43 protein-coding genes, 1 tRNA gene and 3 pseudogenes are annotated in these 44011 nt (G+C 39.9%); 9 read left to right on the top strand and 38 right to left on the bottom strand.

Translation table 11 applies throughout. The annotated features are described in order from the left end of the window. Positions 1 to 233: 233 nt before the first annotated feature. A complete protein-coding gene (locus ETB99_RS12785; RefSeq protein WP_375153720.1) occupies positions 234 to 440 on the top strand; it encodes an alanine:cation symporter family protein in 207 nt (68 codons plus the stop codon). 166 nt (positions 441 to 606) lie between these two features. Continuing rightward, on the top strand, positions 607 to 801 hold the full coding sequence (locus tag ETB99_RS12780; RefSeq protein ID WP_171700758.1) for a hypothetical protein: 195 nt from the start codon (positions 607 to 609) through the stop codon (positions 799 to 801). 231 nt (positions 802 to 1032) lie between these two features. Here ETB99_RS12780 and ETB99_RS12775 read toward each other — a convergent pair whose 3' ends face one another. From ETB99_RS12775 to csaA, 4 genes are all read right to left on the bottom strand, one after another. Then, a complete protein-coding gene (locus ETB99_RS12775; protein ID WP_171700757.1) occupies positions 1033 to 1515 on the bottom strand; it encodes a hypothetical protein in 483 nt (160 codons plus the stop codon). A gap of 55 nt (positions 1516 to 1570) precedes the next feature. Next, positions 1571 to 2773 carry a DNA polymerase IV gene (locus tag ETB99_RS12770; protein ID WP_171700756.1) on the bottom strand — a complete coding sequence of 401 codons (1203 nt, stop codon included), beginning with the start codon at positions 2771 to 2773 and terminating at the stop codon, positions 1571 to 1573. Positions 2774 to 2786: 13 nt separating this feature from the next. After that, positions 2787 to 3956, bottom strand: a complete 1170-nt coding sequence (chrA, locus tag ETB99_RS12765; RefSeq protein ID WP_077428383.1) for a chromate efflux transporter — start codon at positions 3954 to 3956, stop codon at positions 2787 to 2789. Positions 3957 to 4102: 146 nt separating this feature from the next. Beyond that, positions 4103 to 4432 (bottom strand): chaperone CsaA, encoded by a 330-nt coding sequence (gene csaA / locus ETB99_RS12760; RefSeq protein ID WP_077428384.1) that lies wholly within the window; start codon positions 4430 to 4432, stop codon positions 4103 to 4105. Positions 4433 to 4552: 120 nt separating this feature from the next. Between csaA and ETB99_RS12755 the strand changes: the two genes are divergently transcribed. Then, positions 4553 to 6637, top strand: coding sequence for a DNA topoisomerase III (locus ETB99_RS12755; protein WP_171700755.1), 2085 nt, complete (start codon positions 4553 to 4555; stop codon positions 6635 to 6637). Positions 6638 to 6660: 23 nt separating this feature from the next. On the opposite strand, the gene merA is transcribed toward ETB99_RS12755, so the two are convergent. Both merA and merR read right to left on the bottom strand, forming a co-directional pair. Then, positions 6661 to 8274, bottom strand: coding sequence for a mercury(II) reductase (gene merA, locus ETB99_RS12750; protein WP_171700754.1), 1614 nt, complete (start codon positions 8272 to 8274; stop codon positions 6661 to 6663). Next, a complete protein-coding gene (gene merR, locus ETB99_RS12745) occupies positions 8271 to 8678 on the bottom strand; it encodes a mercury resistance transcriptional regulator MerR (protein WP_004890413.1) in 408 nt (135 codons plus the stop codon). Before merR ends, merA begins: the two co-directional genes overlap by 4 nt. 163 nt (positions 8679 to 8841) lie before the next feature. Here merR and ETB99_RS12740 point away from each other — a divergent pair. Then, positions 8842 to 9219: pseudogene (locus ETB99_RS12740) on the top strand (VOC family protein). Between the two features lie 131 nt (positions 9220 to 9350). On the opposite strand, the gene ETB99_RS12735 reads toward ETB99_RS12740, so the two are convergent. From ETB99_RS12735 to ETB99_RS12715, 5 genes and pseudogenes are all read right to left on the bottom strand, one after another. Further along, the gene (locus ETB99_RS12735; RefSeq protein WP_171700753.1) at positions 9351 to 12032 is read right to left on the bottom strand and encodes a helicase-related protein; all 2682 of its coding nucleotides are present in this window, start codon (positions 12030 to 12032) and stop codon (positions 9351 to 9353) included. Positions 12033 to 12085: 53 nt separating this feature from the next. Then, a pseudogene (locus ETB99_RS12730) lies at positions 12086 to 12893 on the bottom strand (ABC transporter ATP-binding protein). Between the two features lie 97 nt (positions 12894 to 12990). After that, positions 12991 to 13848 (bottom strand): oxidoreductase, encoded by an 858-nt coding sequence (locus tag ETB99_RS12725; protein WP_171700752.1) that lies wholly within the window; start codon positions 13846 to 13848, stop codon positions 12991 to 12993. Between the two features lie 89 nt (positions 13849 to 13937). Continuing rightward, positions 13938 to 14831, bottom strand: a complete 894-nt coding sequence (locus ETB99_RS12720) for a DMT family transporter (RefSeq protein ID WP_171700751.1) — start codon at positions 14829 to 14831, stop codon at positions 13938 to 13940. Between the two features lie 38 nt (positions 14832 to 14869). Then, on the bottom strand, positions 14870 to 15802 hold the full coding sequence (locus tag ETB99_RS12715; RefSeq protein WP_171700750.1) for a DMT family transporter: 933 nt from the start codon (positions 15800 to 15802) through the stop codon (positions 14870 to 14872). Between the two features lie 123 nt (positions 15803 to 15925). Between ETB99_RS12715 and ETB99_RS12710 the strand changes: the two genes are divergently transcribed. Beyond that, complete coding sequence (locus ETB99_RS12710) at positions 15926 to 16807, top strand: LysR family transcriptional regulator (RefSeq protein WP_077428391.1); 882 nt, start codon at positions 15926 to 15928, stop codon at positions 16805 to 16807. Positions 16808 to 16909: 102 nt separating this feature from the next. Here the strand turns inward: ETB99_RS12710 and arsC are convergent, their stop codons facing one another. The 4 genes from arsC to ETB99_RS12690 all read right to left on the bottom strand — a co-directional run bounded on the left by arsC (position 16910) and on the right by ETB99_RS12690 (position 19336). Next, positions 16910 to 17326: an arsenate reductase (thioredoxin) gene (gene arsC, locus ETB99_RS12705; protein WP_077428392.1), complete on the bottom strand. Its 417-nt coding sequence runs from the start codon at positions 17324 to 17326 to the stop codon at positions 16910 to 16912. Between the two features lie 15 nt (positions 17327 to 17341). Then, positions 17342 to 18640 carry an arsenic transporter gene (locus ETB99_RS12700; RefSeq protein ID WP_077428393.1) on the bottom strand — a complete coding sequence of 433 codons (1299 nt, stop codon included), beginning with the start codon at positions 18638 to 18640 and terminating at the stop codon, positions 17342 to 17344. Between the two features lie 18 nt (positions 18641 to 18658). Next, entirely contained in the window at positions 18659 to 18991 is a 333-nt protein-coding gene (locus ETB99_RS12695; protein WP_077428394.1) for an ArsR/SmtB family transcription factor, read from the bottom strand. Between the two features lie 204 nt (positions 18992 to 19195). Beyond that, entirely contained in the window at positions 19196 to 19336 is a 141-nt protein-coding gene (locus tag ETB99_RS12690) for a YrzI family small protein (RefSeq protein WP_006318510.1), read from the bottom strand. A 450-nt stretch (positions 19337 to 19786) separates the two neighbouring features. Between ETB99_RS12690 and ETB99_RS12685 the strand changes: the two genes are divergently transcribed. Continuing rightward, on the top strand, positions 19787 to 20707 hold the full coding sequence (locus ETB99_RS12685; protein WP_171700749.1) for a CobW family GTP-binding protein: 921 nt from the start codon (positions 19787 to 19789) through the stop codon (positions 20705 to 20707). Between the two features lie 13 nt (positions 20708 to 20720). Here ETB99_RS12685 and ETB99_RS12680 read toward each other — a convergent pair whose 3' ends face one another. The 18 genes from ETB99_RS12680 to ETB99_RS12595 form a co-directional block, all read right to left on the bottom strand. Next, positions 20721 to 21317 carry a ribonuclease H1 domain-containing protein gene (locus ETB99_RS12680; protein WP_129000279.1) on the bottom strand — a complete coding sequence of 199 codons (597 nt, stop codon included), beginning with the start codon at positions 21315 to 21317 and terminating at the stop codon, positions 20721 to 20723. Positions 21318 to 21391: 74 nt separating this feature from the next. Then, positions 21392 to 21484, bottom strand: a tRNA-Ser gene (locus ETB99_RS12675). A gap of 46 nt (positions 21485 to 21530) precedes the next feature. Continuing rightward, positions 21531 to 22493, bottom strand: coding sequence for an MBL fold metallo-hydrolase (locus tag ETB99_RS12670; protein WP_077428397.1), 963 nt, complete (start codon positions 22491 to 22493; stop codon positions 21531 to 21533). Continuing rightward, positions 22472 to 23128, bottom strand: coding sequence for an NUDIX hydrolase (locus ETB99_RS12665; RefSeq protein WP_171700748.1), 657 nt, complete (start codon positions 23126 to 23128; stop codon positions 22472 to 22474). Before ETB99_RS12665 ends, ETB99_RS12670 begins: the two co-directional genes overlap by 22 nt. Continuing rightward, on the bottom strand, positions 23128 to 24108 hold the full coding sequence (locus ETB99_RS12660) for an ABC transporter permease (RefSeq protein WP_171700747.1): 981 nt from the start codon (positions 24106 to 24108) through the stop codon (positions 23128 to 23130). Before ETB99_RS12660 ends, ETB99_RS12665 begins: the two co-directional genes overlap by 1 nt. After that, complete coding sequence (locus ETB99_RS12655) at positions 24101 to 25012, bottom strand: ABC transporter ATP-binding protein (protein ID WP_077428400.1); 912 nt, start codon at positions 25010 to 25012, stop codon at positions 24101 to 24103. Before ETB99_RS12655 ends, ETB99_RS12660 begins: the two co-directional genes overlap by 8 nt. Then, positions 25012 to 25803 (bottom strand): SGNH/GDSL hydrolase family protein, encoded by a 792-nt coding sequence (locus ETB99_RS12650; protein WP_077428925.1) that lies wholly within the window; start codon positions 25801 to 25803, stop codon positions 25012 to 25014. Before ETB99_RS12650 ends, ETB99_RS12655 begins: the two co-directional genes overlap by 1 nt. A gap of 97 nt (positions 25804 to 25900) precedes the next feature. Continuing rightward, a complete protein-coding gene (glnA, locus tag ETB99_RS12645) occupies positions 25901 to 27262 on the bottom strand; it encodes a type I glutamate--ammonia ligase (RefSeq protein WP_171700746.1) in 1362 nt (453 codons plus the stop codon). Between the two features lie 279 nt (positions 27263 to 27541). Further along, positions 27542 to 27742 carry a cold-shock protein gene (locus ETB99_RS12640; RefSeq protein WP_003398700.1) on the bottom strand — a complete coding sequence of 67 codons (201 nt, stop codon included), beginning with the start codon at positions 27740 to 27742 and terminating at the stop codon, positions 27542 to 27544. A gap of 189 nt (positions 27743 to 27931) precedes the next feature. After that, positions 27932 to 28492 carry a thioredoxin family protein gene (locus ETB99_RS12635; RefSeq protein WP_171700745.1) on the bottom strand — a complete coding sequence of 187 codons (561 nt, stop codon included), beginning with the start codon at positions 28490 to 28492 and terminating at the stop codon, positions 27932 to 27934. Between the two features lie 83 nt (positions 28493 to 28575). Next, positions 28576 to 31041, bottom strand: a complete 2466-nt coding sequence (locus ETB99_RS12630; protein WP_171700744.1) for a U32 family peptidase — start codon at positions 31039 to 31041, stop codon at positions 28576 to 28578. Between the two features lie 211 nt (positions 31042 to 31252). After that, complete coding sequence (locus ETB99_RS12625; RefSeq protein ID WP_171700743.1) at positions 31253 to 31870, bottom strand: hypothetical protein; 618 nt, start codon at positions 31868 to 31870, stop codon at positions 31253 to 31255. Positions 31871 to 32382: 512 nt separating this feature from the next. Beyond that, a complete protein-coding gene (locus tag ETB99_RS12620) occupies positions 32383 to 32601 on the bottom strand; it encodes a hypothetical protein (protein ID WP_171700738.1) in 219 nt (72 codons plus the stop codon). 100 nt (positions 32602 to 32701) lie between these two features. Next, positions 32702 to 32911: a DUF6501 family protein gene (locus ETB99_RS12615; protein WP_006318546.1), complete on the bottom strand. Its 210-nt coding sequence runs from the start codon at positions 32909 to 32911 to the stop codon at positions 32702 to 32704. Between the two features lie 14 nt (positions 32912 to 32925). After that, the gene (locus tag ETB99_RS12610; protein WP_035019624.1) at positions 32926 to 33129 is read right to left on the bottom strand and encodes a hypothetical protein; all 204 of its coding nucleotides are present in this window, start codon (positions 33127 to 33129) and stop codon (positions 32926 to 32928) included. 111 nt (positions 33130 to 33240) lie between these two features. After that, positions 33241 to 34449 carry a threonine ammonia-lyase gene (gene ilvA, locus ETB99_RS12605; RefSeq protein ID WP_171700742.1) on the bottom strand — a complete coding sequence of 403 codons (1209 nt, stop codon included), beginning with the start codon at positions 34447 to 34449 and terminating at the stop codon, positions 33241 to 33243. A gap of 156 nt (positions 34450 to 34605) precedes the next feature. Further along, positions 34606 to 35502 carry a manganese catalase family protein gene (locus tag ETB99_RS12600; protein ID WP_077428407.1) on the bottom strand — a complete coding sequence of 299 codons (897 nt, stop codon included), beginning with the start codon at positions 35500 to 35502 and terminating at the stop codon, positions 34606 to 34608. A gap of 13 nt (positions 35503 to 35515) precedes the next feature. After that, positions 35516 to 35722 carry a YuzF family protein gene (locus ETB99_RS12595; protein ID WP_003398689.1) on the bottom strand — a complete coding sequence of 69 codons (207 nt, stop codon included), beginning with the start codon at positions 35720 to 35722 and terminating at the stop codon, positions 35516 to 35518. A 170-nt stretch (positions 35723 to 35892) separates the two neighbouring features. Between ETB99_RS12595 and ETB99_RS12590 the strand changes: the two genes are divergently transcribed. Then, a complete protein-coding gene (locus ETB99_RS12590) occupies positions 35893 to 37146 on the top strand; it encodes a two-component system sensor histidine kinase NtrB (protein ID WP_171700741.1) in 1254 nt (417 codons plus the stop codon). A gap of 24 nt (positions 37147 to 37170) precedes the next feature. Here the strand turns inward: ETB99_RS12590 and ETB99_RS12585 are convergent, their stop codons facing one another. Beyond that, complete coding sequence (locus tag ETB99_RS12585) at positions 37171 to 38586, bottom strand: alanine/glycine:cation symporter family protein (protein WP_129000288.1); 1416 nt, start codon at positions 38584 to 38586, stop codon at positions 37171 to 37173. Positions 38587 to 38741: 155 nt separating this feature from the next. On the opposite strand from ETB99_RS12585, the gene ETB99_RS12580 reads away from it, so the two are divergent. Beyond that, entirely contained in the window at positions 38742 to 40082 is a 1341-nt protein-coding gene (locus ETB99_RS12580) for an MATE family efflux transporter (protein WP_171700740.1), read from the top strand. 27 nt (positions 40083 to 40109) lie between these two features. On the opposite strand, the gene ETB99_RS12575 is transcribed toward ETB99_RS12580, so the two are convergent. The 4 genes and pseudogenes from ETB99_RS12575 to ETB99_RS12560 form a co-directional block, all read right to left on the bottom strand. Continuing rightward, complete coding sequence (locus ETB99_RS12575; protein WP_006318569.1) at positions 40110 to 40223, bottom strand: YjcZ family sporulation protein; 114 nt, start codon at positions 40221 to 40223, stop codon at positions 40110 to 40112. 26 nt (positions 40224 to 40249) lie between these two features. Beyond that, positions 40250 to 40354, bottom strand: a complete 105-nt coding sequence (locus ETB99_RS12570) for a YjcZ family sporulation protein (protein ID WP_021094060.1) — start codon at positions 40352 to 40354, stop codon at positions 40250 to 40252. A gap of 106 nt (positions 40355 to 40460) precedes the next feature. Next, positions 40461 to 41361, bottom strand: a pseudogene (gene rarD / locus ETB99_RS12565) (EamA family transporter RarD). Between the two features lie 21 nt (positions 41362 to 41382). Next, entirely contained in the window at positions 41383 to 42246 is an 864-nt protein-coding gene (locus ETB99_RS12560; RefSeq protein WP_077428412.1) for a cation diffusion facilitator family transporter, read from the bottom strand. Between the two features lie 229 nt (positions 42247 to 42475). Between ETB99_RS12560 and ETB99_RS12555 the strand changes: the two genes are divergently transcribed. Then, a complete protein-coding gene (locus ETB99_RS12555) occupies positions 42476 to 43786 on the top strand; it encodes a Na+/H+ antiporter family protein (protein WP_171700739.1) in 1311 nt (436 codons plus the stop codon). Positions 43787 to 44011 lie beyond the last annotated feature (225 nt).

The raw sequence follows: 44011 nt of genomic DNA, 5'->3' as shown, positions 1-44011 counted from the left end.
AACCTAAAGGGGGAAAGCTATCGATTGCGGGAAAAAAGGCTCCAACAAGAAAAACAGAAGGATCAATGAGGTCCTTCTGGGGAATTTTAAACCGGCGATTTTGGGGAAAAAATAATCGGCCTTGACACTTTCTCCAAGTCAGAATTGAAAAAGAACAGAAAAGCGTATGAAAAAATGTACGACAAACGTCATTTACTTGTTTACAAATCGTTTGGGATTTAGCAGACTTAGCGATGGCGCTTATGGCATTAACAAACTTAGTAGCAATCGGTTTACTTGGTCGTATTGCATTTAAAGCGCTTGATGATTATATGGCAAAACGGAAACGCGGAGAAAATCCAGTATTCTATGCTGATGATATCGAAGGGTTAAAAGGTGTTGAATGCTGGCCAACTCGTAAAGAAGAACAAATGAAAAAAGCTGCTGGAAAATGGGTGTAACGAAACAGACCTGAGGTAATCCTTAGGTCTGTTTTTTACACAATGTATTGTAAAAGTTTACAATGTTGTAACAGTTTCAATCTTTTTTGTAATACAGGTTTGCATTATAATAATAAACGAAATGATTATAATGAATATATAAATAAATTGAGAGAGGAGGATGTGTATGAAACAGTACATCTTCACTTTTAGTACACACCATCAACAACCAGTTGTATGGGAAGAAGCCATTATTGCAGATGGCATGATGGATGCGTGTGTAAAAACGAAAAAATTGTGTCGCCAGTATGAACAAGAAAAACAAATTCCGATCCGTATTCAATATAAAGGTGTTCGCTATTGTAGTGAAGATATCGCATAAGTGACATAAGAAAGGACGGATTATATAGTGTTTGTTTCATCATAAGCCCGCAGCTGCTCATAAATACGTTAGACTGCGGGCTCATAATTTTTCTTCTGTCTCAAAAACAAAAGTTTACTTATGATATGAGATACAATCTGTTCAACTTCCTATAATTTATGTTATGTAAACTAATAATAAAAACAAAAACAAGGCAGTTGCTATTTATTACTGCCCTCTTAGGTTTTTTAGTTACACAATCTCGCTTATAACACATCCGGCAAGCTTATTCGCTATTTTACTGTTGCGAAATAACCAGTTTATTAAATGAGGCTCAGTGTTAAAAATTTCAACACTTACCTTCCCCTCAACAAATAGTAGAGCAAAGCGGACGCCAATTTTAATTAAAGAACCGTCAGAACCTTCAACGAAAAGAACGGTTTCGGAATAATGATAATCATCTAGATTACTTCCGAATTTCTTTTCATAATAATCAATGTTTTCACTTCGGTTCGGTCCAGCAATTTCCTTTAGAATTTGGTAGAAATCTTTAATGTTTTCCTTGAAAATTTCTGGATAAAGCGATCCATAAATTTTATTTCCATGGATAGTTAGTCGGAACAAACTTAAATCTAATCGTTTTGTTAAAAGCTGTTCCCATTCAGCTTGAGTTAAAGTCTTTTCTGATTCAGCCACAAATTCACTAATAATCCCTAAGCTATAATATGTACCCATAAATGCCTCCCATTTTTATTATTTTGCAATCGATTGTTTGAAAGTTAGTTTATTACTATAGATGTCTTAATTTTGTTGCTCCCCCTTTTTTTTCTACCAAGGCGGCACCTTTTTGAATTGCTGTGCCACCGAATTTTTTTCGGAGTTTCTCTACCGTTTTCCATAACGCTTCGGTTTTTGCTTCTTCTTCATAATGGAACAAATCAAGCTGTTTGACCGCTTCTTTGCGATCAAACACGTCTAATGCGGTAATGCCAAGCAAGCGGATAGGCTCGCCGTTCCAATGTTTTTTCAATAAATACGCCGCATAGCGAAAAATCTCTTCCGCTTCTTGAAATGGGTTGTCCCACGTTTTGCTGCGGGTGATCGTTTGGAAGTCGTGGTAGCGAATCGTCAACTGAACGGTTGCCGACACCACCCGCTTTTGTTTCATTCGTCGGCCGACAGACTCGGCTAATTGACGAAGGATATCCAAAAGAACCCGCTGCTCTGTGACATCGTACGGAAGAGTGATCGAATTGCCAATCGATTTCCGCTTTTCCCCTTCTTCTGGGTTGACAGGGCGATGATCGATCCCGTTTGCCCATTCTTTTAAACGAGAGCCATAAATTCCGAGAGTTTGTTGCAGAGCTATTTCGTTCGCTTTTGCTAAATCGCCAATCGTGGCAATCCCCATTGCATTCAGCTTTTTGGCGGTTTTCTCTCCTACTCCGTGCATCGTTTCTACCGTCAACGGCCATAGTACGTTCGGAACATCCCGTTTGCGTAAAACCGTGATGCCGAGCGGCTTTTTCATTTCACTTGCCATTTTCGCTAAAAATTTGTTCGGTGCAATACCGATACTGATAGGAATTTGAACCGTTTCAAGTAAATCTCGTTGGATATGTTCAGCCAATATAAGTGGATGTACCGATGCCATTTCTGTAACATCTAAATAGCCTTCATCGATAGAGGCCCGCTCAAGTAGCGGAGAAACGCGCTGTAAACGTTCAAACACTTGTTGACTGATTGCGCGGCAAAGCGAAAAGTTCGGTTTTCGCACAATAAGAGACGGGCACTTTTTCTTCGCTTCCCATAGCGGCATTGTCGTATAAATGCCAAGCTGCCTTGCGAGATAATTTGCTGCTAGCACAATCCCCCTTCGTTCTTTCGGATCGCCTGCAACAACAACAGGCTTCCCTTTTAACGACGGGTCATACGCCTCTTCGCAACTAGCAAAAAACGAATTACAGTCGATATGAAAAATAATGCGTCCCATTTCGATTCCCCTTCTAGATAAACGCGCCAATGATAGCGGAGACGATAACAACAAGCAAAGGCGGACATTTCCAAATCGCTAGTAAACAAAACGCCGCTAATGCAAGGCAAAAATCCGCTGGGGTTTGAATGGCTTTTGTCCATACTGGATGATACAGCGCCGCAAGCAAAATGCCTACCACCGCCGCGTGAATGCCATGGAATGCCGCTTGAAACCGTGCATGCTGACGAATCCATTCCCAAAACGGAAGCGTCCCGATGACTAATAGAAAAGACGGGAGAAAAATCGCAATCGTTGCGACAATTGCCCCTTTCCATCCGAAGCTTACCATCCCTAAATATGTAGCAAACGTAAACAACGGTCCCGGTACTGCCTGCGCCATTCCGTATCCCGTTAAAAATTGTTCGTTTGTTACCCATCCTTTCGTCACTACTTGCGCTTGTAATAAAGGAAGTACTACATGTCCTCCACCAAAAACAAGCGCCCCTGCGCGATAAAAGCTGTCAAAAAGCGCGACAAGCGGAGAACTCGTCAATTGTGCGACAAGCGGAAGCAGCCCAAGCAGTATAAAAAATATAAGTAAAAAGCTCACTTTTTTTCCTGAAGAAATAGAAATCGACGAAACCGCTGTGGGCGAATGGCTCCGATACAAAAGGCTTCCTAACATCCCAGCAACAATAATGATAACAACTTGTCCTCCAGCGTTTGGAAACAAAAAAGACAAAATAGCCGCCGCAACGGCAATCGTCGCACGCGAACGATCGAAAGCAAACGCCCTTGCCATTCCCCATACGGCATGAGCAACCACCGCTACCGCTACGACGAGCAATCCATGCAGCCAATCGATAGCAATCCCTTTGGAAAAATAGGCAAACAATAAAAGAATCAATGCCGACGGAAGCGTAAATCCTATCCATGCCGCAATCGCCCCGAGCATCCCTGCTTGCAAAAATCCAATGCCAATCCCGACTTGACTGCTCGCCGGTCCAGGAAGTAGCTGACATAACGCAACTAAATCAGCATATGTTTTCTCATCCATCCATTGTTTCCTTTTCACATACTCTTCACGAAAATACCCTAAGTGAGCGACAGGCCCACCGAAAGAAACCAATCCTAACCGCGCCGCTGTTTTCCATACTTCCCAAATCGGGTGTTTCTGGACGATGTATTTTTCAGGATTCAAACTAGCCCCCCCTTCTTAATAAACCTCAACAACTTTTAATAAATCGTTCCGACCACATTCCCTAACTATACAGCCCCCGTTTTTTGTACATAAAGATAATTACGAAGGTTGTCTCCTTCTTCTCGATGTTCTTGCTGGTGTAATAATTACCCCACCACCGTTCCGTTTTTCACAGGTGCGTCCGGTTGTAAAAGCACGACATCGTCTTCTTCCGGAATGCCGCCGAGGACCAATACTTCGGAGGAAAAGCCGGCGATGCGCCGCGGCGGAAAATTGACGACGGCGACGACTTGCCGCCCGATTAACTGTTCCGGTTCGTAGCGCCGCGTAATTTGTGCGGAGGAGCGTTTCACGCCAAGTTCGCCAAAATCAATTTCTAATTTGATTGCCGGTTTGCGCGCTTCCGGAAACGGTTCTGCTTTTACAACTGTACCGATGCGAATCTCTAGTTTTAAAAAATCTTCAATCGTTGCCATATACATCCCCACTTCATCCTATTTTATCACACTTCTTAACTCGTTTGAAATATGAAAGGTGCAAAACTCCCCCCTTTCCGCTATACTGAACAAGTAGTCTTGTGGCTAGGAGGAAAACGAATGAAATCACTAGTTCTTGCCGAAAAGCCGAGTGTGGCACGAGAAATTGCCCGCGTACTTGGCTGTCGGGAACAACATAAACATTACTTGGAAGGACCGAACTATATTGTCACATGGGCGCTTGGGCATTTAATTGAATTGAAGATGCCAGAGCATTATAACCCAGCATATAAAACGTGGCGGCTAGAAGATTTGCCGATTATTCCGGAAAAAACGGGACTGAACGTCATTCGACAAACGAGCCATCAGTTTCGCGCTATCGAAACACTAGCAAAACGCCCAGACATTAAAAACTGCATCATCGCCACCGACGCCGGACGGGAAGGCGAACTCGTTGCACGGTGGATTTTGCAAAAGATTCGTTGGAAAAAACCGTTCCTTCGCCTTTGGATTTCGTCCCAAACCGACCAAGCGATTCGCGATGGGTTTCAACATTTAAAACCGGGGAAACAGTTTGATCGGTTATATGAATCGGCAGTGTGCCGGGCAGAAGCGGATTGGTTGATTGGATTAAATGTGACGAGAGCGTTAACGACCAAATACAATGAACCGCTTTCCGCAGGCCGCGTCCAAACACCGACGCTTGCGATGATCATCGAGCGGGAAAAAGAAATTCAGTCGTTTCAACCGGTGCCATATTGGACGATTCATGCCAACGTCGGGTCTGTTCCTGCTGTTTGGGAGCGTAACGGGGAAAAACGAATTTTTTCGAAAGAACTAGCGGAACAGCTATATGAAACACTAAAAAACAAGCAAGCAACGGTTATTTCTGTTGAACGAAAAACAAAAAAAGAGCCGCAGCCGCTCCCTTACGACTTAACGGAACTGCAGCGGGACGCAAACAAACGATTTGGCTTTTCTGCGAAAAAAACGTTAAGCGTGCTACAACGGCTCTATGAACAGCATAAACTCGTCACGTATCCGCGCACCGACTCGCGCTACTTAACGACCGATATGGAAAACACGATGCTTGAGCGGCTAGAGGCGATGAAATCTGGATACGGAGACGAAATGGCTTCGCTTTTAAAACATAAAGGGAAAGTGATGGCTCAGCGGGTATTTGATAATAAAAAAGTAACCGATCATCACGCGATTATCCCGACGGAAGAGCGGCTGGATGTCGGCAAGCTTTCTGCCGATGAACGAAAACTATATGATTTAATCGCTCGTCGCTTTTTAGCACTTTTCTATCCAGCGTGCGAATATGAAACCGTTCAAGCTGTTTTTGAAATCGACGGCGAAACGTTTATCGCACGCGAAACGCGAGTAGTGAACGCCGGGTTTCGATGCATTCTAGAAAAGCAAGAAGAGAAAATGACTTTCCCTATTTTTAAGAAAGGCCAAACGGTTTCTGTTAGGCTAGAGAAAAAAGAAACGCTAACAGAACCGCCTCTTCGCTGTTCCGAAGCCGACTTGTTGTCACAAATGGAAAAATACGGACTCGGTACGCCAGCGACGCGGGCTGACATTATTGAACGCCTTATCGAAACGGAAACGGTCGAGCGAAAAAACGGGCGGTTTTATCCGACACCGAAAGGAAAACAATTAATTGAACTCGTGAACGAGGAATTAAAATCGCCACAGTTGACCGCAAAGTGGGAAAAAGAATTAGAAGCAATTGCCCGCGGGAATGGTGATCCGAAAACGTTCCTCCAAAACATCCGCAAGCAAACGGAGCGGTTAGTGGCGGAAATCAAACAAAGCGATCGAACGTATCGCGCCCATAATTTAACTGGCTCGATGTGCCCAGAATGCGGGTCGTTTTTAAAAGAACGGGCAACAAAAGAAGGACGTCTGCTTGTATGCGCGAATATGGCCTGCCGATTCCGAAAACGAAAAGATCCAAAACTTTCGCATCGTCGCTGCCCACAATGCAAAAAACGGATGGAAATTCATGAAGGAAAAGCAGGTATCTACTTTCAATGCCGCCCTTGCAATGTTATTGAAAAAGCAGAAGAACAGAAAAAAACAAAACTTGGCCAAAAAGAACGGGCGTTATTGAAAAAATATAGTGCCGAGAATGATTCGTTTGGCACAAGTTTAGGAGATTTGTTAAAACAAGCGTTAGATAAGAAAAAAAACTAGAGCCGCTTCTGCATGGAAGTGGCTCATCCTGCGCAACAAGATAATTTTTCGACATCTTGGTCGAACGTTAACGCCGCTAGTTTTAATCCTTCTGCCATCGTTAAGTACGGCGCGAGCGTTTCGCGAAGGTCGTCTATCGTTAAGCCGAGTTTGACCGCGAGTGTCGCTGCATAAATGACTTCTCCCGCATGTTCTGCTACAATGTGGACTCCTAGCAATTTCCCTGTTTTTGCATCTGTCACTAGTTTAAAGACACCGATCGTTTCGTGATTGACAATTGCTTTCGGGACAGCTTCTAACGGCAAAACAGATGTTTTTACTTCGTATCCTTTTTCTTTTGCTTGCTGTTCCGTTAGTCCAACCGTTGCGACCGCCGGAGAACTAAATGTAACCGCTGGGATGGTGTCAAGCTGAGCTTTTTTATTTTGGGCACCAACGGCGTTTGCTGCGGCAATCGTTCCTTCGTATGCGGCGACATAAACAAATTGTGGGCCGAGTGTGACATCTCCCGCTGCGTAAATGCGCGGATTTGTCGTTTGTAAATAGTCATTAACAATAATTTCGCCACGCGAACCCGTTTTCACCCCAGCCGCTTCTAAACGTAACGCTGCAGTATTCGGTGTTCTCCCAGTGGCAATCAGCAATTCGTCCGCTTCGATCACCTGTTTTTTTCCATCGACTTCTATATATATTTTTTTGACGTTTCCGTCTTGTTCGACGCGTTCAAAGGACGCTCCTGTGAGGAGGTGGATGCCTTGAGTCGTGAGCGCTTTTGTCATCGCCTCTGAAACTTCTGGCTCATATGTTTTTAATAGTCGTTGGCTCCGTTGCATCAATGTGACTTCAGAACCAAGATGATGAAACAGTTGGCCGAGTTCGATACCAATATAACCAGAACCGATGACCGCTAATCGTTTCGGTACTTCTTTTCGTTCAAGTAGCGTCGTGCTTGTGACGTAATCCACACCCGCAAGCCCAGGAATATTAGGAACTGCCGGAGAAGCACCTGTGGCAATCAGGAAGCGGTTCGCTGATAATTTTTTCCCATTGACTTCTACTGTCGTTTCGTCTAAGAATACCGCTTCTCCTTGTATGAGCGTAAATCCATATTCGTTGATGAGATTTACATATTTCGTTTGGCGTAGATCGCGCACTAATTCATTTTTTTGCTCGATTAGTGCAGATAAATCGACCGTTCCTGCAGACGTATGCAGCCCAAGAAACGGATGATTTTTTGCTAAGTAGTTTATTTCTCCTGCCCGGAGCAACGTTTTTGAAGGGACACAGCCGATATTAACGCATGTTCCTCCTATCGTTCCTCTTTCAATCATGACAACTTTCGCCCCGTACTTGCTTGCCTCGATTGCCGACGCAAAAGCGGCAGCACCAGAGCCAATGATGATGTAGTCATATTCTCTTGTTGCATCAACTTCCCCTGCTTCTATCGGCTCATAACCAGCCATAGTTATGGCTTGTTTTGCCGTTTCCACGTTGGCATGAGGAAGTTCAAACACCGCTTCTCTACGACGAAAACTAACATCAATGGATTTTGCGCCGATTTGTTTAAGAATCGAAGCAATATGTTTTTCACAGCTTGGACACGTCATTCCTTCAATGCGCATCATATATCTTTTCATGTTGAAAATTCCTCCTCAATTAGCATTTCAATCATCGGGCACTCGTATAACGCTTTTTCGTCCGGGCACCGCTTCTGCAAGTCTTGTAGCACATGTACTACTCGCTGCAAGTCTTTGATTTGCTTTTGCACTTCTTCCACTTTTTTCGATACAAACACATACATATTCGCGCATCTTTCCTTATCTTGATCGACAATGCCAAGTAGCTGATGAATTTCCGTTAAAGAAAATCCGAGTTGTTGCAGACGTTTAATGAATTGGACGCGCTTTGCATCTGCATCTGAATATAAACGATACCCCGCTTCTGTTCGCATAGGGAGTGGAAGTAGCTGTCGCTTTTCATAATAGCGGATCGTTTCTTTATTCACGCCACACCGTTTGGCTAGTTCGCTAATCCGATACATTGAATGACCTCACTTCCAATTTAAGTATAAACTTTGTACTAAGGTACATAGTCAAGTTAGTAAAAAATTCTACTATTGACAATGAATTGTGAATTGGCGATAATTAAATACAAGAACATATATTCGTTTTTGGTGTTCTACAGTTATAAGGGAGCGTGTATTTATGGAACAAAAAATTATGACGTGCCTCATGTTTTCTGGGCAAGCAGAAGAAGCGATTCGTTTGTATATGTCCGTTTTTTCTCCGGCAGAAATCGAACAAATTGTGCATCAAGAAAACGGAATGGTGCTTCATGCCACGTTTCTATTGAAAGGGCAACGGTTGATGGCGATTGATAATCACGTCGAACATCACGAGTTTACGCCTGCGATGTCTCTATGTGTCACGTGTGATACAGAAGAAGAAATTGACTGTGCTTTTGAACAACTATCCTAATCAGGAAAAGTGCTCATGCCGCTAGGTGCCTATCCATTTTGCAAAAAGTTTGCATGGGTAGAAGACCGATACGGTGTATCATGGCAACTGTCTCTCGGAAATTAGTAGCTAGAAGAAAATAAGCTGTTGACACAAGCTCAACAGCTTATTTTTATCTCATCCGCTTTTATATAGAAGGAAATAAGTTTTTATATTGTTCATTTATGAAAAATTCTCCTAGAAAGATAAGCAGCAAATTAAAAAGACATCTCCACATACATATATTCATGACAATGATGGCAATGTGGATATGGAAAATCCCAAGGCAATTCCTGATTGCAAATTTTACATTTTTTCATATAGCGTATCAAATGTTTAGATAGTACTTCAAATATTTTTTCAGAAATTTTTTCTTTTAGTTCAAAAACCTCTTCTTCGTTAAAAGACAACGATTGAGAATAAGCAAATGACGTAAATAACATAAGCTGTTTATAGCCGTTCTCCAATTCATCAATTGCATCGACCGACGTAAGGATAGGCGGCAGAGCTACCTTCCCTTCCGTTAAATATTCTCTAATCATCGTTAGCCAACAATCTGTTATCTTCGTTTCTTCGATTGAAAACGGAACGAAACAGAAAGATAATTTCTTCCAAAGAGGAAGTTCGAGCTTCATCTTTTTCAATGCTTTCTCTAAAACGAACATTTTTCTTTCCCATTCGCTTATTTCACGAACACGATAAGGCGTTTCTTTTAATTCGTTTTGATAAAAGCTCCATGCCCGTTTGAATAAATCGAATGATTCGTAAGGAAATTTTTTTAGTGATTCGATTGATATAGGGAGAAAACTATATTCAATAGGAGCTACCGGCGCCTCTAACAACTTTTTTATTTTTTTGCGATTTACCATAGCGCAGACGAACCCTTCTTCATATATTCCTTTTCTTCCTGCTCGTCCTGCGATTTGCTGTACTTCTTCTGCTTTTAACGTTCGAACGGCTTTCCCATCAAACTTTTCACTTTCCATAAAGATGACTCTTCGAATAGGAAGATTCATTCCCATGCCGATAGCATCGGTTGCTATTAATATATCGGTTAACCCTTTCCGAAATTGCCTGACTTGTTTTCTTCTTGTTTCAGGAGGCATGCTTCCGTACAAAACCGAGACGTTATATCCTCGTTTTACGAGTGAAGCGGCAACATGGAGAACGTTCTTTTTTGAAAAAACAATAAGTGCATCTCCTTTTTGCAAGTCATTTGGAAAAGAAAAATCCTTTTCTTCCCAAATGAGTGGAGTGGTACGTTTGTGTTCGATTACTTCAAAATCAAACTGATGGTAAGTTAGCAGTGTTTGAAGCAAGCCAACAGCATGCGGTGCAACAACCAAATGAATTTCTTTCGCTTTCGCCCCGATAATCGCTTTGACCCAAGCAGCCCCCCTCGTTTCATCCGCTAATAATTGACATTCATCAATAACGACAACTTCAAATTCCTCGTTGACATTCACCGACTCGACCGTTGCGCTTATATGTGTACTGCCATGTACATTTTTTCTTTCTTCCCCTGTTATTAAGGCACATGCAATACCGTGGGAACACATCTCTTCAAACTTTTCTAACGCAAGCAATCTCAATGGGGCTAAATACATCCCTGTTTTCGCTTGAAGCAACCGTTGCATCGAGTCATATGTCTTTCCAGAATTAGTCGGACCGACATGAACGACATATTTTTTGTGAACCGATGAAGCGGAAAGTGATAAAGGGTGGTCAAAAATTTGCTTGCTTATCGCCTTTAAGTGGCGGTTAAACTCTTTAGAATGAAGAAACGAGCGTTCAAATTCCTCCATTGATGTAAACCACGTACTCAACCAGCGGTTCATTTTCTGTGGATTCCATTCTATTGAACATTGATATTTTTCGTTTAGCAACTGTACATACGTATACGCAATTTTAGATAAAATCGCTTCGTATTCCTCTTTCGTTCTTCGTTTTTTATCCACTTCTTTTATAAAAGTCGGATAGTGCCGCATTTTATCAAGAATTATTATCATCTCTTTAGAACAACTATTCTCGAGCAAGCGACAGAGCTCCTCCCATTCATCGTACAGGGCTTTTGCTTCTTTTTTTACTTCATGGAGCCATATGCCTACGTGTTGATCAATAATGGATTCACAAACTTTCCATATAGATGTTTGACGAATGGCAAGAAAGGCTTGGGAGCGAGTTTTTATTTCGTTCGTCAATTCTGTTTCTACGTATTTAACTATTTGTGCTAGGTGTTCTTCATCCACCACATCAAAAAAGGCTTGTACTAGTTTCTCGCTCGAAAAAGCTGTTATCTTTAATGAATCATCTAACAGCATTTCCCCGTACTCCTCTTGAATTTGTTTTTTTATCTGTTCCTTTCTTGCAAATAACCAAGAAGATAGAGCATTGTTCAAAAAATGCAAATCCACTGGTTTTTCTATTTGTTTACATAACTGTTGAAACGGATATTCTTTGCGATAGAGAAATGACAATTCATACTGGCCAAAATGCTCAAGCAAATCCAATGTGATTTCTTCAATTTCCCAGTCTAATAGCTCATTTACCCCATAAATAAGGTCTTCCATGTCCATTTCTTCTACCTCATTTGACCACCCTTGGGTGATGAGATACGTACGTACTTCGTCCACTCCTAATTCCCTCACACAATCAGCAAGTAGGTCATAAAGAAACGTTTGTATTTTCTCTTCGCATCGATTGAATAAATTTTCATCGAAACAATACAGATCTATATCGTCCCAAACGTCCTTTACTGTACGAAAAGGTTCGGGCGTAATTTCTAACGACACCAATTCTTCTTTTATAAGATGAAAGATGTCTTCTTCCAAAATCGCAAACCGATGACTTAATCGCGCTTGTAATTTCTCTAGTATATTTGTTGGCTTCTTTACAGACATTGAAATGAAATTTTCCTCCCTTTTCTCATTCATTTTATGCCTTTCGTCATCCTTTATTTTCCTATCTGCTGAAGTGTAGGGCTGTTTTTAATTGATACCCACGGGCGATTATGTTCCCAACGGACGTGCACATCTATTTGAAACGTTTCTGACAAATAATTGTCGGTGAGTATTTTTTCTTTTTTGTCCGGCTGCTATAATTTTTCCATCTCTTAATAATAAAACATGGGTCATTTCTTCGATAATTTCTTCAATATGATGTGTGACATATAACACGTGGCATACTTTTTTTATGATAACGTCCCTAATGAGTGCCAAAAGTTCTTCTCGTGTCAACATATCTAGTCCTACGGTTGGTTCATCCAATATGAGCAGCTTTGGCTTTGCCATTAGTGCTCGAGCAATCAGTACTTTTCTTTTTTCTCCTTGCGATAAGGTGCGATACGTTTTTCCTTTTAAGTAACCGATTCGAAAGACATTCATCCATTGTTCGGCTTGGTGGAAATCTTTGTCTGTGACAGGCTCATACAGCCCAATCGAAGCAAATTTTCCGCTAACAATTACCTCTTCCGCCGTTTCCGATTCTAATGTAGGTTGAAATCTCTCAAACGAGTTGCTTACAAACCCGATGTGTTTGCGAAGTTCTGGCAAATTTGTTTTTCCAAATCGGTGCCCTAATACGGAAACTTCTCCTTTTGATGGGTATTCATAACCTAATAAAATATTAAGTAGCGATGTTTTTCCTGAACCATTTAACCCGAGAATGACCCATTGTTCATTTTCTTGCACTTCCCAATGTAGACGGTCTAAAATGACGCGCCCTTCTCTAATAAATGAAACATTTTTCATCTCAACAATCATTCCTCTTCCCCCTTGTTTCATTCTGATCTAAAACACTTTGTCAATGATTTTATAAAATTTTCAAAATGTATGTTTTCTGTAGCTGCATATGTGGTACTTATTTTTGTTTAAGCGATTTCATGACAATCCATTCCCACCACTTCCATGGCAACCAGTTTTTCAGTCTTAACGTCAATGTGACCCCTCTCCCTACGGGGTAGCGCAAACGAGGAGTCGACGATTGGACGACTTTGATTATTTGCCTAATGACTTCATCAGGAGGTGGAGCTGTTTTAGCTACTCGATTCACGTATTGCATAATGGTTTTCATTTCTTTTTCATATGGCGAACCTGAACGGACGGACACTCCTTGAAGTCCTTTCGACCAAATGTTTGTTTTGAATGACCCAGGCTCGATTAAGACGACATGTACTCCGTACGGCAACATTTCTAAACGAAGCGATTCGCTAAATCCTTCGACAGCAAATTTTGAAGCGACATATGGCCCAATCGCCGGAAAACCGATTCGTCCGCTAATGCTGCTAATGTTGATAATCTTACCGCTACGTTGCGTTCGCATAATCGGCAAAACAGCTTTTGTGACGGCAACTAACCCAAAAAAGTTCGTCGCAAACTGACGCTCCCACTCTTCAATTGAGAGTTCCTCGACAAAACCACCAACGGCAAACCCTGCGTTGTTAACTAATACATCGATTCGTCCATAGCGATTAGTTACATCATTCACGACCGATTCCACCGTAGCGAAATCGGTGACATCGAGAGATATGACTTCTATCCGATCGTACACGCCGGCTTCAGACGCCACGGTTGTAAGCATTTCTTTGTTTTGCATGTTTCGCATCGAAGCAACGACTCGATATCCTTCGTGCGCAAGTGCAACACTGACGAGTAGTCCAAACCCACTCGAGGCCCCTGTCACTAGCGCCACCGATGGAGAGTTTACCTTTTGATTCACAACAATCCTCCTCGCTACGATAAAGACATATTTATTGGAATTAGATAACGATAGGTAATATTCCTGCCATTTTGAAAAATCGACCTCCATCACGTACTGATGGAGGTCGATTTTTTCTTTGGTTTAAGTTCTTTTGTTGTGACAACAAGCATAGCTCCACTCAACACAATCAGTCCTCCAATCATTTGAATAGACGACATGCTTTCATGTAAAAATACCATCGATAGAAGAAACGTCACGACCGGTTCTATCATACTTAAAATCGCTGCTTTTGTCGGACCGATGATATTCATTCCCGCAAAAAACGTCAGCATCGCCAAAACGCTTGAAATAAACGATGTTCCGATAATTGGAATCCATCCTTTTGCGTCAAATTGAAAATGTAATGTTCCCGACCACATTCCAAAAACAAAAAAAGAAAAAGCAGCAAAGAGTGCGATATAGGCGCTCGCTGTAATGGGTGGAACGTGTGCGGTTACCTGATTTCCAACGATAATGTAGATCGAATAAACCATCGCTGCTCCAATGGCTAACGCAATGCCGAGCGGCTGAATTTTTCCTTCTGGTGCTCCTAATACAAGCAACATACCTAAAAAAGAAATGAGAATCGCTATGATGATGTGCTTTGTTAGCTTTTCTTGATTAGTAAAAAACGAAAAAACAGCGACAAATACTGGGTTTAAATACAGCAATAAAGCCGCGAGTGAAGACGGAATATATTTTACTGCCTGAAAATAAAAAGAAGATTGCATCATATAGAAAATGCCGCCTAGTAAAAATAAATACAATAAATGTGACCGCGAAACCTTCCAGTTTTTTTCTTTTAACAATAAATACAGAAAAAAGAAGAGCGCAGCCAGTGCAAAACGTAAAAACAACAAGGTCGTCACAGTGACACCGCTGTCGTATGCGTATAATGCAAAGATGGGAATGAACGCAAATCCCGTTGCTGATAACAATATAAGTCCATATCCTTTCCACATACTTTTTGCACCTCAAACGTGACTATTTTTACAAAAATTTATGTGTTTGCTTCTTTTTTGTTGAGAGAAAACAACACGTTTTCTTGTTTGCTGTAAATATTAAGTAAAATACCACTAAAGACAAACGCTGCACCAATAATATGAGTGAATGTCAAATGTTCATTAAAAAACATCGTACCCATCACAGTAGCAGAAATAGGCATGACATTAATGAAAACAGAGGCGGTTGAAGCACCTACTTTTTGAATACCGTTATACCACCAAACGAAGCTGATCGCTGAAACAAAAATAGCAACGTATAGAACGCTCAACCAAACATCCCATCCGCTCGCTTCGATGGATGCAAAGGAAGTATAATATAGCGCAAACGGCGCTAGAAATAGCGTCCCAAAACCTGTTGCATATGTTGTTGCCGCAAGAGGACTAAACTTTTTCATCGCGATTTTTCCAATGACAGAGTATGTACTCCAGCTAAGACATGCCCCCACTAGCACGAGATCGATTGGGGAGAATCCTATGTCAATAAGCACAGAAGGGTGACCATCTGTAATAATATATATAGCTCCAAATACTGCAAGAAACATTCCTAGTACGCTTCTTCTGTTCAATTTTTCTTTTAAAAACAACGCAGATAAAAGCGTAATGAGCGGTGCATTGACTGCAATGACTAATGAACTTTTGACAATTGGTGCATATTTTGTAGCGATAAAAAAGAAAATGTTATATAAAAATACTCCTGTTAGGCCAAGAAGTGCTAACACTCCCCAGTCTTTTTTTATAGGGATGGGTCTATTTGGTTCTTTCCAATGTAATAGCGGAAATAAAATCAAACTAGCGCCGAAAAAGCGAAAAAAAGCAACTGACACCGGATGCAAAGTCGTCGTTGCGATTTTTCCAGCAACGAAGGCACCACCCCAAATGGTAGTGGTTAAAAATAAAAGTATATACGTGTTCAAATTTTTTGTTGACATGAAATATCCCCCTCGTTTATCTTTACATTTCTGTTATAATCAATTTTACAAGTATTTGGTCATAGGTGTTATTGATAATAATTGATATCGTTCATCAATATTTTTGATGGGGAGTTGGGGAGTATGAATCTTGATTATTTGCATACATTTCGTGAGGTAGCGAAATGGAATAGTTTTACGAAAGCTGGTGAAATGTTAGGATACGCCCAATCGAGTGTGACAACACAGATAAAAAAGCTAGAAGAGGAATTTGGTGTTGTTTTGTTTGAACGTTGGGGCGGGAAAATTAAACTGACATCTGCCGGGGTGGAACTACTTGAATATGCAAATAAGATTGTTAGTTTGATTGATGAGGCGAAACAAAGTCTTTCTGAGCAAACGGAGCTCGCTGGGAGTTTATCAATTGGCACGATTGAGTCAGTCGCTGGGTTTTATCTCCCACCTTATTTACAAGCATTTAAGCAAAAGTATCCGAGAGTAAATTTGCTGTTGCAACAAAACATTTGCAATCGGCTTGTCGAAGGAGTAAAGGAAGGGAAATATGATTTAGCTATTATTCTCGATGAAGAACGTGAAGACCCTGATTTACATGTGACTGTTATTAAACAAGAGCCGCTAGTTCTTGTTGCTAAACCAGACCATCGTTTAGCCCAGTTAGATGAAGTGGATATACGTATGTTAGGTGATGAAAAGCTTATTGTGACTGAACAAGGATGTAGTTATCGAGAAGTCATCGGAAATTTGTATCGTAATCATAGTATTCGTTTTGAGTATACGATTGAACTAGGGAGTATTGAAGCAATAAAACGATGCGTCGCCTATGGACTTGGCATCGCTTTTTTGCCACTTATGGCTGTAGAGTCTGAATTAGAGAAAGGGAGTTTAGTTCGCATCCTTCTTCCCGAGGCCGATATACACCTCTCCCTTCAACTTGTATACCATCGTAAAAAATGGTTGTCACAATCAATGAAACAATTGACGAGCCTCTTAGTGGGAGAAATTTAAGGAGAGCCAAACGGGGATCTTCTCGTTTGGCTCTTTAAGTTTACATAATTAAATTATGGGAAATAGATTGGATATATAAATCATAAGTTTATATTCGGCGTTTTACTCTCCTGTTTCCGCAAATCGCTTAATTCGCGCGCCAATTTCATCACGAACACGCTGGAAAACAACCCATTTTTCTTCTTCGGTCCCTTCTGCTTTCGCTGGATCGTCAAACCCCCAATGTACGCGTTTTACGTGCGGTGGTGTGACTGGACAATGATCAGCTGCATGTCCACATAATGTAACGACTAAATCGGCTTTGTTTAAAATTTCCGGATCAATGATATCGGATGTTTGTTTTGAAATATCGATGCCCACCTCTTTCATCGCTTTTACGGCGTTTGGATTTAAACCGTGTGCTTCGATACCAGCGCTATATACTTCCCATTCATCACCGAGATATTTTTTTGCCCATCCTTCCGCCATTTGGCTACGACAAGAGTTTCCTGTGCATAAGAAATAAATGACTTTTTTCATTGCAATCGACTCCTTTTAATGAATAATAAGTAACCATATATATAACCCAACGAGCGTAATAAATAATGTTGGGATAGTTAAAATTAAACCGTTTTTAAAATAAGTGCCCCACGTAATTTTTACTCCTTTTGTTGAAAGGACATGTAACCAAAGAAGTGTCGCGAGTGAGCCAATTGGTGTAATTTTTGGTCCTAAGTCGGAACCGATCACATTGGCATAAATAAGCGCTTCACGAATAATTCCTGTCGTATTTGTATCAGCGATGGCTAGTGCATCAATCATAACCGTTGGCATGTTGTTCATCACAGATGATAAAATGGCTGCGATAAACCCCATAGCAATCGTTGCTACAAACAACCCTTGCTTAGCGGCTCCCTCGATCAGATCAGCTAGAATGTTCGTTAGCCCGACGTTGCGTAATCCGTATACAACAACATACATTCCGATGGAAAAAAACACAACAGCCCACGGCGCTCCTTTTACTATTTGTTTCACATGGACAACTGGACTACGTTTCCCCATCCATAAAAACAATAACGCCACAGCACCAGCAATAAACGAAACAGGGATATTTACAAATTCACCGACAAAATAACCGACTAATAAAACCGCAAGAACGATCCAAGACAAGCGAAACATGCGCACGTCTTTAATCGCTTCGTATGGTTGTTTAACATGGGATAAATCATAACGTTTTGGAATGTCTTTTCGAAAATATAAGTAAAGTACCCCGATGCTCGCTGCGAGCGAGAAAAAGTTTGGAACGATCATCCGTGATGCGTACTCACCGAAACTAATACGGAAAAAGTCCGCAGAGACAATATTGACAAGGTTGCTGACAACAAGCGGTAACGACGTCGTATCAGCGATAAATCCGCTTGCTAAAATAAATGGTAATACGTTTCGTTCATCAAATTGTAATGCACGCACCATAGCTAATACGATGGGTGTTAAGATGAGTGCAGCGCCATCGTTTGCGAAAAATGCAGACACTAAAGCACCGAGAATTGAAACAAATACAAACATGCGAATGCCGTTTCCTTTTGCAGCACGTGCCATATGTAATGCTGCCCATTCAAAAAAGCCAATTTCATCTAAAATTAAAGAAATAATAATGATTGCAATAAAAGCAAGCGTCGCATTCCAAACGATGTTCGTTACATCGATGACATCTTGAACATCAACAACCCCAAGGAGCAACGCTAATAAGGCGCCACCGCACGCCGACCAACCAATCGATAAATTGCGTGGTTGCCAAATAACAAAAACGAGGGTAACAAGAAAAATCAGTGATGCAAGAATAACGGAAAGCAAAAAACCACTCCTCTCTTTTTATTCGCACTGAATACGCATTCCTTTTTCCTTAAGTTGACGAATGTGTTCTTTTGGATCTAGCAAATAAGCGAAAATGCTTTGCATCATTGGATAAAACTCATGTTTTTTATTTAGTGAATAAAATACCCACTGCGCTCTTTTTGTTTCTTTCACTAAACCGTTATCTTTTAGTTTTCGTAAATGCTGGCTAATGGCAGGTTGGCTCATCTGTAATAGTTCAACGAGCTCACATACGCAACAATCTGCTTCATTTAGTATAGCCATGATCGTGAGTCTTGTTTTGTCGCCTAATAGCTTTAACATATTTGCCGCCTCTTCGATGTGATACATAATACCCCCTCCTTCATCCGTAAATTATTATATAATTATATACTTATATAAACAAGTAAAGATTTTGTAAAGAAAAAAGAGCTGATCCACTGATCAACTCTTGTCGCATAAAACTAATCGTCATCTACCGTCCATGTTATATTTGTTTTTGTTTGCTGTTGTTTCATTTTTCATTCTCCTTTCAACATGTATTTTTCGTCTAAATTAAAACAATTGGTACATTGAACATTTTCGATCCATCATCTTTTCTTCAACTTGTCGAATCAGCTGCTCTCGCTCTATTTCTTCAGCTGTCCATATTCGTCGTTGAATGGAAATCGTTAAAAAAAATAAATGAAATTTCATGATTTACTCACCCCCTTTCAGTAAAAAAAATCCGTTGGACAAAATCTTTTCGCGGATGGCACAAAAAAACGCAGGGAACACATCCTTCCCTGCGACATGCGATCGCTTGTGAAAAGGTGAATGATTTTCACATCGGGAGGGCAGGCCAATCTTCTTTGTTCAATTGCGCCATGTACTTCTGTCATTGTTGTCATAACTCTTTCCTCCCTTCCAAAATCAATTGATGTAGTAAATTATATACACGATAAGATAAGTTTGTAAATATATAATAAAAATTTTTCCAAACAGATCACGAAGATATGTATATGAAAGAAAACAAAAGGTATGCAAGGACAGATGCATCATTTTTTGTCTTTTAAGCAAATTGTCCATCGATGTACGATATATTTTCTTGTGCTATTTATTATTTTTGACTATGATCAAAAAAGAACATGTAGAAGGGAGATCTTTATGAAACATACAGACATATATATCTTATCCGGATTTCTTGGGAGTGGTAAAACGACATTATTAAAGCGGCTACTGCAACATGAAAAAGAACATGGACGGAAAGTCGCTGTTGTGATGAATGAAATTGGCCAAGTGTCCATTGACTCACATGCTGTTTCAGAAGATGCTGTACTAAGCGAATTATTAAGCGGCTGTGTATGTTGTACCATTCAAGATCAATTTGAAGTAGAGCTTTATTCCCTCCTTCAAAAACACGAGCTAGATGTCATTTATATTGAAACGACAGGGGTAGCACATCCTGTTGAAGTGCTCGATGCGTGTATGTCGCCATTGTTTGCTGATCGCATTCAAATGGGGGGTATTATTACGACAATCGACGCAACACGTTGGATGAATCGTCAACAACTCTCCATTCCCCTGCAAATGTTGTTAAAAGAACAAGTTCGTCACGCGGATGTATTAATTGTCAATAAGACAGATGAATTACGCCCAGAAGAACAAGCAAAATTATCGTTTGAGTTACAAACGATCAACAGCGAGGCGCGCACAATTTTCACAACGTTTTCTAATGTGCGAATGGAAGATATTCATTTGTTATCGAAGCGGATGAGAAACGAGCATGAGCGAATGAATATCGAAAGACTACGCATTCAAACATACGTACATACATTCACAAGCCCAATTGACTTAGACGTGTTCGAACACTGGGTACGACAACTTCCTGATACTATTTACCGCATGAAAGGATTTTTACGCTTTACTCATACAAGTGGAGTTTACTCCTTTCAGTATGCATACGGTACACCGCTTTATATGAAAGAGGAAATGAATGTCCCGTTACATTTTGTCATAATCGGTGAACAATTGGATAAACAAACACTAAAACAACAACTCGATAATATGCAAAAAGGAGAAGGTTAATATCCCTCTCCTTTTACTTTCGTCCAAAGTCCGCTTTAATTTCTCCCCATTGCTCGGTTTCCCATTTCATAATTTCATTTGTATAATGGTGCGTGCGCAGCCACGCTTCAGCACGTTCAACAAGTTTCCAGACACGTTCTGTTTCAGCGTTGCGAACGAGCGTTGTATTCGCTTTTTTTCCTTTTACCCATTTTATAGCTGTTGCCGAATCAGAATAAATCGGCAAACTTTTGTTTTGTTGTTGTAACCATGCTAATGCGTGGACAATGGCTAAAAACTCCCCAATGTTATTTGTTCCGATCATCGGTCCAACATGAAACAACTCTTTCCCTGTTTTCGTATGTACTCCTCGATACTCCATCCATCCTGGATTTCCGCTACATGCCGCATCTACGCAAATACTTTCCTCTACATAGTTCGTTGCAAGCACTTTATTTTTTTTCGTTCGGTTTACAAACGGACCAGACGCAAATGCTTGTTCTGCTTCTTCCCTTGATGAAAATGAGCGATACTTTGCTCCAGGAATACCAATGACGTACGGTTTACACTCGTCCCAAGAAGAAAAAATACCTGTTTTCGCCCCTTGCCAAACGACATAATATTTTTTCAATTTGTCACATCCTCACGAATTGGAATAAAGAAACAAAGTTGAAGGTCACAAAAGAAGGAATGAAAGAGGAGATATGGCGGAGGAGGGGGGATTCGAACCCCCGCGGGCTTTGACACCCCTATCGGTTTTCGAGACCGACCCCTTCAGCCGGACTTGGGTACTCCTCCGTACGTTGGGGTGCCAAAGAAATTATAGCGAAAACATGATTTTTCGTCAATTACTTTTTTGTTTTTCAATATAGTCAACAAGCCCCATCGCACATACTTGTAAATCAAGTTGAAGCACTTTATATACATCTGCATTATCGGGTACTTGCCGTTTGCGTAAAAATGTTTGAACGTTGTCGAATAAAAGTTGGAAAACGGCTTCTGTCTTTTCTGTAAAGGACTTATCTTTTTGTTTATCTACGATATCGCGACCTATTTGCACGAAGATCGGTAGCCAGTAATGTAGCTGATCCCAAACCGTCTGCACATGGGTTGACATACCAAAATGGCCAAAATAGATGCGATCTGGATGTAACGACATGAATCTTTTAATCGAAGCTTGCATCGCTTCTGGGTCAAATTGATTTGGTGATGTAGATGGCAAATATAACTCCACGTCATATGAAAGTAACTGTGGATAAAAAACACCTGCCGTATCACCTGTAAAAATACCGTTGCTTTTTTCGTCATAAATAGAGAAATGGTGATTCGCATGTCCTGGTGTATGAAGAAACGTTAATGTACGATCTTCTCCGATTTGTAACGTTTCCCCATCTTCTTTTATGACCAGTCGGTCCTCTGGAATTGGAACGATCGGATCAAATAATGCATCAAATTTTTCACCGTAAACGGCTTTTGCCCCTTCAATGAGACGAGATGGATCGGCCAAATGTCGCATTCCCTTCGGATGAACAAATACGCGAGCGTTTGGACAATGTTTTAGTAACACTCCTGCTCCACCCGCATGATCTAAATGAATATGTGTCACAATAATGTTTTTTACATCTTTTAAATCGATTGATAATTCTTCTAGTCCTTTAAGCAAATGCGGGATAGATGGGCTTGCACTTGTTTCGATAATTGTCACTTCTTCTTCATGGAAAACGTATGCACCTGTTCGTTGGGCTGTTTGTAAATCATATAAATCAATGAGTGAAATGCCAAATCCTAAATCAACAGGTCGCCACATGTTGATTCTCCTTTCTCTTTTTGAATAAGTCGAGCAAAATGATGAGCGATTTTTGCAGTTAATCCCCAAATGACTTTATCTTCGTAGTAATAAAAATATTCTTCAATTTGTCTCGGTCGCCAATTATACTGTCTTCCTCCAGGAATATCGTCAAATGGGAAATCGTCTTCGGGCTTTGGTTCAAATTGAACACGATATATTCGTGGTTTCGTTTCAATAAAAAAAGATAACGGGACGGTGAATACATCTTCCACTTCTTTTTTATTGATTTGCATGTGTGCGTTATTTACAAATGCAACAAATGGATAAATGACCATGCCAAATGGTGAAAGCACATAATCAAGTGGAACGACATGTGTAATATGTTCTTTTTTAATCCCCAACTCTTCACATGTTTCTCGAATGGCTGTTTCTTGTGGATTTTGATCACATGCATCCATTTTTCCACCCGGGAAACAAATTTCACCGGGCTGGCGACGTAACTGAAATGAGCGTACTTCAAATAAGACAAACACGTCATCATGTTGACAAATAAGCGGGAGAAGTACAGCATATTTTGCGTATGAGCTGAAATCCATGATTGTTGGTGTTCGCTGCTGTAGTTCATTCATTGTCGTATAAATCACTTTTTTCATTAGTAAACATCCCTTTTCGTAAATACATAAAAAGAAACGATCAGCGCGACAAGTGCCCAAGTGGCTAGCACGGTCATCGAAAAAGAAAGTGTCATCTCATCAATCGGTGGCGCCATGCCGCTAATATAACTTGTGAGTCGTAAATTCACCATAAACAAATATTTCGCAGACGTCCACGATGACACCATATTTGATAAAATCGCTCCTGAAATGAGAGCGGCAAGCATAATTCCCATCACGGCAGCTGTACTACGTAGTAACACCGATAACATGAATGTTAATGTGCCGACAACAAGCGAAACAAAAAAAGCGAGCCCGAATTCAATAAGCAAGTATTTCCATTGCGGGATAAGATGGACAGCTGATGTATTTAATTCTTCACCTTGAATCGAAAATCCTGTTAAGAGTGGCAAATTCCATCCACCATATCCAAATACAATGCCAGAGATAGCGTATGATAATAGAGCGACGGAAAATACGACAAACGATGTAGATAACATCATCGCGATATATTTGCTCATCAAAATCTTCCATCGTTTCACAGGACGTGTTAACAACAGTTTGATCGTCCCTCCGCTCGCCTCTGATGAAACGAGATCAGCAGCAATTACCATAACAAGGAGCGGTAAAAATAACTCGATGGAGTTTTCGATAAACATGCGCATAAATGTTGGAGCACCGGGTGCCATTGGATTAATGTCGTTGTCTAAATAATACTGTTGTTGTTGTAAACGAATTTTAAGAAACTTTTTCCAATCCTCAGAGATTCCTGTCGAATTTAATCGGTTTTGTGTGTCGATGATTTGCTGTTGCAGCTGAGTGCGCCAATCTGTCGTTCCGATCCGTTCTCGAATTGTTTCGATCTGTTTAAATTGCGCGTATGTAAATAAGCTGACGAGAACAGCAACGATCGCTGCGATAATAAACAGTCGTCTTTTACGAACAATTTTTAACATCTCATTGTATACAAGATTAATCAATCGTTTCCCCTCCCGTTAATTCAATAAATAAGTCTTCTAGTGTTGGAAGTTTGCGTTCAATTCCACTGACATGTACCCCTGCTTCAATTAAACGGGCATTGCAACGCGCAATCGTTTCATTTGACTCATAGATTGTCACGAGTGCTCCATCTTTTTCACCAAGCACAGTCGTTTCATTTTGTAGTATTTGTTTTGCTTTATCTACCGGATCAACGCTCCAATATGTCCGAGCTTGTTCTTGTAGCAAATGTTCAACCGTATCAATGCGAATAATCTCCCCTTTAGACATAATCGCAACACGATCACACATGAGTTGTATTTCACTCAATAAATGTGATGAAACGAGCACACTTAACTGTTCTTTTTCAGCAAGCGATCGAATAAACTGTCTCATTTCACGAATGCCGACAGGGTCTAAACCGTTTGTTGGTTCGTCTAAAATAAGCACCGTCGGTTTTCCGAGTAGCGCTTGCGCAATACCGAGTCGTTGACGCATGCCGAGCGAATATGTGCGCACGAGATCATGAATCCGATTTTGTAGACCGACGAGTTCAACCACTTCTTGAATGCGATGAGCCGTAATTCCCGGCACCATTCGTGCAAAGTGTTCAAGATTTTCCCAACCGCTTAAATATGGATAAAGTTCAGGATTTTCAACAATACAGCCAATGTGTTGAATTGCTTTTGTAAATTGTTTTTGTAAATCATATCCACAAATTGAAATCGTTCCAGATGTCGGTCGAATCAATCCGACAAGCATGCGAATCGTTGTCGTCTTCCCTGCGCCATTTGGACCTAAGAAACCAAACACTTCGCCTTTTTTTAGTGAAAACGAAAGTCCTTTAATAATTTCTTTTTTTCCAATGGTTTTTCGCACGTTTTGCACAACTAATGTCTCTTCCATTATTTCTCTCCTTTCGTTAACGTAATGAGTGAAGCAACACGTTCACCAATTCGCTTATACCCTTCCTTATTAGGATGAAATTTATCTGTATATAAATAGTCGTTTACTTGCAGTTCAAACAAATCATATGTCGGAACGCAAATGATTGACTTATAGTTGGCTGCTACTTCAGATGCTGCATAATTCCAACTACGTACAACGGCAGATGTTTCTTTTCCGTTATCTAAATCATTAAATGGATTATACAAAGCGACATAAAATACTGGTGCGTTGCTATTCGCTGTACGAATGAGTCGGAAAATCGTATGTAGCTGCTCGACAAATTTCTTTTTTTCTTTTTCAATTTGAGTATGGGATAAGTCTCTTAGCGTTTCACCACCGCGAAATAAGTCGTTTCCTCCGATCGTCATTAAAATAATGTCAGCTTCTTTTAATTGACGTTGCACTTCTTTTTGTTTGAGTTGATTGATGAGTTGAGGAGAACGTTGTCCTTTAATGGATAAATTTATGAATTGAACGGGTTGATTTGTCCGTTTTTTTAGTTCATCTACAACATATCCAACGTACCCTTTCCCCGTTTCATCTCCTGTTCCACGTGTTAATGAGTCGCCAAGAGCGACAATCGAAAGCCCATTATTTTTCTGTATGTTTGAAGTTGTTGTTTTTGGTTGTTTGATCGAGGAAGCTTCGTAAAAAAATTGATCTTGAATCGTGACGATTAAACCGATAGCCCATAATAGTGTTGTTGCGGTACAAATCAATACGATTATCGTAATTATTCGTTTAGACACAATATCACCCTTTCGTTGTTTTCTATGTACCATCATAGACCATTTGTTGTTCAAACGCATAATGAAAACATGCAAAAAGCGAGCACATCGCTCGCTTTTAAAATTTCGCTTGATAATGTTCAATTTCCCAAGCATGGACAGCTGTTCGATAACTATCCCATTCGTTCTTTTTCATCGCTACGTATTCGTTAAATACGTGATCTCCTAATGTATGACGGCCAATTGTGCCATTTTCTAGTTCTTCAATCGCTTTCCCTAAACTACCTGGAAGGTTTTCAATACGAAGCTCTTTACGACGTTCATTCGTCATATGGAAAATATCTTCGTCGATTGGTGCTGGACAAGTGAGTTCTTTTTCTACACCATCAAGCCCTGCCTCAGCAATAACTGCAAATGCTAAATACGGATTGGCAGATGGATCTGGACAACGAAGCTCAACGCGTGTTGCCAATCCTCGTTTTGCAGGGATGCGAATTAATGCGGAGCGGTTCGATGCCGACCACGCAATATAACAAGGCGCTTCATATCCTGGGACGAGACGTTTATACGAGTTGACTAATGGATTCGTAATGGCTGCGAAACTTTTTACGTTATTCAATAAACCAGCAATAAATTGATATGCTGTTTCAGATAATTGATTGTCATCCGCTGGATCAAAAAACGCATTTTCTCCATCTTTAAATAGCGAAATGTTTACGTGCATACCTGAACCGTTAATACCGAAAATTGGTTTTGGCATGAACGTAGCGTGCAATCCGTATTTTTTAGCAATCGTTTTTACAACCCATTTATATGTTGTGGCATTGTCAGCGGAACTGAGCGCATCTGCATATTTAAAGTTAATTTCATGTTGACCTTCAGCCACTTCATGATGTGAAGCCTCAATGGTAAATCCCATTGCTTTTAACGCACGATAAATATCTAAGCGAACGCGTTCTCCAAGATCTTTTGGAGATGGCTCAAAATAGCCACCGCTATCTTGTGGTTTTGTTGTTGGGTTTCCGTTTTCATCCGTTTCAAATAAGAAGAACTCTAACTCAGGACCGACGGAGATCGTGTATCCTTTTTGCTTTGCACGTTCCACCGTTTTTTTCAATACGTTGCGCGGGTCTCCTTCGAATAATGTTCCGTCCGGATTGACAACAGAACAAAGAAAACGGGCTTCTGCGTATCCATCTTCTACAGTCCACGGCAATACTGCGAACGTTTGTAAATCAGGAAGTAAATATAAGTCTGATCGATTAATTGGTGAAAAACCTTTAATCGAAGATCCATCAAACATAATTTTCCCTTCTACTACATCATCTAGTTGTTCAGCTGTAACCGTGACGTGCTTTAAAACTCCTTCAATATCAACAAATTGTAAATGCAGCAATTCAACGTGTTTTTGTTTGATAATTTCTTTAATTTGTTCAAGCGTCGAAGTGTTTGTTTGTTCAGAAACAAGCAATTCACTCATGTTACATTACCTCACATTCTTATGTATAGTTTTATAACATGAGTTTATTATATGGAATCATTGTTCTTTTTTCAATAGTTTTTTATCAAATTTTCTGTATTTTTATTTAAAAAAGGACACGCCTCCTATGAGCGTGTCCGAATAAACAAAAACGACGGAAACCCTACCTCTCTTCCGTCCTTGCAGCTCCGAAGCTGCGCCAGTGAGAATTTGTTTTGTTACATATAAAAACGTAAAAATGGGATCTCGCGAAAGGCGAGACCCCGTACGTTTGACTATTTATGCTTTTTGGACGTTTGCCGCTTGCGGCCCACGGTTACCATTCACGATGTCAAATGTTACTTTTTCGCCTTCTTCCAACGTTTTAAATCCAGTACCTTGGATCGCTGTGAAGTGAACGAATACGTCTGTACCTCCGTCCGTCTCAATGAATCCAAAACCTTTCTCTGCATTAAACCATTTTACTTTACCTGTGTTCATGTGAAATTCCTCCAAAACAATTTTAAAAATTGACCACCGTTTCATTACTCATAAAACAAAAGCTGCACTTCTGTCAAGTCCTTATAAGATGAACCCGACAAAGGTGCAGCTTATAACGATCATTGATATAACGAACGAAATGGTACTTCTTAAGTATATAGGCTTAAAAAGAAAATGTCAAATGTTTTTTTATTTTTCTTTCCATTTGATGCTACAACCGATGCTTGGCTTTTGTTCTTTCGGAACAGGTTTCCCTAACAGCAATGCGTCCAGAGCTGAACGAATGGAGGAACCAGTCACTGGAATTCCATTACTTGGACGTGAATCATCGAGTTGACCGCGGTAAACGCATTTCAATTCACCGTCAAATATGTAAAAATCCGGCGTACATGCAGCTTGATATGCTTTTGCGACTTCTTGTGTTTCATCAAATAAATATGGAAATGGATATCCGAGTTGTTCGGCTACTTCTTTCATTTTTTCTGGAGAATCGTCTGGATATTTTTCTACATCATTTGAATTAATTGCAATAAATGAAACTCCTTTTGGTTGATAATCATTAGCCAAACGAACAAGTTCTTCTTGAACATGTTTCACAAATGGGCAATGATTGCAAATGAACATGATTACTGTTGCAATATCCGACTTGACATCTTCTAAACGAACGGTTTGGCCATTGATGACGTTAACAAGCTCAAACGACGGAGCTTTTTCTCCTAATGGAAACATATTTGATTCAACAGCTGGCATACAAATCACCCTTTCTTTTCCTCGTTCATTTACTATTATAGCAAAATGTACAAATAACAAAAAATAAGCAAGCTTGAGCCCGCTTATTTTTTGATTAGCTGTCCGCGTGTTACACCAAGTTGGTTAATAGCTTTCAGTGTACGCCATACGCTCGTACCGCTTCGTTTACCCTCAAGCGCTTCACGATATAAATTGACAACTTCTTCTACTTTTTTCGGCGACTCTTCCAAAAACTCAACACGATATGAACGAACACCAAGGGATAAAAAGTTTGGAATATATTCTGCCCCAGATTGTTCAATGGCGTTGTACACTGTATTTCGGCAACCGATATCGACACGAACTGGATGAAGCATACCGATACGATCTCGCAAGGAGACACGATGCTTTTCACATGGTCGTCCACAGTTTGTAAAATCGGTTCCTTCACTTAAAAATGTACAATATACACAATGTTCAGTATGAAACATCGGTAAGTGTTGATGAATAACGATTTCGATCCGTTCTGTTGGCGCTGCTCCAAGTAAATCAATCATTTGTTGAATGTTTAAATCGTAGGAAGGGGTAATGCGATCAAGTCCCCGAGATAAAAACAACTGTGCAGCCAGATGATTTGAAATATTAAGTGAAAAATCACCAATTAACACTTGTTCAACTAATTGACTCGTATAATATTGTACCGCTCCTAAACTACGCACTAAAATGGCATCTGGTTCAGCTTTTAAAATTCCTCTCAAAATCCCATTTTCTCCCGGCATATGAATGCGTGGAGTAGCTAAAGCGATCGGTTTATTCATGGCTCGTGCAATCTGTACAGCTTTTGGATAATCGGTTGTAAATTCGAAATCCGCATACACCATGTCTACATCTGTATCACATGCCGCTTCGACTTGTTCAAGCGTACGACAGAGCGCCATTAAAGAAGGGTTTTCTGCTCGTTGTTTTTGTCGGTAAGAAGATGTTAAATCAATGGCTTGCTTGATGTATAGCCGCGGACGTTGCCGTTTTTCAATAAGCTGTTCAACGGCTTGTCTTCTTATTCGGTTTAATTCTTTAACTGGAAGAATAACATTGTCTGTCGTATGCATATAAACGTCATGTAATTCAAAAATCGTTCCGCCTAATCTGCCGAACTGTTCTTTTATAAAATCTAGTGTTAATGGTCGCTTTTGGGCCACATCTAACAACTGCTCAGATTGAACAGTTACTTCATTACCTGTCGTTTCATCGCGCCATGTTGAAATGAGCGGTTTTCCTGCTTCGCCGTACACGCGTACAGTTAGTGGGAACAGGCGATATGGTCGTTCAGTTTCGAACGTTTTGCGCAAGCGACGTTCAAGCTCTTGGTCGCTCGTTTTCCAAATGCGGTCTCCGACATGTACGCGTGTTAAATTGACGTCATGTCGACCTGGGATGATTTCAACAAGCCCTTTTTCGACTTCTCCTTCGATTTTTTTTCCGTTTTTTCGTAAGTCATACACGCGTCCGCCTTCTTCTTTTTCCTCTGGGCGGCCTGCATCAAATACGATGCCATCCCCACGTTTTAACGGGGCTTGTAGTTCGCATAAAACCCCGTCTTTTAATACTTTTTTGACCGTTCCAAGAAATACACCACGGCTTTTCGGGAATGTTCCGTCAACAAGCTGTTTGTTGTTCGTTCCTTTTAAAAACCCATGTGTAAATCCTCGACTAAAGCTTTGTTGTAGTTCACGTATTTCCTCAGGTGAAGGAGTATAATGGCGTCCTGCTAAATATTCATCAATAGCTTTTCGGTATTTGCTGACAACATTCGCTACATATTCTGGTGACTTTAATCGCCCTTCGATTTTAAACGTGCTCACTCCCGCCTCAATGGGCTCCGGGACGAGATCAAGAGCAGCTAAATCTTTTGGTGAAAGTAAATAGGCAACGTTCCCCATTTCTTTTTGTTCGCCATCAACAATTAAATCGTATGGCAGACGACACGCTTGTGCGCATTCTCCGCGATTGGCTGAACGCCCACCCCACATTTCTGATGTTAAACATTGTCCTGAATATGATACACAAAGTGCTCCATGAACAAAAACTTCTAACGGGACATTTGTTTTCTCAGCAATTTTTTGAATGTGTGTTAAATTATTTTCGCGACCGAGCACCACCACTTCCAAGTTATAAGGCTTCAAAAACTCGACTGCTTCCGGAGATGTAACGGTCATTTGTGTTGATCCGTGAATCGGAAAATCAGGCGACATATCGCTAATAAGTTTGACAAGCCCTAAATCTTGGACAATCAGTGCATCTACTCCTGCATCTATACATGCTTCAACGAGCTGCTTTGCTTCTTCTAGCTCATTTTCAAACACTAAAATATTAAAAGTAACATATCCACGAACGTTGTGTTTATGCAAATAAGCCATCACATCTTTTAATTCTTCCATGCGAAAATTTTTCGCCCGTACACGTGCATTATATTTGTCGACACCAAAATAAACGGCGTCTGCTCCATTGGCAACAGCAGCACGAAGACAATCCCAATCTCCCGCCGGCGCTAACAGTTCAATTTTTCTCACAGCTGGTCAACCTCTCTATTTTTTATCATGAACAACAATATATTACCGAATATCCCCCTCGTTTGCCAACAAAGAAAAAGACCTGAACGTACAGGTCTTCTAGTCAACTACCTCACTTAGCTAACGCTTGAAGTGGAGGTCTCCTCGCCAAAGACGATGAATAAATGGGGGAACAAGATGTTTTGAAAAGAACTGAATGTCAAAATCTGAATTACTTTAAATTAAATTTTTTCATTAATTCCTCTTTAAATTTATAATTCTTTGCTTCTTGAGGCACGCCAACTTTTTCGCCATCATTACCAGGAATATCAATGTTGTGTTTACCCTCATTGACACCAGAAATTACGTACAGATCATCGTATTTAAAATCGGGCACAAGAAGTAGCATGTAGCTACGGTTTTTATCCATGTTTCGGTAGTTATTAATTGAAAATTTAGTCTTTCCGGGCATAATACCATTATCGTAAACGTAGCTTGGTTCAGCTACCTTGATAATATCCCCAGCTTTATAATCGTGAGTAGTTCTATTTTCAAGGACCTTATTTATTTTAAACTGAGTAATTGTATACGCATCTACTGTAAACCCTCTCTCATCGAATGTTACGAAGTTCTCACTTTCAATTGGTTTTCCAGTGACAACAAGTTGAGAAAAGGTAACCATTTCATCTACTGTGTTAAAGGATACTTGTTTAGCATCAATAGTTGATAAACTTACTTTTTTATCAGCCGACATATACCATAGACTTGAACCGAGAGAAATAAAACCTAACAGAGCTATTGAAATAATAATAATCTTATTTTTTTTCATATTCGTAATATCTCCTTTCATCTATTAATTTCCCCATTTTTGTTTTAGATGGTCTTTATCCGTCTGTTGAGGGGATCCGTATGTTGTTAGTTCATACTCCTTCATTACAGAGGCACCTGAATTGTCATTATGTCTCAAGCTTAGTGCGTGTCCAAATTCGTGAATAATAACGTCAGTTGATTCAGCAGAAGTTAGTGTGTTCATTTGAGGTGTATTGAGTCGAATTCTTGAACGATCCCTTGCATCCTCCGGATTTACTTGACGCCATCCGAAAAAGCCATACGTCCAATAATCTGCGGTAGCATAAACGGTTGAGCCGGAGATAGTTCCTGCATAAACAACAATGCTATAATATGTAGGCTCAGAAGTGACTTGTGAAATAGCAACCTTTGAAGAAATGTTATTCCAAGTTGCATATGCGGTGTCTGCACGATTATGGTAACCCGCACTGGAAACACTAGCATCACGCCAATACTTAAGGTTTTGTGCCCCAGTATATCCATTAGGATTATAATGATCTGAGTGGGCGTTAACTAAGATGGTTGGTAGTAAAAAGCTAGACCGAGAATAAGTAATAAAATTCTTTTGACTTTCATAATTTCATTCCTTTCTATAAATACATCTGCTGCATTTGACTGTTCCATATTTTGTTCTGTTTGTTTTGTTTCTTCTTGCTTATCCTCCGCTTGATTGTTGCACCCCGTTAATCCAAAAACAAAGGCTGCAATCAGTAGAATGATCCATTTTTTCATTGCTAAAAATCCCCCTTTTTCATTCAATCCGTAGTCCACTGTACTACATAATTGTGAAATTTATTTAAAATGAATGTGTTGAAAATGAAAAAAAGCGGCATTACACCGCTTTTTCTGTAAAATAATGCTTATAATATCCGCCGACTTTGCCACGATTATCGATAATAAAATAAAAATCATCTGTTTCGTTTTTCACTTCATACTCTTTGCCTGGTGTTAATACGTTATGTACAATGTATTTCTCTGCGTTCGTATGATTACATACAACTGTTTTAATCGTTGGACGTTCATGCCAGTTTAAATGAATCATCTTTTATTCCTCCCTCAAGATCCTTTATATTTGTTCAAAAATTTAGCAAGCTCATGTAATGCTTGTAATACAGCCAGATGTTTATCGTTTCCGCTCGCTTGCGCCGTGGCCACATCTTTAAACTTGGCGTGCGCTTCGTAAGACCCGTTCTTTTTGTATACATCTACCCGCACAGTTCCCCTCGGATGTGGAACGATAAAAAACTCCATTTTTTTCATTTTTCTCCCCACCTTTAAATCAAGCGTTTATTTAATTTAATAATAGTAGAAGATACGTGAGTTTGAAAGTATTGTTTTACATAGGGAGAAAAAGATATGTCTTTTACCCTTTTAATCAAGACGACGAATGGTGTAACCAGATTCGATTAACACACGTTGAATTTGATCAATATGCTCCTCATTTTTTGTTTCAAGGGAAAAACGTATTTCGGCTTGCCCAGGGAGAACGTTTGTTCCCATCCGTTGATGATCAATGGACATGACATTAGCTTCTAAATCCGCGATGATGCGCAACAATTTATTTAGTTGTCCCGGTTTGTCAGAGATGACCGTTGAAAATGTAACAAAGCGTCCAGATTCAACAAGCCCCCGTTCGATAATGCGTGAAATGAGCGTTACATCGACATTCCCCCCGCTTAAAATGGCTACAATGTTTTTTCCTTCAAGCGGAATTTTTTTGTACAATAAAGCAGCTAGTGAGCAAGCTGCCGAACCTTCGACAAGCAATTTGTTTCGTTCGAGTAAATATAACATTGTTCGTGAAATATCCGTCTCTTCGACACAAACGATATCGTCGACATATTTTTGTATGTATGAAAACGTTAAATCTCCAATTCGTTTCACAGCGATGCCATCGGCAATTGTATTCAATGGAGTAATCATAACGGGCTGATTATGTTGTTTTGCTGCTGTCGTGCTCGCGCAAGCAGTCGACTCAACGCCATATATGCGGATAGTAGGCTTTTTTTGTTTCATAGCAATAGCTAATCCTGCAAGTAACCCACCACCACCAACAGGGCAAACGACTGCATCAATATGGTCAAGCTGGTCAAATAATTCTAAACCAATTGTACCTTGTCCAGCAATAACGGTTGGGTCATCAAACGGATGAACGAATGTTGCACCTGTTTCTTGCTGAAGCTTTCGGGCATATTCTAACGATTCGTCAAATACATCACCGTGTAGAATAACGTTTGCGCCATAACTTTGTGTCGCTTGAATTTTACTTAATGGCGCCCCCTTCGGCATGACAATGGTACATGGTATTCCGATCATGCTGCTAGAATAAGCTACCCCTTGTGCATGATTTCCCGCTGAAGCTGCAATTACCCCACGCCTTTTCTCTTCTTTGCTCAATGAAATGATTTTATTGTACGATCCTCGAACTTTAAATGAACCTGTTTTCTGTAAGTTTTCTAATTTCATGTACACTCGATTATTTGATAGTCGACTAAACGTTTGTGAAAATTCAAGAGGAGTTTTGTGAACAACTGATTTCATTCGTTGTTGCGCTTCGTATATGTGTTGTAGCGTGATCAATTCATCTCATCCTCCTTTGCGTCTTTTTCATTATATGTTATTTGATCATAAACAAGCAATTGCCTATTTTCCTTCTTTGATTTTTAATTGATTATTTAGAACATAGTTCTATTATTTAAATTTGGGCAGAAAAAAAAGCTATGCATATTGCACAGCTCACAACCCCGCTGATTGTTGAAGACGTCTTGCAATTTCGAGAAAATCCTCGTATGAAATTCCTGGGGCAAATGTTTCCTCGACCGATTCCAAATCGGGGATCGGCGCTCCCGCTGGTGTTCCTTGAATCACTTCGAGCTGTCCCCCATCAAGCGGATGCGTTCCTTTCCAAATTTGCTTTACGTCTTGATAATCATGTTCACTAAATGTGTACAACTTCCGATGCCATCCTTGCTGTTCGTATTTACGTGCTGCATCAAATTTATCATTGCTTAAGTTAGGAATTGGCAACATTTTTGTCACATCAACACCTGTGACAATTTGAAGTGCTTTCGCATAAGCGGTAATGTGCACTCCTCCACGCACAAGTAAATAACCAATCATTTCTCTTGCGACAGGATGATCGGTCATCTCATATACTCTCATTTTATGTGTACGGGCACCACATTCTAAGAAAAAATTGTGCAGCAAATCTAAAACTAAGTTCCCACTGTTGAAGACGTAATCCCCTGACCACGATTTTCCCATTGAATCCCCTGGTAAAGCGGTTTGTGCTGTCGCGATAAAATGGTACGTATTTCGTTTATCTACCCCGCTTTGCATCGGAGTAACATCCGGATCCCCTTCAAACGTTGTTCCCGTCAAACATAGATTAATCGCCGTTGTAACGAGTTCGACATGACCTAATTCCTCTGCTGTAATACTTGCAACTAAATCATAAAAAGGTTTTAATTTTTTCTTTTCACGAAAGTTGAACGACTGAAACAAATAATTATTTAACGTTGACATTTCCCCGAATCTTCCGCCGAGCAACTCTTGTACTGCTGCGGCAGCATTTGCATCCGCGTACGTAGATTTCGGCAATTCAATCTGCAGTTTGTTCACTCTTGTAAACATTGCACTCCCCCTCTTATTTTGGCATAATCCAAATGATTTGCTGAATGCGAACAAAAAAGAGGGTATCGCTACTTTTTAATACAATGTGATCTGGTTTTACATCTTGAATTATGCCTTGCATATTTCCACGCACCGTTTCGATTACTACTTCCCTTCCTTTAATCGTTTGTAACGTTTGATAAACATAAGGGTCGATGAAAGCCATAAATTGCGGTGTCATTTTCCTCCCCCTTTCTAACTTTTCCTTTCCAGTTTATTCACTCGCATTTGTGTTTATTACATTTTTTCATTTAGAACATAGTTTTATAAAAAAATAAAATACATACTAGCTGATTTATTTGTTTTACGATAAACTTCAACATAGAAATAGTGAAACAAGGGGTTAGAACGATGGAAACTCATGAGCAATTAAAACGAAAAATAAACGATCTTGAAGAAGAAGTGAAATTATATAAACGTTTTATCGAACACATTCCTTTCCCATTTTCGTACGTCGATCACGAAATAGGAAAGATGTTGAAAAAGGAAAATGATATATCTACTCCGATCGTCGAAAGAATAGAAAAAAATGAGCGACAAAAACCAATATTACAATGGAAAATGGATTTACAAAAAGATTATCCATTTGAACAAGTTGAACAATTTTTAGCGCCTATTTTTGATCTTGTTTCCCACCATATCGTTTTTGTTGATGCGGACGGAATCATTACATTATGTAACTTACAGGCAGCGAACGACGTTGGCGTCAATCGGGATGAAATCATCGGCAAACATATTCGGGAGTTGTTAAACATTCCTGACGAACAGATTATGACGCTAAAAACACTGCGGACAAAACAACCGCTTTACAATTGTGAAGTGCTTGATCGGTACTATGGCATTATTAATACACGTATTTTATACAATGAAGATGGATCAATTAAACGCGTCATTAGCATGTTTCAATCGCTTAATCAAATGAAAGAAGCTGAAAAATTAGCGATCGCTGGGCGAATTGCTGCCGGGATTGCGCATGAAATTCGAAATCCGTTAACTACCGTGAGAGGATATTTACAGTTTTTGAAAGAGCAACTACCTGAACATATTGTCACACTTATCGAACAACTGTTGATTCCTGAACTTGATCGAGCAAACGATATTATCACAGACTTTTTAAACATTGCAAAACCAAACGAAATGAAAGTAGAGTGGATTGGCATAAACGAATTTATTCAAAACGATTTAGATCTTTTATTACGAAGCGAAGCCCTTCTTCACAATGTAGAGCTTTCATACGATCTAGATGAAAAACTACAACATCATGGTGTTTATATTGACAAAAATCAACTGATGCAGGTGTTTATTAACTTATTGCGCAATGCGATTGAAGCAAAAACAGGAAAGTCATTGAATGTACACATTCAAACAGCTCTGCACAATAACCTTGTTCAAATTTACGTCCTCGACAATGGACCTGGCATCCCTCCTACAATTATTCATCACATCTTTGATCCGTTTTTTTCGACGAAACAAACGGGAACAGGTCTTGGCCTATCTTTGTCGCGAAAAATTATTGAACTTCATAAAGGTTCAATGCGTGTGCAAAGCGAATTCGGGCGTGGCACATGTTTTATTATCGAACTGCCCATTTATTTAAAAAAATGAGGCTGCTTCATCGCAGCCTCATTTTTACGCTTCTTTTTGCTGCTCCACTTGTTCCTCCTTCCAGCATTCTACTTGATTGTCCATACCTATATTACGTGCGTAAAATACCGGATTTTTTCCTTGTTTTCGTTGCGTTGTATAGTCTTGTAAGGCAGCAAAGGCAACACGACCGAGCAAGAAAATCGAAATTAAGTTTACAACCACCATAAACGCCATGAATAAATCAGCTAAATCCCATACGATTTGAATGCTCGATACAGATCCCCAAATAACCATGAATAATACAGCTAAACGATAGACCAATAATGATACTTTACTCGAACGAATGAATTCAATATTTGTTTCACCGTAATAATAGTTTCCAATAATCGAACTATATGCAAATAAAAATATACTGACTGCCACAAATCCTTTTGCCCACTCACCAATGTGTGTGCTCAATGCCGTTTGTGTTAACGTAATTCCATCAAGCCCTTCCTTCATATAGTCGCCTGATAATAAGATCATGAACGCTGTTGCGCTACAAACTACTAACGTATCTACAAATACACCTAATGTTTGAATTAAACCTTGCTTTACAGGATGGGAAACTTCTGCTGTCGCCGCGGCGTTCGGCGCGCTTCCCATACCGGCTTCGTTAGAGAATAAACCTCGTTTAATCCCCATCATAATTGCTGCACCAAATCCTCCACCAACGGCTTGTTCAATACCAAATGCATTTTTCAAGATCAAAGCAAATACAGATGGTAATTCAGCAATGTTTGTCAACACGACATAAAACGCAATCAATAAGTATAAACCGGCCATAACGGGAACGATGATCGACGATGCTTTCGCAACACGATGCACACCACCGAAAATGATAAATGCCGTCAGAACAGTAAGTAAAATACCGATGACGATCCGATCCATTTGAAATGCATGCTCAAAGGCAAACGTAATCGTATTTGCCTGAACAGAGTTAAATACAAGACCAAATGAAAACGTAATTAAAACAGCAAACAATATACCAAGCCAACGTTTCTTGAGCCCTTGCTCGATATAATACGCTGGGCCTCCACGATAACCATTTTTATCTTTTATTTTATAAATTTGAGCAAGTGTGCTTTCCACAAAACTTGATGCCCCCCCAATTAGAGCAATTAACCACATCCAAAATACCGCACCAGGTCCACCGACAGAAATCGCTAACGCAACACCGGCTAAGTTACCTGTTCCAACGCGGGACGCTGTACTCATAAAAAACGCTTGTAACGACGAAATCGCACCTGTTTTTTCTGGCCCTTCTGTAATGACACGGAACATTTCACCGAAATAACGAAATTGAACAAACTTTGTGCGGAACGTAAAGTACAACCCAACGATAATTAAAAGTGCGATCAAAACGTACGACCATAATATGTTGTTTAAAAATGATACGATCGTTTGTAATAATTGCATACTCGTCACCTCACCTGATGTTTATAATTAAAAAACGACTTTTTCAATGTAACAAAACATAACATGAAAAGCAAGAGGATTATCTATGAATATGCAAAAATGATATGTTATAATATCGTCTGTCTATATTTTTACACGTATTTTTGGAGGAAAAAATGAAAGAAACATCTACGTTAAAAGAAAAAATAAAACAGTTCTTACATATACTACTTCCTGTTTTTCTTACCCAAATCAGCCTATATATGATGAACTTTTTTGATGTGACAATGACAGGAAAATATAGCGCAGTTGATTTAGCAGGTGTAGCCATCGGCTCAAACATTTGGGTTGCTATATTTACAGGAATTGGCGGAGTATTGACAGGTCTAACTCCAATCGTTTCCCAAGCGTTTGGGGCAAAAGATCATGAGCGTATTTCTCGAACGGTCGAGCAGGCAATATACTTGGCGATCGTTTTTGCCTGCTTTGTGTTGACAATTATTTATTTTCTCGTCCCTATTTTATTGGAAAACATGTATATCGAGAGCAATGTTCAAATCGTTGCCTATCAATATTTACAAGCATTATGTATTGGCATTGTCCCAATTTTTATTTATTACGTTCTCCGCTCCTTTATGGATGCCCTCGGTCAAACAAAGGTTACAATGATGTTAACGTTATGCTCACTCCCTTTAAACGTTTTACTAAACGATATATTCATTTTCGGACGATGGGGTATCCCCGCATTCGGGGGAGTCGGTGCAGGATATGCCACAAGCATCACGTATTGTTGCTTGTTACTATGTGCGTTTTTGCTCGTTCGCTTTCGTAAACCTTTTTCAACGTACAATATACTTAAGAAATTTCATCCGATCTCGTTATCCATTTGGAAGCAATTAATTTTGATCGGTACACCTATTGGACTAGCGATCTTTTTTGAAACGAGTATTTTTTCTGCTGTCACGTTGTTAATGAGTCAATTTGGAACAACAGCAATCGCCGCTCATCAAGCGGCATTAAATTTCGGTTCACTTTTATATATGATTCCACTAAGCGTTTCACTTACTTTAACCATTATTGTTGGTTTTGAAGTAGGTGCTAGTCGCTTAGAGCACGCAAAACAGTATTGTATCATCGGTATTTCATCTGCTGTAATGATGGCTATTGTTGCCTCTATCGTTCTACTATTATTTCGTGAACCGATCGCTTTCCTATATACGAATGATGAACACGTTTTGCAATGGACGAAGCAGTTCTTGTTATATGTTTTATTTTTTCAATTCTCAGATGCCGTTGCCGCTCCGATCCAAGGCGCATTACGTGGATACAAAGACGTTCGTTTTCCGTTTTTTATTGCGCTTGTATCGTATTGGTTCGTCGGTTTGCCTGTCGGATATATATTCGCTCATTATACAATTGCTGGACCGTTTGGATATTGGATCGGTCTTATTACCGGTCTAGCCTCAGGCGCTATATTGTTATTCGTACGGTTACGACAAAAATGGAAACATATATAAAAGCAAGAGGGAGCCCCCTCTTGCTTTTTAGCACCAAGCTGCACCGACGATAATAAGCAAGATAAAAAGTACGACGATGAGCACAAACGTTTTTCCGTATCCTGGATAACCATAACCATATCCATAGCCATATCCGTACATGATGCATTTCCTCCTTTATCGTTTAATTAATATCCCCAGCCACCAATATAAGCACTACCAACAATGATTAACAAAATAAACAATACAACAATTAACGCGAAACCACCGCCGTGATGATGTCCTCCACTCATCTTTTGGCACCTCCTTCTTGTACTAACAACCTATTCAATTGTTAAGAAAAAGGTTAGGGTTTTTTGAAAAATGGGTGAAAAACACGCCTGCCCTACAGACATCCCTTTACATGTTCAATGATTTTCCCCTTCGTCTTTCCCGTGTACTAGAAAGTGAAAATAAAAGCAAGGCAGTCCAAATGCAGCTAAATGCATATACATGAGCATTTGTAAACGGCTCATGGAACAAAAACACACCAAGAAGTAAACTTAACGTTGGTGAAATATATTGCAAAAATCCTAAAAAGGTTAACGAAATATGCTGAGCCCCCTTGGCAAAATATAAAAGGGGCAAGGCAGTCGCCGGACCAGCCCCTACAAGCAATAACATCGTTGCAAACGAAAAAGAAGCAACGTGTAGCTGTCCAAACGAGTGTATAATGAATATGAGCGCAAAAGGAGTCACAAGCATCGTCTCAACAGTCAAACCAATTGTTGCGTCAATCGAAATCACTTTTTTCACAAGACTATATAGCGCAAAGCTACAGGCAAGCGAAAGCGCAACCCATGGAATTTTTCCATATTCAATCGTCATAAGTAAAACTCCAACAGCTGCTAGAATAAACGATACGGCTTGCCATTTGTAAAGACGCTCTTTTAATACAACGACACCTAACAATACGTTTAACAATGGATTCATATAATATCCTAAACTTGCTTCAACCATATGATTATGGTTGACAGCCCATATGTAAATAAACCAATTAACGCTAATAAGTAGCGATGCAACGATTAAAGCGATGGCACGCTTTTTTTCTCGCCATAACAATCGACATGTATGCAAAAATGTAGACCAACTTTTTTGAACGATCAACAACGCAATCATAAAAAAAAAACGAAGCAACAATACGATAAGATAAAATTTCCTTCGCCTCGATATGTTCGAGTAATTTCCAATACAAAGGCAATATTCCCCACAATACATAAGCGAGCAAGGCATAGATCGTGCCAAGTTTTTTATTTTCCATTTTGCAGCTCCTTCCTTCATCTCAATCCTCATGCTCATACGGCTCAATATGCACATGAGCATAAACAATGCCATATTTTTGTTCAAGCAAACGCTCAACTTGATCCGCAATGTCGTGACTTGTTACAACATTTAAATGTGGGGCGACACAAATAATAACGTCTATGACAACATCATTGCCGTACATTCTCCCCTTAATATCTACCACCTGCTCCACGCCGTTAATATGCTCAATGTCCTGTTTATACTTTTGTAGCGTTTTGTCATCAAACCCATCAGTCAACGTATGAGACGCCTCTTTAAAAATGCCCCATGCGGTCTTGCAAATGATAAATCCAATAATAAAAGCGGTGACAGGGTCGAGCCAACGCATATGTAACTGGGCACCTATCACACCAACAATGGTTCCTACACTAACAAGTACATCGGACAAATGATCTTTGGCAGCAGCGGCAAGCGCTTGGCTATTTGTGACGATAGCTAAACGCTTATTGAACATATATACGGCAAACATAAATACGGCTGAAGCGCCAGCCGTCCATACTGCTACTAAATCCGGCTTTACATACTCCCCTTCCTTCAACGTTTGCACGGCGTTTACTAATACGTCTAATCCGATAGACATCATAATAAACGCTGCGATTAAAGAAGAAATATGTTCTGCACGCGAATGGCCATACGGATGGTTATCATCACGAGGTTTTTTTGCGATGAGTAATCCAATTAAAATGGCGGTAGAAGCAAGAATATCAGTAAAATTATTCCACCCATCTGCTTTTAATGCTTCAGAACTTGACATATATCCGACGTACAACTTAGTTAAAGATAAAACAATATAAGCACCAATGCTTACCCATGCCCCTATCTCAGGCTTCATTTGTGTCATATGCTCCACCAACTTCTCAATCATTTTTGCGTTAACATTGTACCAAGCGTACATCGTGTGGGTCTATAGCAACAAAATTGGTTCATTGAAGAACAGTAGGAAACGTGCAATAACATTGCCTTTAACCAAATTTACTGTTGACGTCTAATAAAAAAATGTGATAAAGTGTTTAATGTTTCATCACTCTACCAATTTATCAAACTAAAGTGTTTTTTCGGAGGTCTTGATTATGAATGCAGTTGTCATCTCAGTACTCGTCATGCTCATTCTTAGTTTAATGCGAATGAACGTCGTATTTTCGTTATTAATTGCATCATTAGTAGGAGGATGGATCGGAAATCTTGGTCTCTCCAAAACGGTTGAATCATTTTCAGAAGGACTGGGGAATAGTGCAGAAGTCGCGTTAAGTTATGCTTTGTTAGGTGGGTTTGCCATCGCTATTTCAAAAACAGGATTGCCGAATGCCATTGTTCATGTGATTATAAAAATCGTTGGAAAACAAGGGGAGGAAAAAAGGACACAATATTCCAAAGCACTTGTTCTTCTTTTCATTTTATTGATGTCTTGTTTTTCACAAAACTTAATTCCAATCCATATTGCGTTTATTCCTATTTTGATTCCGCCACTTTTACACGTTTTAAATGAATTGCAAGTAGATCGTCGGTTAATCGCATCAATCATTACTTTTGGTTTAATTACCCCTTATATGTGGCTACCTACCGGATTTGGTGCCATTTTTCATGACATTGTACAATCTAACATGGCTCAAGGTGGGTTAGTTGTTGCAAAGTCAAATATTCCAAAAGCGATGTTTTTACCTTCACTCGGAATGATCGTCGGTTTGCTTCTTGCTTTTTTCACATATCGAAAACCGCGTACGTATAAACAAGTAAAACTAGAAAGTGAAGGAACTTCGTCGTTTCAACGACGTGGGGTATGGTTTGCGGTTATTGCTGTCATCGTTGCTTTAACTGTGCAACTTGCTCTCGATTCTATGATTTTTGGAGCATTTGCAGGAATTGTCGTCATTTACTTAAGCGGATGTATCCGTTTAGCAGAAAGCGATCGTTTATTAACAGACGGAATGCGCATGATGGCATTTATTGGATTTGTTATGTTAAGCGCCTCAGGTTTTGCTAACGTATTAAAACAAACCGGGCATATTGAGAAACTTGTTGAACAAGCAGCTGCTCTTATTGGGCATAACATGGCGCTTGGTGCATTGCTTATGTTAATTGTCGGACTACTGATCACAATGGGAATTGGGTCTTCGTTTTCTACCATTCCAATTATTGCAACCATTTTCGTTCCGCTTTGTATGAAACTTGGGCTTAGTCCGATGGCAACGATTGCGATTATTGGTGCTGCTGGTGCACTTGGTGATGCTGGATCACCTGCCTCTGATAGCACACTCGGCCCAACATCGGGTTTAAATGTTGACGGTCAACATCATCACATTTGGGATACATGCGTCCCAACTTTTATTCATTACAATATTCCTGTTATTATTTTCGCATGGATCGCAGCAATTGTGTTATAAAAAGGGAGCTACTTTCACACAGTAGCTCCCTTTTTGTCGAAATTTCGGCGCACATTCCGACATTTTTTTTAAACGAAATATGTTAATGTATTGTAAAGTGTCAAGGCCGATTATTTTTTCCCCAAAATCGCCGGTTTAAAATTCCCCAGAAGGACCTCATTGATCCTTCTGTTTTTCTTGTTGGAGCCTTTTTTCCCGCAATCGATAGCTTTCCCCCTTTAGGTT

Source organism: Anoxybacillus sp. CHMUD (assembly GCF_013096965.1).
Lineage (GTDB): Bacteria > Bacillota > Bacilli > Bacillales > Anoxybacillaceae > Anoxybacillus > Anoxybacillus kestanbolensis_A.
Note: the sequence above shows the minus strand (reverse complement) of the source record. Positions and strands in the feature narration are given on the sequence as shown.

Coding starts and splice junctions, on each gene's coding strand:
- ETB99_RS12695 (WP_077428394.1), bottom strand. CDS start 18,991: ATGTATCACATCGAAGAGGCGGCAAATATGTTAAAGCTATTAGGCGAC.
- ETB99_RS12600 (WP_077428407.1), bottom strand. CDS start 35,502: ATGTTTACAAGAGTGAACAAACTGCAGATTGAATTGCCGAAATCTACG.
- ETB99_RS12635 (WP_171700745.1), bottom strand. CDS start 28,492: ATGCCAGCTGTTGAATCAAATATGTTTCCATTAGGAGAAAAAGCTCCG.
- ETB99_RS12665 (WP_171700748.1), bottom strand. CDS start 23,128: ATGAAAAAAGTGATTTATACGACAATGAATGAACTACAGCAGCGAACA.
- ETB99_RS12755 (WP_171700755.1), top strand. CDS start 4,553: ATGAAATCACTAGTTCTTGCCGAAAAGCCGAGTGTGGCACGAGAAATT.
- ETB99_RS12640 (WP_003398700.1), bottom strand. CDS start 27,742: ATGAACACAGGTAAAGTAAAATGGTTTAATGCAGAGAAAGGTTTTGGA.
- ETB99_RS12595 (WP_003398689.1), bottom strand. CDS start 35,722: ATGACACCGCAATTTATGGCTTTCATCGACCCTTATGTTTATCAAACG.
- ETB99_RS12585 (WP_129000288.1), bottom strand. CDS start 38,586: ATGCAATTATTACAAACGATCGTATCATTTTTAAACAACATATTATGG.
- ETB99_RS12775 (WP_171700757.1), bottom strand. CDS start 1,515: ATGGGTACATATTATAGCTTAGGGATTATTAGTGAATTTGTGGCTGAA.
- ETB99_RS12785 (WP_375153720.1), top strand. CDS start 234: ATGGCGCTTATGGCATTAACAAACTTAGTAGCAATCGGTTTACTTGGT.
- csaA (WP_077428384.1), bottom strand. CDS start 4,432: ATGGCAACGATTGAAGATTTTTTAAAACTAGAGATTCGCATCGGTACA.
- merA (WP_171700754.1), bottom strand. CDS start 8,274: ATGAAAAGATATATGATGCGCATTGAAGGAATGACGTGTCCAAGCTGT.
- ETB99_RS12570 (WP_021094060.1), bottom strand. CDS start 40,354: ATGAGTGGAGGACATCATCACGGCGGTGGTTTCGCGTTAATTGTTGTA.
- glnA (WP_171700746.1), bottom strand. CDS start 27,262: ATGAGTGAATTGCTTGTTTCTGAACAAACAAACACTTCGACGCTTGAA.
- ETB99_RS12685 (WP_171700749.1), top strand. CDS start 19,787: ATGAAACATACAGACATATATATCTTATCCGGATTTCTTGGGAGTGGT.
- ETB99_RS12620 (WP_171700738.1), bottom strand. CDS start 32,601: ATGAAAAAATGGATCATTCTACTGATTGCAGCCTTTGTTTTTGGATTA.
- ETB99_RS12720 (WP_171700751.1), bottom strand. CDS start 14,831: ATGTGGAAAGGATATGGACTTATATTGTTATCAGCAACGGGATTTGCG.
- ETB99_RS12655 (WP_077428400.1), bottom strand. CDS start 25,012: ATGGAAGAGACATTAGTTGTGCAAAACGTGCGAAAAACCATTGGAAAA.
- ETB99_RS12690 (WP_006318510.1), bottom strand. CDS start 19,336: ATGAAATTTCATTTATTTTTTTTAACGATTTCCATTCAACGACGAATA.
- arsC (WP_077428392.1), bottom strand. CDS start 17,326: ATGAAAAAAGTCATTTATTTCTTATGCACAGGAAACTCTTGTCGTAGC.
- ETB99_RS12780 (WP_171700758.1), top strand. CDS start 607: ATGAAACAGTACATCTTCACTTTTAGTACACACCATCAACAACCAGTT.
- ETB99_RS12735 (WP_171700753.1), bottom strand. CDS start 12,032: ATGTCTGTAAAGAAGCCAACAAATATACTAGAGAAATTACAAGCGCGA.
- ETB99_RS12560 (WP_077428412.1), bottom strand. CDS start 42,246: ATGACACAAATGAAGCCTGAGATAGGGGCATGGGTAAGCATTGGTGCT.
- ETB99_RS12670 (WP_077428397.1), bottom strand. CDS start 22,493: ATGTGGCGACCTGTTGATTTAGGATTTGGCATTTCACTCATTGATTTA.
- ETB99_RS12710 (WP_077428391.1), top strand. CDS start 15,926: ATGAATCTTGATTATTTGCATACATTTCGTGAGGTAGCGAAATGGAAT.
- ETB99_RS12770 (WP_171700756.1), bottom strand. CDS start 2,773: ATGGGACGCATTATTTTTCATATCGACTGTAATTCGTTTTTTGCTAGT.
- ETB99_RS12590 (WP_171700741.1), top strand. CDS start 35,893: ATGGAAACTCATGAGCAATTAAAACGAAAAATAAACGATCTTGAAGAA.
- ETB99_RS12610 (WP_035019624.1), bottom strand. CDS start 33,129: ATGAAAAAAATGGAGTTTTTTATCGTTCCACATCCGAGGGGAACTGTG.
- ETB99_RS12625 (WP_171700743.1), bottom strand. CDS start 31,870: ATGAAAGGAGATATTACGAATATGAAAAAAAATAAGATTATTATTATT.
- ETB99_RS12575 (WP_006318569.1), bottom strand. CDS start 40,223: ATGTACGGATATGGCTATGGATATGGTTATGGTTATCCAGGATACGGA.
- ETB99_RS12555 (WP_171700739.1), top strand. CDS start 42,476: ATGAATGCAGTTGTCATCTCAGTACTCGTCATGCTCATTCTTAGTTTA.
- ETB99_RS12580 (WP_171700740.1), top strand. CDS start 38,742: ATGAAAGAAACATCTACGTTAAAAGAAAAAATAAAACAGTTCTTACAT.
- merR (WP_004890413.1), bottom strand. CDS start 8,678: ATGTATCGGATTAGCGAACTAGCCAAACGGTGTGGCGTGAATAAAGAA.
- ETB99_RS12615 (WP_006318546.1), bottom strand. CDS start 32,911: ATGATTCATTTAAACTGGCATGAACGTCCAACGATTAAAACAGTTGTA.
- ETB99_RS12715 (WP_171700750.1), bottom strand. CDS start 15,802: ATGTCAACAAAAAATTTGAACACGTATATACTTTTATTTTTAACCACT.